Origin of the sequence: Paenibacillus sp. FSL H7-0942, assembly GCF_045040715.1 — a bacterium.
Lineage (GTDB): Bacteria > Bacillota > Bacilli > Paenibacillales > Paenibacillaceae > Paenibacillus > Paenibacillus amylolyticus.
This window is the reverse complement of record NZ_CP150279.1, coordinates 5,651,795-5,709,465: the sequence shown is the minus strand read 5'-3', so window position 1 is coordinate 5,709,465 and position 57,671 is coordinate 5,651,795. Positions and strand designations below refer to the sequence as shown.

At 46.4% G+C, this 57,671-nt stretch carries 40 protein-coding genes; 30 read left to right on the top strand and 10 right to left on the bottom strand.

The genetic code is table 11. The features are described 5' to 3' along the window. Positions 1-104: 104 nt before the first annotated feature. Positions 105-248 carry a sporulation histidine kinase inhibitor Sda gene (locus MHI48_RS25105; RefSeq protein WP_017692430.1) on the top strand — a complete coding sequence of 48 codons (144 nt, stop codon included), beginning with the start codon at positions 105-107 and terminating at the stop codon, positions 246-248. Positions 249-269: 21 nt separating this feature from the next. Here the strand turns inward: MHI48_RS25105 and MHI48_RS25100 are convergent, their stop codons facing one another. Then, on the bottom strand, positions 270-521 hold the full coding sequence (locus MHI48_RS25100) for a hypothetical protein (protein ID WP_076319806.1): 252 nt from the start codon (positions 519-521) through the stop codon (positions 270-272). A 76-nt stretch (positions 522-597) separates the two neighbouring features. Continuing rightward, on the bottom strand, positions 598-1,572 hold the full coding sequence (locus MHI48_RS25095) for an NAD(P)/FAD-dependent oxidoreductase (RefSeq protein WP_207765610.1): 975 nt from the start codon (positions 1,570-1,572) through the stop codon (positions 598-600). A 654-nt stretch (positions 1,573-2,226) separates the two neighbouring features. On the opposite strand from MHI48_RS25095, the gene MHI48_RS25090 reads away from it, so the two are divergent. Together MHI48_RS25090 and MHI48_RS25085 are read left to right on the top strand one after the other, a co-directional pair. Beyond that, positions 2,227-3,420: an NAD(P)/FAD-dependent oxidoreductase gene (locus tag MHI48_RS25090; protein ID WP_036605766.1), complete on the top strand. Its 1,194-nt coding sequence runs from the start codon at positions 2,227-2,229 to the stop codon at positions 3,418-3,420. Beyond that, entirely contained in the window at positions 3,417-3,671 is a 255-nt protein-coding gene (locus MHI48_RS25085; RefSeq protein WP_036605767.1) for a hypothetical protein, read from the top strand. The genes MHI48_RS25090 and MHI48_RS25085 overlap by 4 nt, the downstream gene beginning before the upstream one ends. A gap of 256 nt (positions 3,672-3,927) precedes the next feature. Here the strand turns inward: MHI48_RS25085 and hemQ are convergent, their stop codons facing one another. Beyond that, positions 3,928-4,674, bottom strand: coding sequence for a hydrogen peroxide-dependent heme synthase (gene hemQ, locus MHI48_RS25080; protein WP_036605768.1), 747 nt, complete (start codon positions 4,672-4,674; stop codon positions 3,928-3,930). Between the two features lie 451 nt (positions 4,675-5,125). Here hemQ and MHI48_RS25075 point away from each other — a divergent pair, with 451 nt between their 5' ends. Continuing rightward, positions 5,126-5,419, top strand: a complete 294-nt coding sequence (locus MHI48_RS25075; protein ID WP_341008815.1) for a YuiB family protein — start codon at positions 5,126-5,128, stop codon at positions 5,417-5,419. Positions 5,420-5,804: 385 nt separating this feature from the next. Next, entirely contained in the window at positions 5,805-7,340 is a 1,536-nt protein-coding gene (locus MHI48_RS25070; protein ID WP_036605770.1) for a helicase DnaB, read from the top strand. Positions 7,341-7,449: 109 nt separating this feature from the next. Here the strand turns inward: MHI48_RS25070 and MHI48_RS25065 are convergent, their stop codons facing one another. Beyond that, on the bottom strand, positions 7,450-8,268 hold the full coding sequence (locus tag MHI48_RS25065; RefSeq protein WP_405142119.1) for a hypothetical protein: 819 nt from the start codon (positions 8,266-8,268) through the stop codon (positions 7,450-7,452). A 249-nt stretch (positions 8,269-8,517) separates the two neighbouring features. On the opposite strand from MHI48_RS25065, the gene MHI48_RS25060 reads away from it, so the two are divergent. From MHI48_RS25060 to MHI48_RS25050, 3 genes are all read left to right on the top strand, one after another. Beyond that, positions 8,518-9,741, top strand: a complete 1,224-nt coding sequence (locus MHI48_RS25060) for an RNA polymerase sigma factor (RefSeq protein WP_405142117.1) — start codon at positions 8,518-8,520, stop codon at positions 9,739-9,741. A 125-nt stretch (positions 9,742-9,866) separates the two neighbouring features. Next, positions 9,867-10,427 carry a GNAT family N-acetyltransferase gene (locus MHI48_RS25055; protein ID WP_076329070.1) on the top strand — a complete coding sequence of 187 codons (561 nt, stop codon included), beginning with the start codon at positions 9,867-9,869 and terminating at the stop codon, positions 10,425-10,427. 128 nt (positions 10,428-10,555) lie between these two features. Then, positions 10,556-11,221: a cyanophycinase gene (locus tag MHI48_RS25050; protein ID WP_405142115.1), complete on the top strand. Its 666-nt coding sequence runs from the start codon at positions 10,556-10,558 to the stop codon at positions 11,219-11,221. 440 nt (positions 11,222-11,661) lie between these two features. Here MHI48_RS25050 and MHI48_RS25045 read toward each other — a convergent pair whose 3' ends face one another. After that, entirely contained in the window at positions 11,662-12,864 is a 1,203-nt protein-coding gene (locus tag MHI48_RS25045; protein WP_076328993.1) for an RNA polymerase sigma factor, read from the bottom strand. 619 nt (positions 12,865-13,483) lie between these two features. After that, on the bottom strand, positions 13,484-15,130 hold the full coding sequence (locus tag MHI48_RS25040; RefSeq protein WP_076328994.1) for an RNA polymerase sigma factor: 1,647 nt from the start codon (positions 15,128-15,130) through the stop codon (positions 13,484-13,486). A 665-nt stretch (positions 15,131-15,795) separates the two neighbouring features. On the opposite strand from MHI48_RS25040, the gene MHI48_RS25035 reads away from it, so the two are divergent. Continuing rightward, the gene (locus MHI48_RS25035) at positions 15,796-17,388 is read left to right on the top strand and encodes a class I adenylate-forming enzyme family protein (RefSeq protein ID WP_076328995.1); all 1,593 of its coding nucleotides are present in this window, start codon (positions 15,796-15,798) and stop codon (positions 17,386-17,388) included. A gap of 127 nt (positions 17,389-17,515) precedes the next feature. Here MHI48_RS25035 and MHI48_RS25030 read toward each other — a convergent pair whose 3' ends face one another. Continuing rightward, positions 17,516-20,332, bottom strand: a complete 2,817-nt coding sequence (locus MHI48_RS25030) for an endo-beta-N-acetylglucosaminidase (protein ID WP_405142112.1) — start codon at positions 20,330-20,332, stop codon at positions 17,516-17,518. 212 nt (positions 20,333-20,544) lie between these two features. Here MHI48_RS25030 and MHI48_RS25025 point away from each other — a divergent pair, with 212 nt between their 5' ends. The 11 genes from MHI48_RS25025 to dnaI all read left to right on the top strand — a co-directional run bounded on the left by MHI48_RS25025 (position 20,545) and on the right by dnaI (position 41,949). Next, the gene (locus tag MHI48_RS25025; RefSeq protein ID WP_405142110.1) at positions 20,545-22,374 is read left to right on the top strand and encodes a sensor histidine kinase; all 1,830 of its coding nucleotides are present in this window, start codon (positions 20,545-20,547) and stop codon (positions 22,372-22,374) included. 1 nt (position 22,375) lies between these two features. Then, positions 22,376-23,890, top strand: a complete 1,515-nt coding sequence (locus tag MHI48_RS25020) for a response regulator (protein ID WP_405142108.1) — start codon at positions 22,376-22,378, stop codon at positions 23,888-23,890. 280 nt (positions 23,891-24,170) lie between these two features. Beyond that, on the top strand, positions 24,171-25,643 hold the full coding sequence (locus MHI48_RS25015) for an extracellular solute-binding protein (RefSeq protein ID WP_353883369.1): 1,473 nt from the start codon (positions 24,171-24,173) through the stop codon (positions 25,641-25,643). A 77-nt stretch (positions 25,644-25,720) separates the two neighbouring features. Next, positions 25,721-26,650, top strand: a complete 930-nt coding sequence (locus MHI48_RS25010) for a sugar ABC transporter permease (RefSeq protein ID WP_036605780.1) — start codon at positions 25,721-25,723, stop codon at positions 26,648-26,650. 23 nt (positions 26,651-26,673) lie between these two features. After that, positions 26,674-27,594 (top strand): carbohydrate ABC transporter permease, encoded by a 921-nt coding sequence (locus tag MHI48_RS25005; protein WP_340031188.1) that lies wholly within the window; start codon positions 26,674-26,676, stop codon positions 27,592-27,594. Positions 27,595-27,630: 36 nt separating this feature from the next. After that, entirely contained in the window at positions 27,631-29,985 is a 2,355-nt protein-coding gene (locus tag MHI48_RS25000; RefSeq protein ID WP_405144719.1) for a glycoside hydrolase family 3 N-terminal domain-containing protein, read from the top strand. Positions 29,986-29,989: 4 nt separating this feature from the next. Then, positions 29,990-33,205, top strand: coding sequence for an alpha-mannosidase (locus MHI48_RS24995; protein ID WP_405142105.1), 3,216 nt, complete (start codon positions 29,990-29,992; stop codon positions 33,203-33,205). Positions 33,206-33,459: 254 nt separating this feature from the next. Next, on the top strand, positions 33,460-34,779 hold the full coding sequence (locus MHI48_RS24990; protein ID WP_076329001.1) for a glycoside hydrolase family 125 protein: 1,320 nt from the start codon (positions 33,460-33,462) through the stop codon (positions 34,777-34,779). After that, entirely contained in the window at positions 34,776-37,955 is a 3,180-nt protein-coding gene (locus tag MHI48_RS24985) for a beta-galactosidase (protein ID WP_076329002.1), read from the top strand. Before MHI48_RS24990 ends, MHI48_RS24985 begins: the two co-directional genes overlap by 4 nt. Beyond that, positions 37,952-40,735 carry an alpha-mannosidase gene (locus MHI48_RS24980; RefSeq protein ID WP_076329003.1) on the top strand — a complete coding sequence of 928 codons (2,784 nt, stop codon included), beginning with the start codon at positions 37,952-37,954 and terminating at the stop codon, positions 40,733-40,735. Before MHI48_RS24985 ends, MHI48_RS24980 begins: the two co-directional genes overlap by 4 nt. Positions 40,736-40,998: 263 nt before the next feature. Next, a complete protein-coding gene (dnaI, locus tag MHI48_RS24975; protein WP_036605787.1) occupies positions 40,999-41,949 on the top strand; it encodes a primosomal protein DnaI in 951 nt (316 codons plus the stop codon). Between the two features lie 179 nt (positions 41,950-42,128). Here dnaI and MHI48_RS24970 read toward each other — a convergent pair whose 3' ends face one another. After that, complete coding sequence (locus MHI48_RS24970) at positions 42,129-42,284, bottom strand: YqzM family protein (RefSeq protein WP_143781130.1); 156 nt, start codon at positions 42,282-42,284, stop codon at positions 42,129-42,131. Positions 42,285-42,546: 262 nt separating this feature from the next. Here MHI48_RS24970 and trxA point away from each other — a divergent pair, with 262 nt between their 5' ends. Together trxA and uvrC are read left to right on the top strand one after the other, a co-directional pair. Further along, positions 42,547-42,864 carry a thioredoxin gene (trxA, locus tag MHI48_RS24965; RefSeq protein ID WP_036605788.1) on the top strand — a complete coding sequence of 106 codons (318 nt, stop codon included), beginning with the start codon at positions 42,547-42,549 and terminating at the stop codon, positions 42,862-42,864. A 473-nt stretch (positions 42,865-43,337) separates the two neighbouring features. Continuing rightward, complete coding sequence (uvrC, locus tag MHI48_RS24960; RefSeq protein WP_076329004.1) at positions 43,338-45,425, top strand: excinuclease ABC subunit UvrC; 2,088 nt, start codon at positions 43,338-43,340, stop codon at positions 45,423-45,425. On the opposite strand, the gene MHI48_RS24955 is transcribed toward uvrC, so the two are convergent. After that, positions 45,394-47,091, bottom strand: a complete 1,698-nt coding sequence (locus MHI48_RS24955; protein ID WP_076329005.1) for a CPBP family intramembrane glutamic endopeptidase — start codon at positions 47,089-47,091, stop codon at positions 45,394-45,396. The two genes, uvrC and MHI48_RS24955, sit on opposite strands and share 32 nt — an antisense overlap. Before the next feature lie 628 nt (positions 47,092-47,719). On the opposite strand from MHI48_RS24955, the gene MHI48_RS24950 reads away from it, so the two are divergent. Beyond that, positions 47,720-49,039 (top strand): TrkH family potassium uptake protein, encoded by a 1,320-nt coding sequence (locus MHI48_RS24950; RefSeq protein ID WP_076329071.1) that lies wholly within the window; start codon positions 47,720-47,722, stop codon positions 49,037-49,039. Positions 49,040-49,093: 54 nt separating this feature from the next. Continuing rightward, entirely contained in the window at positions 49,094-49,765 is a 672-nt protein-coding gene (locus tag MHI48_RS24945) for a TrkA family potassium uptake protein (protein ID WP_017692455.1), read from the top strand. Positions 49,766-49,819: 54 nt separating this feature from the next. Here MHI48_RS24945 and MHI48_RS24940 read toward each other — a convergent pair whose 3' ends face one another. Continuing rightward, on the bottom strand, positions 49,820-50,749 hold the full coding sequence (locus MHI48_RS24940) for a LysR family transcriptional regulator (RefSeq protein ID WP_076329006.1): 930 nt from the start codon (positions 50,747-50,749) through the stop codon (positions 49,820-49,822). Positions 50,750-51,044: 295 nt separating this feature from the next. On the opposite strand from MHI48_RS24940, the gene MHI48_RS24935 reads away from it, so the two are divergent. The 6 genes from MHI48_RS24935 (at position 51,045) to MHI48_RS24910 (ending at position 57,579) form a co-directional block, all read left to right on the top strand. Further along, the gene (locus tag MHI48_RS24935; protein ID WP_076329007.1) at positions 51,045-51,713 is read left to right on the top strand and encodes a succinate dehydrogenase cytochrome b558 subunit; all 669 of its coding nucleotides are present in this window, start codon (positions 51,045-51,047) and stop codon (positions 51,711-51,713) included. Positions 51,714-51,756: 43 nt separating this feature from the next. Further along, positions 51,757-53,499, top strand: coding sequence for a succinate dehydrogenase flavoprotein subunit (sdhA, locus tag MHI48_RS24930; RefSeq protein WP_036605793.1), 1,743 nt, complete (start codon positions 51,757-51,759; stop codon positions 53,497-53,499). A 575-nt stretch (positions 53,500-54,074) separates the two neighbouring features. Further along, complete coding sequence (sdhB, locus tag MHI48_RS24925) at positions 54,075-54,839, top strand: succinate dehydrogenase iron-sulfur subunit (protein WP_036605794.1); 765 nt, start codon at positions 54,075-54,077, stop codon at positions 54,837-54,839. Positions 54,840-55,014: 175 nt separating this feature from the next. Then, positions 55,015-55,989 (top strand): metallophosphoesterase, encoded by a 975-nt coding sequence (locus tag MHI48_RS24920; RefSeq protein WP_076329008.1) that lies wholly within the window; start codon positions 55,015-55,017, stop codon positions 55,987-55,989. 57 nt (positions 55,990-56,046) lie between these two features. Next, complete coding sequence (locus tag MHI48_RS24915; protein WP_036605796.1) at positions 56,047-56,778, top strand: metallophosphoesterase; 732 nt, start codon at positions 56,047-56,049, stop codon at positions 56,776-56,778. A gap of 168 nt (positions 56,779-56,946) precedes the next feature. After that, positions 56,947-57,579, top strand: a complete 633-nt coding sequence (locus MHI48_RS24910; RefSeq protein WP_076329009.1) for a GNAT family N-acetyltransferase — start codon at positions 56,947-56,949, stop codon at positions 57,577-57,579. Positions 57,580-57,671: the final 92 nt, after the last annotated feature.

The window sequence follows — 57,671 nt, the reverse complement described above, 5'->3', positions numbered from 1 at the left end:
ACAGGATTTCCACATATCGTTGTGGATAACAAGAACGCTTGTTCTCTATATGAATCTCTGATATGATAGTTTTGAGGAAAAAAAAGGAAAGGTTGTGGCGGGAAATGGCTATGTTATCCGATGAGATGTTGTTGGATTCCTACCATAAAGCGATTGAGTTGAATCTCGAACGAGATTTCATCGCACTGCTGTTGGCAGAAATCCATAAGCGCAAACTGGGTACCGACGTATCTGCCATTCTTCACTAGAGATCCTCATTGCAGGCAATGTTACAGGTTTCCGGACAAGTCCCATAGTGAGACTGGCCATGGCGTGCTCGTCTGACAATGGTGACAGTACATCACATGATTGCAAACGTTTTCGACTTCGTCTGCCGTGTCAGAGGAAGTTTGGAATACGTAGGGGCTGTATGGTCCGGTGTAATCATCCAATTTGCCGCATTCTAACAGTCCCTGAAGGCAGTGGGGGCAAGCCTGCTCCGGTACAACCAGACCGTTACACAGCGGGCATATATAAGACAAGGGTATCCCTCCTGATATGGATTCACTCAGGAGTAAGATACCCTTTTTTGTATCAATATATGTTATTTCAGCAAAACTAGCGTTTCATGTTACTGCTGTGTCCTGGGGACAACTTGGCATCCGGATCGAAGTACACCTTCGCATTGTTGACGGCTGTTGGAGCTTCGCCGAATCCGACAGCGATCAGCTTCAGTTTACCCGGATATGTTGTGATATCTCCGGCAGCGAAGATTCCTGGAATAGATGTTTCCATGCGGGAATCAACAACGATGGAGTTACTGTCAATTTCGATACCCCACTCGGCAATCGGTCCGAGAGAAGAGACAAATCCGAAGTTAACGATCACGTCATCTACTTCGATTTCCTGAGTTTCTTTGGTTTTCACATGAGAAAGGGTTACCTTGGTAATCGTGTCATCCCCATGAAGTTCCGTGATTTCGGTCGGTGTAACGACATTCACCTTGGAATTCATCAGGTTTTCGACACTGTGCTCATGTGCACGGAACTTGTCCCGGCGATGGATCAGTGTCACTTGCTCAGCGATAGGCTCCAGCATGAGTGCCCAGTCTACCGCGGAGTCACCGCCGCCACTGATCAGTACTTTTTTGCCAGCGAAGGCATTCAGATCACTGATGAAGTAGTGCAGGTTGCTCTTCTCGAACTTGGCAGCACCTTCAAGCTCCAGGCGACGTGGTTCGAATGCACCTACACCAGCTGTAATAATGACGGCTTTAGCATGATATTCATTCTCATCCGTCTTCACGACGAAATGTTGCTCATCCTTTTTCTCCACCGATACAACCTTTTCTTCAAGGCGGATGTTCGGGTTAAAATGATTCATTTGCTCAACGAGGTTATTCACCAGTTCCTGAGCTGTTACTTTCGGGAATCCGGCTACATCATAGATGTATTTCTCCGGGTAAAGAGCGGCAAGTTGTCCGCCAAGCTGTGGCATACTTTCAACCAGTGTAACGGATGCCTGACGCATCCCACCATAAAACGCGGCGAACAGACCCGCAGGGCCTCCACCGATAATAAGTAAATCAGTCATATCATGACTGGAATTTTGTGCAGTCAAGAATCAACAACACCTTTCATATTTTAATAGGTAGTTAACAGAAAGAATGTGCAGGCTACGTATCGTAACCGGCATGGGTGCTGAACTGTCTTTCCTATTATAAACGGTGTATTCAGGGTTGCAAAGTTAGCGGCGTCACGAAACTGGGAACAATTGATGAAGATCAGATGAGAATAGGATGAAATTGGAAATGAAAGGTTATGAAAAATAACAAAAAAAACCTTGATCTTTACTAGAAATACAGATATCCTTGACCTGTACTATGTGTTTTTTTGTCTAATTTAGAGTCAATATGTAATATGAAGACAGATCCCGTGTTTTGTAGAATCTTGTGGTTAATTTCACAACTTGAAACGATAACTTGCGTGCAAACGTATCAATTTCATAAACCCTTTAGTTGCTTCAATCAAGTCTAGATATAGATCAAAACGGTTCGATACGTCGATATCTAGTTTCATAAAATCCATTTTTAGTGAGTTATGAAATTGATGCAAACGTTTAAATAAATTCGCGAAGTTAACATTTGTCGTCATAATGGGCAAGACCTCATCAATATTTGTAAGTATGTGCATTTTGCATCTCACCCAAGATCGGGCTGATGCAAGTGAAACCGGAAGGGGTATAGACATGAGCAGTATTCCCAAAATCGTCATCCTCGGCGCGGGCTATGGCGGGATTCTGACAGCCCAGCGGCTGCAGAAGGAATTGAACTATAACGAGGCCGACGTCACACTGGTGAATCGGCATGATTATCATTATATTACTACACATCTACATATGCCGGCAGCCGGCACGGATACCATTGAGCATGCAAGAGTGCCCATTTCCAAGCTGATTGATGAGTTCAAGATTGATCTGGTCAAGTCTTCCGTGAAGGAGATTCGTCTGCAGGATCGGAAGATTATTCTGGAGGACGGCACGTTATCCTATGATTATCTGATTATTGGACTAGGCGGTGAGCCTGAGACCTTCGGTATTCCGGGGATGCTCGATCACGCCATGACAATCCGCAGCATTAACTCGGTCAGACTGATTCGAGAACACATCGAATATCAATTTGCGATGTACAAAAACGATAACAAACGAAATCGTATTCGGTTTGTCGTAGGTGGAGCGGGTTTCAGTGGTGTTGAATTCGTAGCTGAACTTGCAGATCGTATTCCACAGCTGTGCAAGGAGTTCGACGTGAATCCGAAACATGTGCACATCTATAATGTAGAGGCAGCGCCTTCGGCCTTGCCTGGATTTGACCCGGAATTGGTAGAACATGCAATGAATGTGCTCAAGAAAAAGGGTGTTACTTTCAAAATTGGTGTTCCAATCAAGCAATGTCTCCCGGACGGGGTTATTGTGGGTGAAGGTGAAAAGCTCGATGCAGCTACAGTCGTATGGACCGGCGGTATTCGCGGTAACTCACTGCTTGAACAGGCAGGTCTTGAAGTGATGCGAGGACGTGTGAAGGTAGATGATTATCTGCGTGCTCCTGGACATGAGCATGTCTATGTCATTGGTGATAATTCACTTGTGTTCAATGCTGAAGGACGGCCTTATCCGCCAACAGCTCAGATTGCGATGCAGCAGGGTGTGAACTGCGCTAAGAACGTCGTGGCATCCATTCGCAAGAAACAGCCACAACCTTTTGTATTTACGAGCAAAGGCACGGTTGCATCACTTGGTAAAGGTGAAGCTATTGCCGTTGTGGGCGGCAAGAAATACAAGGGCTGGAAAGCGGCTCAGTTGAAGAAGCTGGTAGATCTGCGTTATCTGTTCATCATTGGTGGTATTCCGCTGGTACTGAAGAAAGGGCGGTTTTTTGGATGAGACATTGCAGTGTTCAGGTCCGGGGACTATTAACACGTGAAGAGCTGGATCGTTACAACGCCCTGATGCAGGTCGGTGGTTATCTCGAGGAACAGGATCAGTATGATCTGGCCTACATCGTGCAGAAAGAAGTGGATATTCTCATTATGCCTGCGATTGAGCGGCTTAAAGAGAAGGGACGTGACCGTGATCGGGCCACAGCCGAATTCCTCGAATCGCTGAAAGCGGTAGATGATGAGGACGAGGATTAGAGACATAACCTTCCAATCGCTGTTATCCCCAGATTTTTTTGATTCCCTTTTGTTAAAGGGAAAATCCGGTGATAAAGGCGAACGCTTCGCTTTTTCAGGTTTTTTCTGTCCTTTCCGTTTTTGTGTAAATAAATAGTTCAAACAATATAGATCTAAATCAAGCTTGAGGTAGTAGAATATAGATAGATAATAAAGCACCGCAGACAGTATCCTTTACAGGAGATGTCGCGGTGCTTTATTGTGCTTTGTGCTGTTTCTACAGCTTAAGCATGTCTTCCAGTGTTCCTTCGTTCAACAGACTTCCCACATAGAACGAACCGAATTCGCCATAACGGGCGCTAACTTCATCGAAACGCATCTCATAGACGAGTTTCTTAAACTGAAGTGCGTCATCCGCAAATAGCGTAACGCCCCATTCCCAATCGTCGAAACCGACAGAGCCGGTAATGATCTGTTTTACTTTACCCGCATAGCTGCGGCCAATCATGCCGTGACTGCGCATCATGGTGCGACGCTCGTCCATGGACAGCATGTACCAGTTGTCATTCAGCTCACGTTTTTTGTTCATTGGATAGAAGCAGATGTATTGTCGTTGTGGCAGAACAGGTTTCAGACGGGCGATAATATCCGGATTCTGCATCGGGTCTTCGCCTTCTTTGCCAAGATAGTTGCTCAGTTCCACTACACTAACGTAGGAATACGACTTAGTTGTGTATTGAGCAAACATCGTTTTGTTAAACGCGTTCTCAACAGCCTTCAGATCTTCCAGCGTTTCACGCAGGTGCATCATGACGAGGTCTGCTTTTTGACCTACAACCGTATATACAACGGTACTTCCTTTGGATGAATCCTCGACTTCTTTCCATTCTTTCCAGAATTCCTGAAGCTCGTCCAGTGCTACAGCGCGTTCTTCATCATCTGCTGCTTTCCAGGCGGCCCAGTTAATCGAGCGAAAATCATGCAGGGCATACCAGCCCTCCAGTGTTGATGCGGCTTCGTTCATTGGTTGTGTTCCTCCTGCAAGGTATATTTCCAAATCCCTATAAGAGGTTGTTCAAAAAGTCCGCTTTTGATTACGAATCATGCCTGGTGGCATCTTCAGCGTCGAATATGGCATTCAGCCGAAATAAGTGGGAGGCTTACGAAGTATGTTTCCTTAGGAAACATTGTAGCTGCTCACGTAGCTCTATCTACGCTCCGCTACTCCATTTCTAACTTCATTCCATCTTCTCGGTACTAAAAACCAGTCTTTTTGAACACGCACTATAAGGGACGGGTGATTGCTTTATCGTTTACATTGTATCCCAACATGAAGCAGAAGGGCAAATGAACAGAGTATAAATATAGGGAAATTTGTCCAGAAAGTTCGTTGCTTCGCCACATTTTTTGCGGTACACTAACTACTATCCAGAAGTGAAACCTGAATGTGTGAAAGAAGAGGTGAATGTCGCCCGATGCAATTTATACCTGTGTTAGTATTGATGGTATTATTTTTCGTTATGATGTTTGGTATCGGTTTCATTCTGAACATGCTGATGAAGACAACCTGGTTTCCTTCCTATCTGTTCATTATTGTAATTCTGCCTATTGTTGTGTACTCTCTATGGGATCAGTCGTCATCTCTGATGTCACATCTGGGTTCTTTCCAGCTTGTAGACTATATGACGGGCATCGCTGGACTGGCTGGTGCGGTAATCAGTGGCTGGACGATCCAGAAGTTGCGTTTGGGTGGGTACAGAATGTTTTAGATTGTTGGGAAAGAGGTAACACATGCCACTGTAATCGCGTGAAAGTCTTGTCTTTGTCGTAAACGCTTACGAGTACAAAGGGAAGGCTTTTTTGCTATTCATTTATATTAGAAGGATTATTGTACACTTGTACTTCATATACATCTGGAGAACATTCTCTTTAGATATTCCCTTGTATTCTGCGGCTACAGCTTTTATAGTATTCTAGCGGCTCTCGACATTTTATTTTAAGAATTTGCTGAATTCGGCGAAAACGTGAATGATGTCGACCTAGGACGAAACGGAACGAGAACAGGCCATCTTTTTACCTGTTTTTGAGCATTTGAGGATCAGACATTTATGATAGAATAGATAAACATACTTTTGGGGAGAAGGAGATCAGGCTATGCGCATGAAGAATCTGCACCATTATACTGAACATCATCGCTACTGCGTATACAGGGAGTTTGGACTTAGCGCCCTGGATGACCGTATGCTTACAGGAGCATATCAGCCCATGGTAGGTGCTTTTGCGGTTGGCTTGTATCGGCTGTTGTTTCAGCATCTTCCCGGTGAACAGGTCGGTTATTCGCCGCTTGAACAGCAACGGAGGCTGTTCATGACGCTTGGCTTGGAGCCAAGTGAGAAAGGGCGCAAATATTTGTTAGAGCAGACATCCAAGCTTGAGGCAGTGGGGCTACTTCAGACATCACGCCTATATATACCGGAAAATGATGATTACATCTACGAATATGAGCTGCAACCGCCGCTGTCTCCGGCAGAGTTTTTCCGGACACAGCATTTGACACTGCTGCTTCGTGACAAGATAGGCAAATTCGCCGTTCTTTCCCTGCGTTCCGGTTTCTCGGCAGTGGAAAATGGGGACGCGCCTTATCCGGCAGCCAATAAAGAGAATATTTCCGTTCCCTTTTACGATATATTTGAATTGAATACCCATGTGATTGATTACGAGTTGGAGCAAGCATTGTCGGAAGTATCAACTACGGCCCAACGGACAGGCACGAATGATGCAGCGGAAGAAAATAGTTTGAACTATGCCGACATTATTTTGCGTTTCCCGCGGGAGTCGGTCAATCGTCGTCATGTGGAACAATTGCGATTCGATCATGAACAACTGGGCATTGTAAATTATGTAGTTAACAAGTTTAATCTCAGTGTGCAGGATGTATGCCGACTCCTGGACGAAGATGATATCTTCAGTCCACAGGGCCAGCTGATTCTGGATGATCTTCAGCATAAGGCGAGCATGCAGTTCAGACAGACGAAGAAGCGTCATGAGCAACAGACCGTACAGGCGGCCAAGGTCGTGGCGCTGAGACAGCATATGGAGGAGCCAGAGCGGAAAGAAGACTCCGGTGAACCACCTGTTGAGCATGGAGTGCAGATGGAATATTACGTCGAAGTACCTCCGCAATTTATGACCAAGTGTGATATTCATCAATACAATATGATGTTGCGGAATGAGCCGTATACGCGTCTGTTGCAGACGTTCTTCCCAGGTGCAGTACCAGACAATCTGATCGATATATTTGAGAAAATTGATCTGAGCTATAAGTTGCCTGGTGAAGTCATCAATGTATTGATTCATTATTTGATGGCATTGCTTGTATCCGGCGGCGAGCAGCGGATTAACCGTAACTTCGTTGAGGCGATCGCCTCCAACATGTTGCTCAAGCAGGTTAACTCCTACGAGAAAGCTGTTCAATATATTCGTGATCAGGCCAAGGTCAAAGGCAAACAGGCTGCTGGTGCAGCTGGAACCCGTACCCGTACATACGGCAAAGGAACCAAAGCCAAGCCCGAAATTCCGATTGTACAAGACATAAGCACCGATGGAGATGCCGTATCCGAGGAAGAGTTCGAAGAGATGATGCGGTTTGCCCAGCAGATGCAGGCGAGTAAGCAAAAAGGAACTTCTTAAATATTTATTATATAGCAAAAAGGCGAGTCCCCCGATTAATGGAGACTCGCCTTTTTGCTATATAAGTTGAACTGAAGAAACGTATTTTACGTTTAATCCATTTTTTTTATTATTTTGTAGGATATTTATCTAATTTAAACCACTGCTGAAATTCTTTTTTTGTGATTTTTTTTACAGGCTTAACTTTTTTGCTTTCTGTATCGTATCTGAAAAGAATCCATTGATCTGAAGGATACTCACTAATATAATCAATACTTTTTCCGTTCTTATGCCATAATATTAGACCTGTACTAATATAGTTGGTTGCCCGAGGGAGATAAACAACACTGTCTTTCTTAGTGTCGTATATTGCTAATGTGCTTTTATCCGTACTTCCATAAGAAAATGCAATGCTGTTTTCTTTTGGTGACCAATTATATGATGAAATGGTTTCTACATTTTGTTTACCTGCTTTTTCAAGACGTTCGTTTATAATCGTGTACTTTCCTGTTTTAAGGTTCATGAGAATGAGGTTGCTGCCAGCACTTTTTTCTACTTGGATAGTAATCCATTCATTCGATGGAGATTCAGCAACACTAGTTATATCCAATAATTTAACTTCAAAATCTCCCGTTTGTAGGGTGTGCTTTTCTTTACCATGAGTAACTACAATGGTGTCAATGATGTTTTGCTCAAAATCAGCAGCAACATCTAGCTTTAAGGTGTTCGCGGTTATCGTGATGTCGTCGCCTCTCCAGACAATTTTGTTTGAGCCTTTTGTTTTTTCAAACTTAGATATACTCTGGTATGTCGAAGAGTTCACAGATGTTGAGTTAGCAACAATATGTGCTATTTTATCTGAAGTATGAAGTGAAGATGATGCAGTTGATAACGTGCCTAAGCTACCTAAAACAATGACGCTTGATAATAAAACATTGGTGTATTTCATTATTATCTCTCCTTCATTTTGGGAAGGCGGTTACATGATGTGATTCCCTCCAGAACTATTCCAATCTTTGCTTATCATTATAAATTTGTAAAGATATGAAATCATAGAGATGATATGAAGTGAGATTTCAAAAAGGGTGATTAGTCCTGTAAGTAACAAAGATTTGAATACATATTTATTTTATATTTATGTGGCCTTCTGACTCTCTCTGGTGTCTAATTCATTGTAAATCAAGAGGAGGTTCTTACCATGTCAGGAGCTCATGACACAAAACCTGTTTATCCGGATAAACAGGAAAGTATCACTAACTTTGAAAACACTTATGAGCTGTATCGTCAAAGAATTTGCAACTACTTTTCCCTGAAATTTAACCCGATGGTTGCAGATGATTTGACTCAACAGGTGTTTTTAAAAGCAGTCGAGAATCTTCACCGATTCCAAGGGAAATCAAATTTATTTACATGGATATTCAAGATTGCTCAGAATACAGTGAAAAACGAATATCGAAGATTATCGCGAAAAAAAGAAACGCCGTTTGATTTTACGGGATATGAATCACAGTCGATCTCCCTTGAATTTACGAAGTATGTTGATTTTCGAATTGATATCGGAGTTGCGCTGAAAAAGTTAAATGAAACCGACCAGGAAATCATTGCATTACGCTTTTTTGTGGACTGCACATTACTTGAAATTTCTAAGATTGTAGGGATGCGTGAGAGTGCAGTAAAGAACAGACTCTATAGAGCTTTGGAAAAACTTAAAAAGGAACTGAAAGAATGGGGAGGCGTTACGATCATGTCTATTCAAGATTTGATTTCAATTGTTAATCAGGGTGAAAACGAGGGATTGAACAATACGCCTAATAAAGTACACCATGATTTGTTCAATGAACTGAGTGATCATATTGAACGAATCTCGTTAAAGTACAATTATCATCCATCGCGAAAAGTAACGATTGAAGTATATCCTGATATGCCATCGTTTCACCAAGCGGTCGGAGAAGCAGATGCTCCGAATTGGTTCATGGGTACCTATGAAGGGAGTATTCTTAAAATTGTATCTCCATTAAATCCAGGACCGGAGCATACCTATCAATCGATTCTTAAAGGTACGGTTCACTTGTTCACCATGTGGCTAATAAGTGAAATCAATCCGAAGGCTCCGAAATGGATAAGGCAAGGAATTGGTGGTTATGAAGCCAAGCTGATGACTCAGGACTTTATTGAAGGTACAACAGAAGAGGCTATTCACAATTTAGAGATCCCAACGTTCGAACAATTAGATAATGATACCTGGGATTTCGAAACGATGAAGGGTTTTCAGTTTTCGTTCCTATTTGTGGAGTTTGTTGTTCAACGATATGGAATAGACCATTTAAACAAATTGATCCGTGACCCCCAGGATTTTAATGGTATCTTTCAATGTTCCGAGAAGGAATTACATCAGAAGATGGTAGAGTTTATAAGTAAGTAACCCATACAAAAATGTATGTTGCCCGGGGGAAGAACTGGGCTTTTTTTAACGTGGTTATAGATATGTTAAATGTACTATCAATTAATTGGATTATTTTGTATAATGCATATAAAAAGAGGTTGTCTATGAATCCTATCATGATTGATTTTCCAGATGAGTTTTTTACAGAGCGTCTACTGATTAGAATGCCTAAACCAGGTGATGGAAAGGAAGTATGTGAAGCTGTAAATGCTTCTATAGAAGAGTTGAAGCCTTGGATGAAATGGGCTCAGGAAAAGCATACGGAGTATAATTCAGAACTTGGGATAAGAGAAGCACATATTAAATTCCTAAGTAGAGAAAATCTAAGGCTACTTGTATTTTTGAAGGATACCGGGCAATTAATAGCCTCTTCTAGCTTACACAGCATTGATTGGGAAGTTCGAAAGTTTGAAATTGGGTATTGGATTGATACTAGGTATAGTGGGAAAGGTTATATGACTGAAGCTGTACAAGGTATCACTGATTTTGCTTTTAATCATTTGAATGTAAATCGAATAGAAATACGCTGTGATACTAAAAACACTAAAAGCAAGATGATCCCCGAAAGATTGAAGTTTGACATGGAAGGTGTTATTAGGAATGAAGACCTGTCTGTTGATGGAAGTGAATTAAGAGACACGAACATATATGCATTAGTAAAGTAAGAATCGTTTAGTGATGCGATTGTTTAAGCCGACGAGCAGGTTAACGTGGAACCATATTTCATACACTTTATTTCAAATATGTTTTCGTTATGGATGAATGTAAATAATACATATGGAGGTAATTAAGTTTGAAAACTCACTACTATTTCAGTTGGTTTAATCATTTTTTTCCTGCGAAGCTGGTCCATTGTTTACAGGAGGATATACAAGACAGAAAATCGCTTGTTATGATTAGTGCTAATCCGTCTGGTTATAAAGATGAGCAAGTTAACTTTGATGATGTTTCTGAATGGACATGGTTGAATCAGGCTAATATTATTTTTGATGAATATCATTTCATTGATTACCGTATGCAGAAAGAAGATGCTCAGCGATTCATTCAGAACGCTTCTGTCATTTTTTTATGTGGTGGATATCCTGTCTTGCAGAACGATTTTTTGTTGGATTATGAATTATCGGATGTTATTAAGAATAGCAATGCCATTATAATGGGTGCCAGCGCCGGTGCGTTAAACATGGCTGCAAAATGGTTAAGCTTGAATAACACTGATGAAGTTGAAACAAGTACTATTTATAATGGTATTGGTTTTGATCATTTTGCCTACGAATCTCATTCTCAACGCGACTACGCCACGTTTGTTCAAGGCTACCTGTCCCCCTTGTCTGAAGCGATTGATGTTTATGCGGCAGAACAGGAGAGCGCTATACGTGTAAAGGACGGCAAAATAGAAATAATGGGACCTGTATATTTAATTTCCCACTCAAAGATTCAGAAGTTGGTTGAGACGCTCTAATTAGGGTGAGTGGCTGTGACCTTACATAAGTAATTCCTTTTGATGTATAAAATCATGGCTAATAGGCGAATTATCTCAGGTCTCCTTTTTATAATTGGAATACTGTTTGTAAACAGATGCAATCTTAATATTCCTAGGGCCTATAGTCGGCAGGGTTTCAAAGTGATCATCTGCTGTTTTCAACTAGCGGACGGACAATAGGAGCGTTGCAGAAATGCTGAAGCTCCTTTTTTGTATACCTTTACAGAAAGTAGAGAACAGGAAAATTATATTAGGATGATGAGCACCTCATTAAGCTAACGGGCAGGATAGTTTAATGATTGGGGCTATAGGGCTGTACTAGATAGAACATGTATAGTGTACTGTTGAGCTACGGGAGACCATAACAAAACCACCTTTTCGAAGGTGGTTTTGTTATGGTCAAATACTAGTATCAAAATTTAACATAGCCTAGATTTTAAATATTGCACCCACATCCCGTGCAGCTCAGCTTCCGATACTTGAAATGCGCCTTGAAAATCAGTGGCATCGCGTATGAATTTGTTGAGCGCATCTAAACTGTATGAATGGATGAGATATTCTACGAGCAAGTGCGAGAATGCATATCCCCCTATCTTCTCGAAATCCCAGGTATCATTAGTTAATGCTTGAAAGCTAGGGACAGCGTTATTTTGAATCGATTCGGAAGTTCTATACTGGATATATTCTTGTGACGTTTGTTTGGCTTCATGCCCGCCGAGACCGTGTGTAAGCCATTTCGGTGCCAACGGATTAATATCCTTCACTAACCACATCGTAAACAAGCTTAGAGTGTGCCTTAGTACCGATTGATACGTATGTTCAGGGCCTGGGTTGAGTGGGGATACGATTTTAATTTTATTGTCTTCATAGGTTCCCATAAACCAATTGGGCGCATCCGGATAGATCTCAATAGCGATTTTCTGAGAAGGTCGATGACGATAGGTTATAATAATTCGATCTACATTGCTTTTCAACTCTTCAAATAAGTCATGGTATACCTTGTTCATACCATCATTCTTGGAGGGAGCCTCGTTTTTATCCACAATTGATATCAATTCTTTAATAGACATGATTGTAATGTCACCCCATTCTTTTAATTCTTTTTTTAGTTTGTTTAAGGCACGATAGAGTCTGTTCTTGACTGCGCTTTGAGGCATCCCGATGATTTTGGATATTTCCAATAAAGTGCAATCGACGAAAAAACGCAATGATATGATTTGTTGATCTAATTCATTCAATCGGGCTAATGCAACACTAATATCAAGACGAATATCGACATCTCTAGCAATATCGAGGGATATCGATTGGGACTGAAAATCGATTACTTCGTGCAATATTTCTTTATTTCGTGATTTCGTGCGATACTCGTTTTTCACAATATTTTGAGCGATTTTGAATAGCCAAGTAAATATACTGGAGTTATACTTAAACAAATGAAAGTTTTCCATTGCTTTTAAAAAAGCTTGTTGCGTTAAGTCATCGGCAGTTGCCGAATTTGTCTTTACTGCAATATAATTTCGAATTCTATCTCGATATTGATTATAAATGGCTTCGAAATGCTGGATGTGCTCCTGATCCTCCGGAAGAACAGGGATTTTCTTTTTGTCTTGAGCTCGTGACACCAGTAATACCTCCTCCTGAACTTACAATTCATTAGACACCGAAGGGAGGTAAAAAGCCACATCGTTTTAAAATAATTTTACACGACGCCACTCCACTTTTTTTAAACCCCGAAAAAGCAAAGCGTAAAGGCAATTCGGCTATGTGGTATTAAGTGAGGATTACCAATGGAGAAAGAGATGCAGGAGCTAAAAAACGTATTGGCTTTCTGGGAAAGCAAGTTCAGCTCACCTTGATTGGAATCTTTCAATTTATACCCCCCCCCAACGATTTGAACTAACGGGAAACGTTAGCTCAATAACAACAAGAAAGTAGCTGATCATTGTGATTGGCTGCGATCTGCTGAGTATGTGGAACATCTGGCCTCTCACGGTTGATTGCGGACAAGAAAGATAAAAATCGTAAGGTAAAGGAGAAGTCTGGCAGATATGATTGCTATTAAAAACTACCCATGACGCATATGCGTCATGGGTAGTTTTTAATCATTTCCATACGTTCAGGAGGGGGGCCGTGTTAAATAGCGATGTCCTAATCACTTCGTTGGACAGGACAGACAAAGTTTTGTGTAAAAATGGCCACCGTCCGGGAACGACTATTCTTCGTATACATTTCCGAACCGACTTACTTGACCGGCCCCATCCAGGTTGAAATCGTCTTCTGCTGGTGCGGCAACGGCGGTTTTAACTTCCCGTTATCGATCAAATGCTTCAAAATATAAGCGACAAGCCGGCCTCCGCCGGTGTTGCCTCTCACCATGTAAGCAAGCTGCGGCTCCAAATGCTTCGGCTGATTTTGCAGGAACAGCTTGAGCATTTTATCGTAGAGCTTGCCGACAGCAGGCGCATACAGAGCGGACAAATCCGGCATTGCCTTGTTCAACCGATCCAACGTTTGCGGAGAGTCGATCCAGACCGCATTGAACTTGTACCCCTCCTCCGTCTTGCGGATGTACCCCTTCTCCAGCAGGAACGAATATTGCTCGCTGTTCTCTTCGTTGTCGGGCAGTTCTCCTTGTTGGAACGCATGACAAATCTCGACATTCCGGTATTCCAGGGAACGCCAATCCACCTGGCGGTCGCTCCAGTACGTATTGAATTGCCACAAGTATAAGGGGCTGTCTTCGACGTAGCGGAGCGACGGACCGAAGGTGATGTAACTACTCAAATCAAAACCCGGATCGGCATTGCTGCTCGTGTTCAACGCCGCATAGGCAATATACTGACCTCCGTCCTTTCGCATTGGTGCGACCGCATCGAAGTTGTCGCCCGCCGGCATGCTCCGCCAAGATTGCTCCTCGACGTTCTTGGGCAGCAAGGTCCAGAGCAGGAAGTTATAGTCGCCGTCCGGAACGTACACTCCGCTATCCTCGACTTGCCGGCGAACTTCCATTAACGCGTCGAAATGAACATCGGCCACTTCGGCGGCGCAATCTTGCCAGAATTGATGACCAGCTACGGCTAACTCGAAGAGGTCCCAGACGATGGTATTGCTTTGATATTTGCCGGGAGAGGTTTGGATGAGAAAATTGTAATCGGCCAGGTGCCCGACTTCGCCTTCCAGCAAAGACGGCGGCATTCCGAGCTCCTCCGCGATTTGATGTACGGTACGCGCCTTATGATAAGCCGCGTAAACGATATTTTGCGCCAAGGCGCGTCCAAGAAAATCGTTGGTTTCGCCCAGGCTACCGGCCGAACCGGAATGGCCCATTTCTCCCATGCTGATCGGATTGACACTTAAAGTTCCTGTTGCACGCATACGTTTCATCCCTTTCCGTAACTTCTTTTTGGCCTCGCTCAAATGCCACTTCACCGTGTTGACAGGAATGTTCAGAGCAATCGCGATATCGCCGATTTTAAGCTCGTCGTAGTAATGCATGACCACGATCCTGCGATGGATGTCGGACAGAAACGCGACTTCTCGGCGCAGCTCGCGGTAAGCTTCGGTTACCAGCAACCGGTCAAGCGGCTCTCGGGAAGGGGCGGCCGACAGTTCGGACATGCCGTTGATTTCGATCGCTTGGGGAGCGTGCGCACGCTTTTTCAACCAATTCACCCAAGTGTATCGGGCAACCGTCCAGACGTAAGCGTCAAGGCTTCTAATGTCCCGCACCCCGGAGAAGGATTTTAACAACTGCAACATAATCTCCTGAGCCAGATCCTCCGCCTCGGCCCGCTGCTTGACCCGGTTTAACGCAAAACCGAAAATCGGTTTGACATAGCTCCGAATTGCTTCCGCCGCTTCTTTTCCGTTTTTACCAATTGAATCCATCTTTTGCCTCCATAGTTGCATCTGTAATTCCTGACAATTATATAGTGTGCCAGACGAAATAAAGGTTGGGATTATTTTTTAGAAAATTTGGACGTTCTACCGGGTGACTCATACACGTATAATTACAAACATCAACATCATGAGTAGGTCATTTAAATGGTTAAAGAGACGTTATGAATTTTTTGTTAAACGAGATGAAGATTACTTTAGATGTAAAGGTCTCACTTTTAGTATATAAAGATACTTCTTTTCCGTTCAACTATGGGAGGATACAAACTAGGAGCACGAGCCGAAGTTCTTCTTCGGGTACTTGGGGTACTCCTTCGTTCCGTAGTTAACAGGAGTGGTCTCGATTAATTATTCAAATGCATAATTGAGGTTCATTAAACTAACGAGAAACGTTAGTTTAATGCTCAAAGAATCGACGTAATCAACTGCGGTTTACAACTAACGGATTTAAAAAGGAGCCCAATTTTGGCTACCTAATTAAGCTAGCAAGTAGGTTAACGGCAAGGATCGTCTGTGAGCAGAACTGTAATATCAGGAGAATTTATGGTTTTAATAGAGGATAATGATTACTTATTATTCCATTTATATGCTACTCTCTTTTTATTCCATAGTTTTCTTAACGGATAAATGGAAATTTAAATGTTGGGGGTAATTGCTTGCTTCTATCCGAACGATTGCCAATTGCAGCAAGTCTGTACCCTGAGGAACCTGCGTTAATGCGACATGGGCAAACGATGAGTTATGGGGAGCTTTACGGTCTAGTTGAAAGACTCAGTCATACCCTGTATGTTGAAGGACTCCGAGCCGGTGATCGCTTTGCCCTTTTAGGTGATCCAGATCCCCAGCTCGTTGTTGCGTTTTATGCAGCAGTTGGGATCGGCGCTATACCACTCGTTCCTTCTCCTATGCTAACAGTGCCTGAACTCGCTGCGATATTTCAGGATGCAGAACCACATATGGTTATTCATGATGACCAACATGCTAAAGTAGCTATTGCCACGGTAAAGCTTCTTGGGTATTGTCCAAAACTGTTTACGATAGACGAAGAAGGGACGAATAACAGTTCGCTCGCTGCTCTTTTACAGCAGGAACCCGCGTTCTCTCCAAAAGACCATTTCAAACGAAGTGTAGACGATACGGCAGTCCTGATTTATACGGGTGGGACAACTGGTCGGCCAAAAGGAGTAATGCATTCGCATCGTGGTATGGCTGCTTGGAATCAACTTACGCCTTCTGCAGGCTTCGGTCATGATCTCGGGCGTCGTGTGTTAGTGCTCAACTTATCCCATTTGGTGGGTCAGTTCCAGCTGTGGGCGACCATGGCTGCTGGAGGCTGTCTTGTATTCCTAGACGAATACCCGGCGGATGTACACCGCATTATGGAAGCTATTGAACGTGATCAGATTACACAACTCAGCACAGTAGGCCAACTGCTTCGTGATCTTACCCGCGAGGCATCCGTAGGAGGTAGAAACTTGAAGAGTCTATCGCTTATTGGCTGCGGAGGGTCCATTATTTCCCCGGATACACTACAGGAGGTCGTATCGCAATTTCCTGAAGTTATCATTGTGAACAACTACTCACAAGCGGAATGTGGAATGTCCATAAGCCGCCTTTTTCCTGCTCAGCATATGGGCGATCCTCATCGCCTTCGATCCGTAGGTCGTCCTGCTGACTTGGCTGCCCAAGGTGAGCAGGCCTTCGAAGTTCGGATAATAGATACGGACGGAAGTGAGACAGTTACGGGCGAGGCTGGAGAAATCGTTGTTCGGGGTGCACAGACCATGCTGGGGTATTGGCTCCAGTTGGAGGCTACTGCCGAGACCATGTCCGATGGCTGGATTCGAACTGGGGATGTCGGTTGTCTGGATGTCGAAGGTTATCTTTATGTGTTTGATCGCTTGAAGGATATGGTTATTGTGGGCGGTTCCAATGTGTTTTGCGCCGAAGTGGAGCATGTTATGGTGAGACATGAGTCGGTAAGCGAGGCGGCTATAATCGGACATCCTCTTCCTGACGAAGGCGAGGAACTCGTCGCTTTCATCGTGTTACGGGACGGTGAAAGTATGGATCTGACGCGGGTGCGGGCGTTTTGTGAGCCACACCTTGCTCCGTACAAATGGCCGACTCAACTGTTCATTGTGGATACTTTGCCCAGAACAGCCGTGGATAAAATAGACAAAAAGCAGTTGCGCAAGCATCTATCCTTAATTTCATCCGAAGGACTATGCAACGGGAATGCTGTTTAATAGCTGTTGGGTTGAATATTTATTGTTAGATCAACAAAAACAGCCCTTCAACTTCCTTTTGGAAGTGAAGGGCTGTACGTTTTTATCTCAACTGGTATGCAGGCGGGCACGAAAATACCTCGTAGTGTTACCTCAAAATCGTAGCGGCCTGATTGCCCGCATAATCCTCAATAACCAGCTTCAATGAGCTGTTGCTGGACGCTGGCGTGAAGGTCAGTTCACTCAGCTTTGTTCTTCCCCGAATGATATACGGGAATTTCTGCGAAACGTAAGTGACTCCGAACTCGCGTGGCACCCCATTTTCATAAATATAAACCTTGTACCAATCCTCCAGATCCGGGAGGGCAAGCGTATACTTTCCATCTTTTACCGTGACCTTTTCCTTGGCGTATGGTGTAATCTGAAGATCTGCGAGCTGTCCGGTATGGGTTACCGGGTTCTGCCCGCCAATGGCGATGTTCAGCACGTAATGCTCACCGTTGGTCGGAAGTCCGGTCAGGACGGCAGATTGTTTTCCTTTTTTGACCTGAAGCGACTTGGTGAAGGGCTCTTTTGTGTATTCTGTTTCTAGTGTGAGCTGAATTGACTCGTTACCTTTGTCTTTATTTTTATCCTTGTCTTTACCGGTATTCTTATCTTTATCTTTGCCCGTATCTTTCGTTTTTTTCGGGTTTTTCCAGCTTACAATAGCATCGCCATTCTTTTTGAATTTCACATCAATATTCTGAACGGCTGCATTCAGATCGTAAGGCAGGACGGTTGCTTCACTTTCGGTACCGTCTGCACCAACCGCACGTATAGACAGTTCACCAGATGGCTGTTTTAGCGATTTGATATAAAAAGTGGAATCATACACGCCGCCTACATAGGCGCCATTTTCATATAAATTGTATTGTTTGACCTCAGAATAGTCTTTCATGTCCCATGCGACAACCAGTTCGTCGGTATTGGTCAGTGCTTTGGCAATATGGAATCCGGTCGGTGCATCCGGTACAGCCGCTGAACCGTCGGACATACGGATCTCGCCTATATTCATCTGGTAATTCTCAATCTCCTTGCCATTCGGGTCGAAGGATAATCCCATAGCGGCAATGGTTTTGCCATGATATGCACTCAAATCCAGCGAAGTTGTCTTCCAACCTGTAGTATGCTGGCCTGACTGAGGCACTTCCACATTGACCACGTTGAATGGATCATCTTCGAAGATCAACCCAACATGCAGGGAGGAAGCGTCACTAGTCGACGGTTTGTTATACGTCAGTTCCAGTTTCGATTGTCCGTTGACGGACAGGTCGGTCTTGTACAGGCGCAGGAAGTTCTCCGCGTTCAGTGTGCCGTTCACCACGAGAGAGCTGCCGCCATTAAACGCGCCAATGGAGTCATATGTGTACCTTGCGCCTTTCTCGTAAGATGGACCGTAGTCAAAATCAACACTGAGCTTGTCACCGTTACTATCCATCCACCATTGCCAAGTGACAGGGATATCCTGAATGTTGATATTAGACCATTCTTTATCGTTCGAGACAGCGCCGTCTTCATAATATTTCAGACCGTGACCCGTATTGAAGCTGGTCGCAAAATTGGAGCCGTTGATAACGGAGCGTTCGGTCAGATACGCAGCGATTCCATCCCAATTTACACCGGAAGCATACACATCCGACAGATCGGCGGACGCATTACGACGTGCATCTGTCGGGTCTTGATTTGGGCCAGACCACCACGCACGATCGCGTACAAAGGTCATCCACTGGTACTCATCTTCAGCTCGGTGATTGGTGCTGCCATCGCCCATCTCTTCATCCAGAGCGTTGTGGGTGAAGTCGGCACCCAATGTCGCGATGCTGTTCATGGGTTGACCGTTCTCATCCAGATTATGGCGCAGGTCATAGGATTGCTTCCAGCGGCCGAATTTGTCATGTCCACCTTCGACACCAGCAAATACGGTTTCCAGTGGATCCAGTCCCAGGCTAAGGGCATGATCACGGGAATCGCGGAGCATCTTTTGGTTCCACACATAGTTCAGGAAGATGGAATCCGAGACTCTGCCGAGAACGGAATCTTGTACAAAGGGGCTGTTGAGCCCATTGAATTGGTTCTGGTATTGAATCTTGCCCGTTGTATTAATGGTGGAATCATACCACTGAACGTACAGGCCTTCATCTCTTAGATATTTCATGAATTTCTTGTAGGAAGCGATATCCTCAGGGGCTACACCCCGGGCAACCTCTTCCTGATTGAAGAAATATCCATCGTAGTTGTAGTATTCTGCCATCTCGGCCAATTTCTCGGCCACAGGGAAGTTACCGTTTTCATCCTGGATCAGCATTTGTTTGTACGTCTGTGGTCCACGGTCATTGTCCGAGAAAAAGATGTTGGCAATGGACTTAACGCCATTTTTGTGGGCTGCATTGGTGTAGGCCGGATTCGGAATGTTCAAAATGCCAAACTCGAAGTATTTCTCTGTCCACTCTTTACTCGGATCATACAGTTCCTCAGGTACGCCCGCAGAAGCCATGCCGTGCCAATAGCTGTAGTAGTCTGTATATTGCCAATAATTGAAGAGGTACTGGCTGAATTCATTGGTATAAGGTGTGCTATCGAAGAATGCATTGCCGTAATCACCACTCATTGTGAATAGCTGGGTGTCCGGGCTAAGCTCAGGATAAGCCTGTGTGGCAGCAAACGCTTCATTACGGGGCTGCAAGGGAACATGGGCACGAAGTAAATCGCCATGGATATCACTTTCCGGTGTCCAGTTCAGAATCTGGGCCGAGGTGTACCCGTGTTGATAGGGCTGATTCACCCCTTTGGCACTTTCACCGGTGTAGGGGAGCGTGTCTCCGGCATAAATGGATGATGCAACAACTTGTCCAAGCAGAGCCGTAGTCAGGACCATGGCAGTGACCTTGGAAATGAGGCCTTTTGGTTTGAGTTTGCGTGTCATGCTGTTCCTCCTTCAAGTGGAATGAATGTAAGGTATTCTTTTACACAAAGCTAAACTTATGGTTAACGATAGTGTATGAAAGCGTTTTTAAATAGGGTGAAATTAAAGAAACACAGATATAAACTAAAGAAAAGTTGCAGGTGACAAGTTAATGTCAGAAGCCTGATGGTATAATTCAAGTCAGGAAAACAGCATCGGAGGGAACATGCGAATTGAAAATTGTTAGCGTTTACAATAATTTCTTCAAAAATAATATGTTTATGAAAATGCTCCTGATTTTCTCGATGATATCGATTGTCACGATCATTACATTGTCTTATATCATCTTCCTGTCGGTGTCCGACTCCACGATTCGCCGGGAACTGGCGATCCAGAAAGCGGCGATGGAACATGTGGACCGGTACATTCATCAGCAGTATGAATCGGTACAAAACATGGTGAGGGACATGCATCAGAATGAGGCGCTGTCCGCTAACATTACGTACCTGATGAATCATTCGTACGCTGAATATGTTCAGCACATGACCAATGGATATTACGCCAATCAGGATGACTATTCGGCCGATGTATTGAAACATTTTCAAAATATTATGGATCGCAATTCGCAGATTAATCAACTCATGTTGTATAGTGCCGAACAGCAGGATCTGTCTACCTTTAATCAACACAAGCAGTTCCGCAAGCTGGACGCCAATGTAGCTCATTCCTATATTCCGGACGTGATGGCGATGGAAACGCCCAATATCAGTGCACCCAACTACTGGATTCGCAAAGAGATTAATCAATGGGACGCTGCGCTCTACTCCATCCGCGTACCAATTAACAATACACAGACTCTTCGGAATTTGGGCCAATTTCTTGTCTTCTTTGACTCAGAAGGAATCGGTAATGCGCTGGATAACTACGAGAGTAATCTCAAGGGAGACATCGTGGTGTTATCGGCGAAAGGGACAGTGTTATTTGACTCCAACAATCATTATTACGGGAAGAAGTATCCCTACGTGAATGTGGCCGATTCCCTGTTTGATCAGACGGATATGGATTCAATGAAAAAGGAGCAGAGCATGTACGTGAACAAGTTTGTCTCCGCGGATCAGGGTTATGTGGTCATTGGCACCGTTCCGGTAGAAGAGATGGCTGAAACCTATGCGGGGATTCGCAATACCATCATCTCGATCAGTATCGTATGTATTTTGTTTGCCGTGCTGGTTCCGGCATTTTTCATTATTAACTTTGCCAAACGAACCCGTCGAATTATTCGCTTCACCCAAAAAGTGAAATATGGCAACTTAACGGCTCGCATCGACGATCCGCGAGATGATGAACTGGGGCAGATCTCACATAGCTTCAACGACATGCTGGATGAGCTGAATCTGTATATTGAACGGGTCTACAAGGCCGAGATCAAACAGAAGGAGACCGAGCTGGTCGCATTACAGGCGCGCATCAACCCTCATTTTCTCTACAATACGCTTGAAGTGATTCGGATGAGGGCGATATCCCAGGGGGCGAGAGATGTCGGCGAGATGATCTATAGTCTATCCGTATTGTTCAAGAGCCTGGTACAGCAAAAGAAAAATTATACGCTGAAGGATGAGATGGAAGCTTGCCGTTTGTATCTGGAGTTATTCCGAATCCGCTACAAGGATATTTTCATATATACGATCCAGATCGATGCTGCATATTATCAACACCCTGTGGTCAAACTTTCGCTGCAACCTATCATTGAGAATTATGTTGTACACGGCATTCAGACAGAACGTTCGGATAACCGATTATCCATTGTTGTGGAAGAGACAGATGATGTGGTGCAAGTGGAAGTCAAAGATAATGGCAAAGGCATTGATCCGGCACGCCTGACGGAAATCCTTGAAGAACTGGAACGTCCTGAAGAGTCTGGTCAGATGTTCGGGCTGCGCAGTGTCCATAGTCGATTGCGCTTCCTGTATGGGCCAGAGTTCGGTATCACCATAGAGAGCACCCTCGGAGAAGGAACACGAATCAGGGTGCGTTATCCACATACAGAAGGGACAGGTGTGTAATATGTACAAGGTGTTTATTGTGGACGATGAGCCATTCATCATTGAAGGTTTATACGATATTGTGGATTGGTCTTCATTTGGTATGGAAATTGTGAGCCATGCAGGTAATGGGCAAGCAGCGTTACAGGCGCTCTCTTCTCAGCCTGTGGACATTCTGATTACGGATATATCCATGCCACTCATGAATGGTCTTGACCTGATTCGGGAAGCAAGGCGAGTACAACCTGAGATTAAGGTCATTATCCTCAGTGGTTTCAATGAGTTCGAATATCTGAAGGAAGGCATGCAGCTGGGAATCGAAAATTATTTGCTTAAACCGATTAATGTGGAGGAATTGGAATCCACGCTGAGCAACACCGCGTCCAAGCTGGATCATATGGTATCACCTCAAGCCAATGATGCGTATGGCATCCAGATTCTGAAAGATAACATTCTTCATCGATGGCTTACGGGACAGATTGCAGCTACTGAATTTGAAGAACGTGCCCAGTTCATGAACCTTTCGCTGGATGCACCGGACGTTGCTGTGGCCATTCTGCGTGACAAAGGACAAGTACCCGGCATGTTTGAACGTGTAGAAGAGATGCTTAGAGACAGACGCCATCTGAACGTATTTCATGATATCGATGGAGACATCGTCATTATTGCCAATATTCAGGGTACGAGTGACGAGGAACAGAAGTTGATGGATGGCTTGCAGGCATTATCTGATGAGATAACCGTAACCCATCCGGCGGCACGCATTGGAGCAGGCAGATTGATGAAAGGGTTATACCATGCGCCGACCAGTTATGCCGAGGCCAAAAAAGCACTCCAGTATGTGATGATTTATCCCGACCTTAAAGTCATCGACCATGCCATGCTGGAAAGGTGCGGAAATTCAACGGCGACCTTTTTCATTGAATGGAGGGAGTATGCCAAACTCATTCTATCCCGCAATACAGAACAACTTGCCGACCGGATTCGCATGGATTTTGAACAGCATCGCGATGGGCTTACACCTGGGGAGTTACAGAATACCGCATTGGAAGTTGTGATTCGCTTCAAAATGGAACTGGAGAGCATCAAACACTCGGATGAGTCTGCCATATACCAACAAGGGCTTCAACTTGTACTGGACAGTGGTACTTTTGATGAACTCGTGCGGGCGCTTCAGCAGGTTGGGGCGCAGACGATCCAATCCCTATTGCAGGATCTGAAAAATCCAATTGTAAACCAGGTGCTTCAGCATATCGACAAACACTACGCAGAAGAACTTTCCCTTAAGCTGCTGGGTGCCCACTATCATCTGCATCCGGTGTATTTGGGACAATTGTTCCATAAGGAGACCGGGGAGACGTTTGCCGAATATATCAACAAATACCGGATTGAACGTGCGAAGGAGCAACTACGCAATTCCAATCTGAAGGTACATGAGATCGCCCGAAATGTGGGGTATTGGGAGACAGGGTATTTCTATAAACAGTTCCGCAAATATGTGGGGATTTCACCGACTGATTTCAAGGTGTTTGGTTAATTCGGTGACGAGAGATCCAACCATGGGGACAGAGAGCCAAGAGACATATCGGGAACAGGAATGGCATGGTAGAAAATCATGGCATACGTTACCCGGCATGTCTCTTTCATGTAAGCGATTTATTTAAATAGGTACAAAAAAGTTGCCCAAGGACGATTTCTCTTTAATTTGTACCTCGAAAACTTAAGTTTATCTTCTTTTTGTAAATGCTTTCATTCGATAAGGTTAAAGCAGTTAGTAAGTAGAGCCTAAGGGAACACGAAAAGGGAGGATCAAAGAAATGAGTAAACAAAGAAAACGCTTCTCACTCGTTCTTGCATTGTTAATGGCCGTTACACTTGTTCTTAGTGCCTGTGGAGGAAGCAAAGACGCTTCAGAATCCGGGGGAGCTGGAGATGACGCGGTAGAGTTGATCTGGTATACCATCGGTACCCCTCAGAAAGACGTCAACAAAGTGATGGAAGAAGTCAGCAAGTATACCAAAGAGAAAATTAATGCCACGGTAACGATGAAGATGGTTGACTGGGGTGATTACCCGCAGAAGATGCAGGTTAACGTAGCATCCGGTGAGCCAATGGACATTCTGTTCACTTCTTCTGGTGGATTCGATTATGTACAAAATGCTAGAAAAGGTGCATTCCTTGAACTGGATGACCTGCTTACTGAATACGGTCAGGATCTTACCAAGACCATTGATCCTGCATTCCTCAGCGGTTCCAAGGTAGATGGACACAATTACGGAATTCCAGCCAACAAAGAGTTGCCACAACAAGAGGTATGGCGCTTTAACCAAATGCTGGTTGATAAATACAAGTTGGACATCTCTGGCGTTCGTACGTTAGACAGTCTGGAGCCTCTGCTCAAAACAATTAAGGAAAACGAGGCGAGTGTAACACCATTTGCCATGGATAAAAACTATGTTCCTTACGTGCCTTATGACTATGTCATTCAGAATCTGCCAATGGCAATCAAGCTGGATACAACAGACTATAAGCTTGTAAACATACTGGAAACACCTGAAATGAAAGAAGCACTTACTACGATGCACAAATACTACAAGGCTGGTTATGTATCGGCAGAAGCGGCAACAACAGGTTCCACGAACGACCTGACAACATCGGGCAACTGGTTCCTGGATCGTGCACAGACTCAGCCGCTCGCGGACAATCAATGGTCTGCAAGTTACGGTTATCAAGTCGTTTCAACACCTGCAAGTGAAGCAATTATAACGAATACATCTGTACAAGGTTCCATCATGGCCATCTCGGCCAACTCGGAATATCCGGAGAAAGCGATGGAATTCCTGAACCTGCTCAATACAGATCCTGTGCTGCGTAATATGGTGGACTCCGGTATTGAGGGCACACACTACAAAAAAGTGGATGACACACATATGGAAAATCTGCCTGAATCGAAAAACTACGATATGCCTTCATACTCCCTTGGGAACAACATGCTGCTCTATCTGAACAGCAATGACCCGGATAACAAATGGGATGAGTTCAAGAAGTTTAACGCTGAAGGTGTCAATTCCCCGATCCTCAGCTTTAACTTTGATGCAAGCAATGTATCGTCCGAACTGACGGCGGTACAGAACGTGAAAGAGCAATATTGGGCAGCACTGATGACAGGTACACTGGACCCGGCAGCCAATCTGGATCAAGTGATTGAGAAGTTCAATCAAGCCGGACTGGAGAAAGTAATGGCTGAAGCCCAAAGCCAGCTGGATGCCTGGAGAGCGGAAAACAAGTAACAGTACATCGTAAGGATCGGGCGGCTGCTTATCGCGTCCGGTCCTTTTTCATTCAAGCCTGAAGGAGGATCTCCACAATGACTACATTTTTGAAAAACCTGATTAGAAACCGAGTCATGTTGCTCATGGTGCTACCAGGCGCCATCTGGTTCTTCTTCTTCTCCTACTTGCCACTCGTGGGTACAGTGGCTGCTTTCAAAGAATATCGATTCAGCCGTGAAGGGTTCTGGGCAAGTCTGATGAAGAGTGAATGGGTTGGCTGGGACAATTTCAAATTCCTGTTCAGCACAAGTGACGCATGGCTCATTACACGCAACACCCTCTTTTATAACATCGCCATTATCTTCCTGGGACTGGTGTTTGCTGTGGCATTGGCAATCCTGCTCTCGGAACTAGTCAATAAACGACTCGCCAAACTGTACCAAACCGGCATGTTTCTGCCGTATTTTCTCTCCTGGGTTATTGTTGGTTACTTCGCATTCAGCTTCTTGAGCATGGACCGCGGGATGTTGAATCAGATTATCGGCTGGTTTGGGATGGAACCAATTCAGTGGTACTCTGAGGCGAAATATTGGCCGTATATTCTGGTATTCGTAGCGTTATGGAAAACCATCGGTTATAGCAGCGTTGTCTATCTAGCTTCCATACTGGGGATTGATAAATCACTGTATGAAGCAGCCATGATTGATGGAGCAAGCAAATGGCAGCAGATTCGCAATATTACGATTCCGTTGCTGTCGCCCATCATCACGATTATGACCTTGCTGGCCGTAGGCCGCATTTTCTATGCCGACTTTGGACTCTTCTATCAGGTGCCAAGGGATTCGGGTACGCTTTATTCCGTGACCAATGTTATTGATACGTATGTATATCGAGGTTTGAAAACTAGTGGTGAGATCGGCATGAGTACAGCAGCGGGATTGTATCAATCCGTGGTGGGCTTTGTGCTTGTTATTATCTCCAACTATGTTGTTCGCAAAGTAGATAAAGACAGCAGCCTATTCTAGGACAGGGAAAGGAGTGAACCACTATGGCTCAAGCAAGGCTCGTTAAAAAACGCGACTTCCACCACGTATCCAACGGATGGAACGTGATCATGAACATCATCGCCGGTCTATTTGCTCTGATCTGTGTATTTCCTTTTATATTTGTAGTTATCATCTCGTTTACAGACGAGAAAGCACTGGCCCGTGATGGGTATCGTCTGATTCCGGCAGAATGGAGTCTCGCGGCATATCAGTTTGTCTGGCAGAGTGGGGACACGCTGCTGCGGGCGTATGGAGTTACCATCCTGGTGACGGTACTTGGTACCATCATCAGTCTGATTCTCATGTCGCTGTATGCGTATGCGGTTTCCCGCAAGAGCTTCAGATATCGGAGATTTTTCTCCATCTTTGCAATTCTTACCATGCTGTTCAACGGCGGGATGATTCCAACCTATATGGTCGTATCCCAGCTGCTCGGGTTGAAAGATACGTTATGGGCACTGATTCTGCCGCTGGCGATGAATGCCTTCTATATTATGATCCTGCGTACATTCTACTCCACCAGTGTACCGGATGCAGTCATTGAATCGGCGAAGATTGATGGCGCCGGTGAGTTCTATACCTTTATGAAAATCGTGGTTCCACTCTCCTTGCCGGGACTGGCAACCATCGGGTTGTTCAGTACACTCGGTTACTGGAATGATTGGTTCAATGCGCTGTTATACATCGATAATCCGAATCTGGTACCACTGCAATCTATGTTAATGCGGATTGAGTCGAGTATTCAATTTATCCAGCAGAACTCTGCTAACAGTTCGATGAGTCTGGCAGCCATGCAGTCCATTCCGCAGGATACGTCCCGAATGGCGATGGTTGTGCTTGCTACGTTACCGATTATATTCGCTTATCCGTTCTTCCAGCGTTATTTCGTACAGGGTCTGACGGTAGGCGCGGTCAAAGAATAACCGGATCACGTTATAGGATTGGAGAGATGCAGATTGATGACTTATAAGGACCAAAGCAAATCCGTAGAGGAACGGGTACAACACCTGCTTAGCCTGATGACTACGGAAGAAAAGGTAGGTCAACTTACGCAGCCATTTGGCTGGCAGACCTATACGAATGATCAAGGGAACATCACGTTAAACGAATCCTTTAAACAGCAAGTGGAAAATGGGGGCGTCGGCTCCCTCTATGGTGCACTTCGCGCAGATCCGTGGACGGGCGTTACGCTGGAAAATGGACTATCCGCCAGAGAAGGCGCTGAGGCGGTCAATCTGATTCAACGTTATGCAATAGAACATTCCAGACTGGGGATTCCCATTCTGATCGGGGAAGAGTGCTCGCATGGTCATATGGCTATTGACGGAACGGTCTATCCTGTCCCTCTTTTACTGGGGAGCACCTGGAATGTGGATCTGTATCGGGAGATGTGCCGGGCAGTAGCACGGGAGACACGTGCTCAAGGTGGTGCGGTCACCTATTCTCCGGTACTGGATGTTGTGCGTGATCCGCGCTGGGGACGTACGGAGGAATGTTTCGGTGAAGATCCGTTTCTCATTGGAGAGCTGGCAGTTGCTTCCGTAGAAGGGCTTCAGGGTGAAAGTCTTGACCGTGGAGATACAGTAGCGGCAACGCTGAAACATTTTGTTGGTTATGGCAGCTCAGAAGGCGGACGTAATGCAGGGCCTGTACATATGGGCTGGCGCGAGCTACTGGAAGTGGATCTCTATCCATTCCGCAAAGCGGTGGAAGCGGGCGCTGCGTCGATCATGCCAGCATATAACGAAATTGATGGCGCGCCTTGCACCGTGAATACGGAATTGCTGGAAGATGTTTTGCGTAAGGATTGGGGCTTTGACGGTCTGGTCATTACGGATTGTGGTGCGATCAACATGCTGGCAAGTGGGCATGATGTCGCGGCAGATGGAATGGAAGCTTCCGTACAGGCGATTGAGGCAGGCATCGATATGGAAATGTCCGGTGAGATGTTTGGGCAATATCTGGTGCAGGCGGTGGCAGAAGGCAAGCTTGATATGCAGGTTCTGGATCAGGCTACCTCTCGCGTGCTGGCGTTGAAGTTCAGACTGGGCTTATTCGAACAGCCTTATGTGGATGCCGATCGGGCAGCAGAAGTAATTGGAAGTGAAGCGCATATTCAACTGGCACGCCAGTTGGCTGCGGAAGGGGTTGTACTTCTCAAAAATGAGGCTGACACGTTACCTCTCTCGTTAGCAAATGTGGGCCGGATTGCCGTGATCGGCCCAAATGCGGATCAGGCCTACAATCAACTGGGTGATTACACATCTCCGCAACCGAAGTCGAAAGTGGCGACGGTACTGGATGGGATTCGCAGTAAGCTGGCTAATCATGTGGATGGGCAAACGGAGAAGAGTTCTGTTGGTGCTTTGACTGGTGACAGCAGTACAGATCAGGTTCTTTATGCACCAGGCTGCCGGATCAAAGGTGATTCGAAAGAAGGATTCGAGCGTGCGATCGAAGTTGCCAGTCAAGCGGATACGGTCATTATGGTGGTTGGCGGCTCCAGTGCACGTGACTTTGGAGAAGGAACAATTGATCTGAAGACGGGGGCTTCCAATGTGTCGGATAACTCCTGGAATGATATGGAGTGTGGCGAAGGGATCGACCGGATGACGTTGGGTCTTGCCGGAGTACAGTTGGAACTTATTCAGGAGATTCACAAGCTCGGCAAGAAGCTTGTCGTTGTTTACATTAATGGTCGTCCCATCACTGAACCTTGGGTGGATGAACATGCCGATGCAATTCTGGAGGCGTGGTATCCGGGTCAAGAGGGCGGTCGTGCCATTGCAGATATTTTATTCGGTGATGTGAATCCGTCAGGCAAATTGACGATCTCCATTCCGAAGCATGTCGGCCAATTACCGATCTATTATAACGGCAAACGTTCCCGAGGCAAACGTTACCTCGAAGAGGATCTGGAGCCACGTTATGCATTTGGATACGGACTTAGCTATACCACATATGAGTACAGTGAACCGCAGCTGAGTGCTGCATCTATGACAACTGATGATTCAGTTACGGTATCGGTGAACGTGACCAACACCGGCCGTTATGCAGGTGCAGAAGTTGTACAGATGTACATCTCTGACGTGGTCAGCTCACTAACTCGTCCGGCCAAGGAACTGAAGGGGTTTGCAAAAGTGAACCTGGAGCCGGGAGAGACACAGACCGTGGAATTCCACATCGGGGCCGAGCAGCTGCAGTATATTGGTCGTGATTTGAAGCCTGTCGTTGAACCGGGACAATTCCATATTCATATCGGCAGCAGCGTAAACGATACGCAAATGGCCGAACTGACCGTAAGGGAGGCGTAAGACGTTGGAACGTATCAGACGATTTATTCGCGAGTTGTCCGAACATCAGTGGCTGGAGAAATTACAGCTGCGCAGCTGGGACATTACCCGCGCTTATTATCATGTGCCAGGACAGTATGAGGATCAGGGTGAGTACCCCGAAGGGCAAGATTTTGAGCGTTTTCCGAGCAAACAGGGAACGACTTATTTTTTCAGAACACGTTTGGAGATTCCTGCTACATGGCAGCAAACACCTTATGGGCTTGTATTTGAGACAGGCGGAGAAGGCTTGCTTCGGGTAAATGGGAACTCTTATCAGGGCCTTGACCGCAATCATACCTACGTCACGCTTGATCCATCCAAAGTCGGAAACGCTCCAGAACTGGAGATCGAGATGTTTGATCCGGTACCTGAACCTGTAGACCCGTTGAATCAACAGGCGGTTATTCAGCCGCCAATCACATCAATTACGAGCCTGCTGGTAAGGCCAAATGAAGCGGTTCGCAGTCTCATGTATACGGTCATCATTGTACGTGATTCGGCTGTGTTGCTACCGGAAAGTGACTTTCGGCGGGTTCGCCTGTTAGAACTGGTGTATCGTGCGATGGATCAATTTGTAGGCATGTCAGCAGAAGAGATTGAGCAGGGAGAGGGTATTCGTCAGATTGAGAATAATCTGAAGCATCATGTGCGTGAGATTGGCGGAAACGCGGAAGGTCTGGAGCATATGGTGGGACAGTCCCATATTGATATTGCCTGGCTGTGGCCTGTACGTGAGACGGTACGCAAAACGAGCCGTACTTTCTCCACCGTGGATGCACTCATGAATGAATATCCGGACTATGTTTATTCCCAGAGCCAGCCCTTACTATATGCGTTTCTGAAGGAGCATGATCCCGAGCTTTACGCGCGGGTGAAGCAGCGGATTGTAGAAGGCCGCTGGGAACTGGTTGGCGGCATGTGGGTTGAGCCGGATCTGAACATCCCGAGCGGGGAGTCCCTGATTCGCCAGATGTTATATGGTCAGCGTTTCTATATGGAGGAGTTTGGCAAGACATCACAGATTGAATGGTTGCCGGATACGTTTGGGTATTGTGCCTCCCTGCCACAGATTTTGAAGCATGGCAATGTGGAATATTTCATGACAACAAAGCTCGGATGGAACGACACAAATGTGTTTCCATACGATCTCTTCCACTGGGTGGGCATTGACGGCACACCGATCCTGTCCTACCTCAATCATGGTGTTAACGAGCATACGTTGCCGAAGGACATTCATGATCACTGGCAGTCCTACCGTGAGAAAGCGGCTCATCCGGAGCATATGCTTCTATACGGACACGGAGATGGCGGCGGTGGCGTAACACGCGAGATGCTGGAGTATGTGGATCGCGCAGACCTGATGGTTGGACAGCCTGCGAGCCGATATAGTACAGCTGGAGCTTTCTTTGCCGGAATTGAAAAGGAGCAACCTGTACTTCCGAAGTGGCATGGCGATCTGTATCTGGAGTTACATCGGGGAACCTACACGACCCATGCGCGCAATAAGCGCAACAACCGGAAAGCGGAGGTTCTGTATCGAGAAGCTGAGCTGTGGAATACACTCGCTCTGCCAGATATGGAGGCAGATGCAGAAGCTGAAGTGCGTTCGAATCTGCATGAAGGCTGGAAGCTGATTTTGCTGAATCAATTCCACGATATTATACCGGGATCGGCGATTACGGAGTCCTACGTCACTTCGAATGAGGAATATGTACAGGTATTTGAATTAGGCAGAACCGGACTGGATCAAGGCATTGCTGCATTGACAACGGGTATCAACACAGAGGGACCGGAAGGTTCATTAGCCTATGTTGTATTCAACAGCCTGGGCTGGAAACGGAGTGCAGTCGTTCAACTTCCTGTGCAGGATGGCTTGGATCGCTACGGCATCGATGAAAAAGGCCAGCGCTTGCGGATGGATCGGGAGGATGGCAGCATGTCTATTCTCGTGACAGACATTCCGGCGTTTGGATATAAGACGATTTGGCTGGTACCGGAAAATACAAGGGAAACGAATGTACGGGAAATGAAGAACCTTGCCGCACAAACAACCTTTAATGATACATGGGATACTGCCTTTTATCATGTGCAGTTCAATGAACGTGGGGAGATCACCCGCCTGTGGGATAAAAATGCAGAGCGTGAGATGCTGAAGCCGGGTGAACGAGGCAATCAACTTCACTTCTTCCACGATCGTCCAACGCTTTGGGATGCATGGGATATCGACAGTCGTTATGAAGAACAGATTGCTGGCGAAGTGGAACTTTTGGAGAAAAAGCTGGTGCTTGCGGGTTCAACGAAAGATGTCCTGCGCTTCCGCTGGAAGCTACATCAATCGGAAATCACACAAGATATCGTCTTTTATCATGACTCACGGCGAATTGACTTCCAAACACAGGTGAACTGGAACGAAAATCACAAACTTCTGAAAGTTGGTTTCCCGATTGATGTGGTGACCTCCAAGGCAACATTTGAAATTCCATTTGGCTCACTGGAACGTCCAACACATCGCAACACAAGCTGGGAACAAGCGCAGTATGAAGTCTGTGGACATCGCTTTGCAGATGTATCCGAATATGGATACGGCGTGAGCCTCCTCAATGACTGCAAGTACGGGTACGACGTGCAGGGAAGCACCATTCGTTTGTCCTTGCTGCGAGCACCCAAATGGCCTGATCGCACAGCCGATCTGGGAGAACATGAATTCACCTATTCCCTCTACCCTCACGACGGAGACTGGCGAACTGCACACACCGTACGTCAGGCTGCCGAGCTGAATCATGAGGTGGTTGTGCAACAAGTAGAACAAGTACAACAGTCGCAGCAAGTGCAACAGATGGAGCAGGTACAACAGAGGCATCAAGTACACCAAAGTCTAGGAGCTGGAGTCGATCCAACCGCAGATGCAACTACTCATGCGGCACCTGTACGTCCAGCAACAGGCTCCTGGATTAACTTTAATAGTAATCACGTCATTCTCGATACGGTCAAATTGGCAGAGGATGGACAAGGCACCGTACTTCGTTTCTATGAATCATCAGGCAAACGCGAAAACATCACATTGCAATGGCCACATGCCTTTGAACAGGCGTATCACTCCAACGCACTGGAAGAACCGGTCCAACCACTGGCCCATACCAATGGCCAGATTACATTATCTTTTAAACCTTACCAAATACAAACCGTGCTACTGCGGTAAACCTTTTTGAAATATTTCGAGCTATATATGTCCAGCTCTTTATTCACACGTTAACGGAGAGGACAGAAATAACCAGAAGAAGCGAAGCGTTCGCCTTTATCCCCGGATTTACCCTTTAGAAAAGGGAATCAAAAAAATCTGGGGATAACAGCGATCAGAAGGTTATTCTGTCATCGTAGTGGCTAGTGTGAATGTTCTCAGCTTGATCTTTTATAGCTACACCATTCAATTTGTTTAAGGAGTTGCACTCATCCATGGAACAGTTCAGATTACCCAAAATACCAATGCCACCTGTTGCTTTGCCACAATCCATTCAGGCCGTGCTCGAAGAAGCAGAACAGAAACTGGCTCACCGACCGAAGCTGCTTCAATTATTCAAAAACTGCTTCCCCAATACCATCGAAACAACAACCAAGTTGATGGAGGATGGTACTACGTTTGTGATCACAGGAGATATTCCGGCTTCCTGGCTGCGTGATTCCGTGGAGCAGGTAGTACATTACATTCCGTTTGCAAAAGAAGACGAGGACCTGCAACGCATTATTGGCGGGCTGATCAAACGTCATATCCAATATGTTCACATCGATCCCTATGCCAATGCCTTCAATGAGACGGCGAATGACTGGCACTGGAATACCACGGACGAGACCGAGATGTCGCCTTGGGTGTGGGAACGCAAATTTGAGATTGACTCATTATGTTTTGTTGTACGTTTGGCTTATTTATATTGGAAGGAAACCGAGCTGACTGACATTTTCGATTCAAGCTTCAAGGCAGCGATGCGTAAAATTGTGGACCTGTTCAAAGTCGAACAGCATCACATGGAACAATCTCCATATCGCTTTACTCGTAATAACGGCATCCCAACAGATTCCCTGCGCAATCACGGAAAAGGTATGCCAGTCAACTACACGGGGATGATCTGGTCCGGTTTCCGTTCCAGTGATGATGCGTGTGATTTCCACTACAATATCCCTGGCAACATGTTCGCGGTTGTAGCTCTGCGCCAAATGCAGGAGTTTGCCGAGTGGGTGTTCCGGGATATGGAGCTTTTGCAGGAATTAAAGGATCTGGAGCAGGACGTGGATCACGGTATTCAGTTGTACGGGATTTATCGTCATCCGGAATTTGGACCGATCTATGCGTACGAGACGGACGGTTATGGCAACCACTGTCTAATGGACGATGCGGGTACACCAGGACTCATGTCCATTCCATATCTGGGTTACGTCACAGCGGATGATCCGATCTACCAGAATACGCGCCGCTTCGCTCTGAGCAAAGAGAACCCATTCTATTATGAGGGCAAGGTTGCCAAAGGGATTGGTAGCCCGCACACCCCACCAGATTACATCTGGCATATGGGATTGTCCATGCAAGGACTGACTGCGCAGTCTGCCGAGGAGAAACTGGAGATTATTCGCATGCTCGAAGCGACAGATGCAGATACAGGTTATATGCATGAAGGCTTCCACGCCGATGATCCAACGATTTTTACACGAAAATGGTTTGCATGGTCCAACAGCCTGTTCTCCCAGTTGGTCTACAGATCGATGAAGGATGGCCTGTTATGAGTATCCAACCTAATGATAAAAAGCTGATTATCTTCGCTGATCCTGCGTTTCCGATGGAAGGTGCTTCTCCAACTCATGAGGCTCTGGATACATGGAAAGCAGTCGAAGAGATCACCGTTGTAAACGCCGAAGAACTCGCAGAGGTTTTGAAGACCACAGCAGGTGAAGGATGTCTGGTCAATCTGCATGCACCCTATTTTCCCAAGTCCGCCTGGACGGAGATTGCAGCTTACTTGCATCAGGGCGGAAGCCTGATCAGTGTGGGGGGCGCACCCTTCAAACGTCCGGTTCGATATGAAAATGGGGCATGGGTTGTAGAGTCCGAGCAGACCGCGTATCATCAGGAACTCTATATTCATGAGGCACTGAACGTATCTTCTGCCAATGTGCAATCGTACACTTCATCCGAACAGATCCCGCTTCTCACTGGGAAAGAGGGGCTGTTTGAGAAGGCAGATACATGGAATTTGGTTCCACATACAACCAAAACAAGTGATCTGCCCCACCAGATGGGGTCATCAGGACCGATGAGTACGCAGATTTATCCATTGCTTCGTGGCATGAGTAAAGACGGGCGCAGTGTCGCCGCTCCGGTCGTTCTGTGGGAAAACTCCCGCGGGACTTTCGTAGGTTCACGCTGGATGTTTGTACATCTGCCGCTGACCACCTCATTCTGGACGCAGGATGGCGCTGCCGAGATTGTGAAATGGGCGCAATTCTGTGCGCAAGGTGTAACTGAGTTATCCCTGAAAACGAATTATGCTTCGTATGAGCCAGATGAGCGGGCTGTACTCACACTTCAAGGCCAGATTTTACAGCGAGCAGGCAACAGACTTACCGAGTCCGAGCTGTGGGCATTCGACATAACAGTCGAGCATGAAGATCGCACAAGTGGCACGACGGAGAAGGTATGGAGCCATCGACTGGAGATGGAACTTGCCGGTGAGCAGCGGTTTGAACGTATACTTCTCCCGGTTTCCATTGAAAGTGGGCTGTATCGGATCATATGCCACGCGCAGGCTCCTGACGGTGAAGTTCGGACCTTGCGTCAAGGCTTCTGGGGACAGGATGCTGCACTGCTGGCAGAAGGGGAAGTGATTACCCGCAGCAGGGATTATTTTGTAAAAGACGGACGTCCTCTCCCTGTTGTGGGTATGACCTACATGACCTCTGATGTGGCACGGAAATTTCTGTTTCTGCCGAATGCGGATGTTTGGGATCGAGACATGGCCCAGATGGCAAAAGCCGGCATCAACTGGATTCGGACAGGAATCTGGACCGCCTATCGCAACATGATGCAGGTGGACGGACATATGGCAGAGGATGTGCTTCGTGCCATTGATGCATTTATTTTAACGGCGAAACGCCACGGCTTACAGGTCACGTTCACTTTCTTCTCCTTTACACCAGAGACATGGGAAGGCACGAATCCGTATTTGGACCCGCAGAGTGTCGAAGCACAGAAACGTTTCATCCGCAGCATCGTTAGTCGTCACACGGATACAACACATGTGGACTGGGATCTGATTAATGAGCCATCGATGTTTGATCCGGTGCGTATCTTCTCGGCAGGCCCACGCTCGGCGAGGGATTCGTATGAACAGCAGGCTTTTATCGCTTGGCTTCAGCAGCGTCATGAGACGATTGAAGCGTTGCAGGAGGCATGGAACATGTCGCCGAAGCAGCTCCCCAACTTTGCAGCCGCAGTGATCCCGGAGGCGGAAGAGATTAACTTTGATGTACAGGACATGCACAAGGCCAAAAAGGGAACACGCTGGCTCGATTACTGTCTCTTCTCTATGGAGATGCACAATGTTTGGGCAAGAGAGCTTGTAGGTACGATCAAAGACCTGGTTCCCGATCATCTGGTTACCGTGGGACAGGACGAAGCCCTTGGTGCACAGCGTCCTTCTCCGTTCTTCTATGAACGTGAAGTGGATTATACAACCGTGCATTCCTGGTGGTTGAACGATGATCTGATCTGGGATGGCATTTTCGCCAAAACGCCATACAAACCGAATCTCATTCAGGAGACGGGCATCATGTATGTGGAAACCCCCGATGGGCGAGCTAAGCGTACGGAAGAGGAGCTTCGTGGTATTCTCGAACGAAAGTACGCCTATGCTTTCTCGACAGGCGGCGCTGGCGCCGTGCAATGGATCTGGAACACCAACTTTTATATGGATAATGCCAATGAGTCCCATATTGGGGCCCTTCGTGCAGATGGTACGGAGAAACCCGAGGCGGATGTGTCTTATGATTTTGGCCGATTCATGCATGGCATTCGTGATCTCTTTGAAGACCGCGAGCTGGAGGATATTGCAGTCGTGTTCCCGTATTCCAATGACTTCTCCAACCGTGCCCTGGCCTATGATGCCACAACAAAGCTTACTCGTGTAATGTCCTATGATCTGAAATTGCCATTCCGTGCGTTATCCGAATATCATCTGGAAGCGTTGGAGCAGCAGCCACCGAAACTGATTATCGTGCCGAGTCCACATAATATGGACAGCGATGCACTTCAACAATTGCTCACGTTTGCGGAGAAGGAAGGCACGAGCCTGCTCATTACAGGGCCGCTGGGACTGGACGCATACTGGAAGGCAACTGACCGGGCCGATCATATCGTAGGTAAACGCAGTCTGGGTAACGTACAGCGGGAAGAATTGCTGAATATTAATGGCGTGAATCACCGGGTGACCTATGGACGGCGTCGTATCGCCGAGGTGGCAAAGGAGACGTTGCTTCATGGGGATAAAGGTACAGCAGATGAAGTACACGTTCTGCCTTTGGGCAAAGGGAAATTAATCTGGACTCCACTGCCGCTCGAGTTAAATGGATGGGACGAGCCACTTGCTGAATTGTATCGTTATGCAACCGAGATTTCGGGCATCGAACAGGAGTTGGAATGGATATCTGGCGGAGATATCGCAGGGATCTATGGCCGGAAGCTGAGTTTTCCAAAAGGAAATCTGTATGTATTTGTATCGGAGTTTGCCTTGAACCATGAAGTTCACGTGAGAGATCAACGTACAGGTGTATCGTATGTGTTCCAACTGGAAAAAAATCGTTCGGTGCTGTTTGCCACGGATGCTTCCGGAAAGCTGACTGCGGTGTATCGCCCTGATGAGGTTGAGATTGTACAACAAGATGACAGAGGTGGGATCACACGATGACCAAGAAAAAGAGAGCACATATTATTTCGCATACCCACTGGGATCGGGAATGGTACTTGCCGTATGAGAAGCATCATATGCGTCTTATTCAGCTCGTCGATTCACTGTTGGATCAGCTTGATGAGGGATCAGACTATAAAAGCTTTTATTTGGATGGACAAACGATTATCATCGAAGATTATCTTCAGGTTCGCCCGGAGCAGAAGGAAAGACTGGAGAAGCATATCCGCAATGGGCGGATTGTGATTGGGCCATGGTACATTTTGCAGGATGCGTTTCTGACGAGTGGAGAAGCTAATGTGCGCAACATGCAGGTTGGACATAAGGACGCCAAACGTTACGGCACCCCTTCGAAAATTGGTTACTTTCCCGATACATTCGGATTGGTTGGACAGACCCCGCAGCTGATGCAGCAATCGGGCATTGATAATGTGTTTTTTGGTCGTGGTGTGAAGCCGACGGGATTTAACAATACGGTATCGGATGCCGGATATGAATCAAGCTTCTCGGAGCTGATGTGGGAAGGACCAGACGGATCAAAAGTGCTCGGCGTATTGTTTGCCAACTGGTACTCCAACGGAAATGAAGTTCCAGTAGACGAGGAATCGGCCCGCAAGTTCTGGGAAACCAAGCTTGCAGATGCCGAGAAATATGCATCGACCAATGAGTTGTTGTACATGAACGGATGTGATCACCAGCCGATTCAGCGAGATCTGCCAGAAGCGATTCGCATGGCTGAACAATTACATCCCGATATCGAGTTCATTCACTCCAACTTTCCGGATTATCTGGAAGCTTTGAGAGCATCGTCTGAACATGAACTGTCCACGGTCAAAGGCGAATTGCGCAGCCAGCGTACCGATGGCTGGGGAACTCTGGTGAACACCGCCTCAGCTCGTGTGTATCTGAAACAGATGAACCAGCTGGGCCAGACTATGCTGGAAAAAGTGGCTGAACCCCTGGCATCCTACGCCTATCTGCTTGGACATGCCTATCCACATGATCAACTGACGTATGCCTGGAAAACGCTGATGCAAAATCACCCGCATGACAGCATCTGTGGATGCAGTGTGGATGAGGTGCACCGCGAGATGGTGACACGGTTTGATAAGAGCCGTCATGTAGCAGAGGCTTTAATTGAAGAGAGCACCAGACAGATTGCTACAGCTGTCGATACCTCCATCTTTGAGCGTTACGGCGAAAATGCCCGGCCTGTTGTAGTGTTTAATACAACGGGGTGGGAACGCAGCGGTGTAGTTCAGATGGAACTGGACGCGGCTCGGTTGTATTTCCGGGATGGACATACGTTGGAAGAGATGGCGACGCAGATGAAAGCCGTTGACCTGTCAGACCGCGTACTTGTAGATGAAAATGGTAACCACATTCCATGTACGGTGGAGGATCTGGGTCTACAATTCGGCTATGATCTGCCGGATGATCGCTTCCGCCAACCGTATAGTTGTCGGCGAGTACGTATTCGTTTTGAAACAGAAAATGTAGCTGCATTTGGACTAAAAACCTATGCATTGGTCAACTTTGTGGATCATTCAAAGAGTGGCTCTCCATCGAAAATAAATACCTTGTTGCGTGGTGAACGTGGCATGGAGAATCAATATTTGATCGTCACGATTGCAGACAACGGTTCATTCACACTCACAGACAAACGAACAGGCCGGACTTACAAGGACCTTGGCGTGTACGAAAATGTGGGTGATATCGGTAATGAATACATGTTCAAGCAGCCAGAGAACGAAGTGGCGCGGACAACACAAGCGCTTCAGGCCGAGATTCGGGTATTAGAAGATACATCATACTTGGCCTCGTTTGAAGTGATTCATCATTGGGAAATACCGGAGTCTGCGGATGAGATGCTGGATCAGGAACAACGGGAGCTGATTTATTATCCACATCGCAAAGCCCAGCGTTCAACTAAAATGATTCCGCTCCAGATTCGTACAGTGATATCACTGAGTCGTAATGGAAAAGGAGTACAAATGGAAACAACCTTTAACAATCAGGCGAAGGATCATCGGGTGCGTGCTCTTTTCCCAACGGATCTTGTATCTGCTGTTCATCATGTGGATTCCATGTTCGAAGTTGCAACACGTGATAACAAGCCTGCACCGGAGTGGCAAAATCCAAGCAATACACAGCATCAACAGAATTTTGTGGATGTGAGTGAAAAGGACGCCGGATTGGTCGTTGCCAATCTGGGCCTGAATGAATATGAAGTCCTTCAAGATGGACGTAACACCATCGCCGTAACGCTGCTTCGTGCTGTGGGCGAACTCGGAGACTGGGGTTTGTTCCCGACACCTGAAGCACAATGCCTTGGTGAACATACATTTCAGATCGAGATCATTCCGCATGATGGCAATGGTGCAGCGTCAGGTGCATATATCGAGGCCTATCAGTTCCAGGTTCCTTGGACGCTGGCACAAACCGAAGTACACACGGGTTATCTGACACCTAACAACACACCGTTTGCATGGCAAGGAGACGGCTTGGCTTTTTCTTCACTCAAGGTGAATGAAGATTCCGGCGATGTCATGTTACGCTGGTTCAATATGACCACCGACTCTGCCACGTTGAAGCTTGCAACATCACAAGCGAATCCGCAGCCATTCGAAACGGCATACAAAAGCAACATCCTGGAGGAAGAGGGCGAAATACTTCATCTCAACAGCATAGAAGAGGCATCAACATTATCATTTGCCACCAAGGAATGGAACATACAGACAGATTCATGCGAGATCGTTACTGTCGGCTTGCGCCGCTGATCAAAGTTGTTTAAAGAGTCGAAAAACAGACTTTTGAACACACACTAAAAGGTACAGGACTGCAAGTGTACTATAAACTAGGCATTACGTACGGTGGCAGAAGGGTTACGCTATTTACCAGATCTATGAGTTGAGTTATTGGTTGTTTTTCTATAGAATGAACAGTAGAATTGCAAATGATCGAAAGTCCCTATGCCATCAAGATGGTCACAGGTACACTTCATTGTTCATTCTATATTGAAACATTAAGGGGGCTTGAAGCCATGGAATCCTTGGGAGGACTGCTTCAGCAGCTGAACCCTGCCTTTCGTGAGCAATCGCGGCGGATTGCGGCGGAATTGATGGAAAATCCGTATGTACGTGAATTCCGCGCAGGTCATCCTGAACTGCAAGATGCACAGCTCATGACCGATCTGAGCAAGCTGTTTCAGTACGCCAAAGACTCAAAGAACTGTGCGAATTGCCCAGGACTCGACAACTGCCCTAACGATTTTCAGGGCCACTTTTGCAAACTGGAAGTAGAACATTTTAACGGTAAACCCGAAATCATAGATATAAAAGCGCCTTGTTCCAAACATATCGCCCGGCAAAATGAACATATCATTAAGCAACGCATTCGCAGTTTCTATGTGGACGAGCGTGCGCTCAGTGCCGGATACAACGACGTGGAGATTATGGGCAAGGATCGGATGCGTGCTCCGGCAGTAAATCAGGTGCTTCGTTATATTAGCGAGACCAAGGAGAATGGATTATCTCCGCAAGGACTGTTTCTGGAAGGAACATTCGGGACGGGCAAGACGTTTCTGATGTGTTACCTGCTGCATGAACTGGCGGTTGCAGGCCACACGGGTGTCATTATTTATATGCCTGACTTTGTGGAGGATCTGAAATCCATGATTAGTGAAGGGCAGAAGCTGAAGGAAATGACGGATATTTTGAAAAGTTGTGATCTGCTCATCTTTGATGATATCGGGGCAGAGAATCTGAATCCTTGGGTTCGAGATCATGTGATGGGGTCTATTCTGAACTATCGGATGAATCGTAAACCTACGTTCTATACGTCCAATTACAATTTGGATGGGCTTGAAAAACATCTTAGTTTCACCAATCGGGACGGCGAGGAAATGAATAAAGGGCAACGTCTTATGGACCGGATTCGTCCATTTGTGGATGTAATCTCCGTTCGGGGTGAGAATCAGCGCGGTAAACGTTGAACCGATCTAATTGAACGAAATGGTTCTGGACAAGGTTAATCTTCAAATTATTGGTGGAGCTTACGATTTAGAAGCTGAGCTGATTGCAATCAAAAGCTAAAGTAATCCCAAAAAAAGCCTGGCTTTCGCATTGTCGCGAAAACCGGGCTTTTCTGGTCCTGCGTAAGCCTGGAAGCATCCTATTCGGTGAGGAATTTGAAGATAACCATACCGAAAAAGATCACTGTCATCAGGCCGGCCATGCCGGCAACACCCGCGATCAGATCAAACAGATCGTTGCGGGGTTCCTCGTTCACATGTTCACGCGGGTCGTTGATCCGCACATTTGCATCCATGTTATTGCCTCCTTATGGGGAAACAGCTTGCCCGTATGGGGGCTGAAACCCGGAGTAATTTTAGTATACTTGGAAAAGAAAGCGTTTGTAAAGATTTTGAAGTTAGTATCCCACATCCTGTAATTGTGAAGATTTGATGTTGGGAAGATGAACATTGCAGCGTTCAATTCACAAGTTTGACGTACCTGTGTTATACTGGAAGTGTCGTTCACGACGTTACAGGTTAAAATAAACCGTAAGTATATATAAGGAGGACAATTTCATGGCTATTGTTAACGTATCCGATCAATCCTTCAACGCTGAAGTAGAAGGCGAAGGAACGGTTCTTGTTGATTTCTGGGCGCCTTGGTGTGGTCCTTGTAAAATGCTCGCTCCAATCCTGGAAGAGCTGTCCACAGAAGTTGGCGATGCAGTGAAAATTGCTAAAGTTAACGTGGATGAAAATCCGGAATCAGCTTCCCGCTTTGGCGTAATGAGCATTCCAACTTTGATCTTCTTCAAAGACGGTCAACCGGTAGATAAAGTGGTTGGTCTGAACTCGAAAGATGCACTCAAAGGAATTATCGAAAAACACCAATAATTTACAGGCTTACACATACGCCTCCGGTTTACATGCCGGGGGCGTTTTGCGTCGAATACCTTTATATAGGACAATATAAAGTAAAAATATTTTTTACACTTGAATGTAGAGTACAGAACCGATCTGGAGAAGCGAAGTGCTCGCGTTTATCCCGGATTCATCTCTGATATATAGATGGAACTAATTATTTACACAGTAACGGAGAGGACAGAAAAAACCTGAAGAAGCGAAGCGTTCCCCTTTATCAACAGATTTTTCCCTTGAGAAAAGGGAATGAAAAAAATCTGGGGATAACAGGGATTGGAAGGTTGTTCTGTCATCGTAGTGTCAGTGTGTATTATCTTTAGTTTCTTCTTATAAAAAAGGTGACTCAGAGACAATCCGATAACGGATTGGAAGACGGTACTGTAATCAGAATGGCTTAGTGTAACCTTTTATTTATACTTTTTTCGGGAAGGAGGATTCACCGAATTATGGATCAATTCATCAATGATTTGCAGGATCAGGAGAAGGCATTGGAGCAGATTCGTCACAAGCTCGCTTTGCTGCCAGACATGTCTGGATGTTACCTGATGAAGAACAGTGAAGGCACCATTATCTACGTAGGTAAGGCCAAAGTGTTGAAGAACCGCGTACGCTCTTATTTTATCGGCAGTCATAACGGAAAGACCCAGCGTCTGGTGTCCGAAATCCGTGATTTTGAATATATTGTGACGGGCAGTAACATGGAAGCACTCATTCTGGAGTGTAACCTGATCAAGAAACATATGCCGCGGTACAACGTGTTGCTCAAGGATGACAAGACATTTCCATATCTTAAAATTACAAATGAAAAGCACCCCCGGCTGGAAGTAACTCGGCGCGTGCTGAAAGATAAAGCCAAATATTTCGGACCTTATCCGAACTCATATGCGGCACACCAAACGAAAAAACTGCTCGACCGCATGTATCCACTGCGCAAATGTGGTGTAATGCCCAAAGAAGTCTGTCTGTACTATCACATGGGACAGTGTCTTGCGCCTTGTGTGAAGGAAGTGGAGAAGGAGCAGTACGACCAGATTTCACAAGAGATTGGTTCATTTCTGAGCGGTGGTCATGAAGAGATTAAGAAGGATTTGCAGCGTAAGATGCAAGAGGCTGCGGAGGATCTTTATTTTGAACGTGCCAAGGAACTGCGCGACCAGGTAATCGCCATCGATGCGATGATGGAAAAACAGAAAATTACGATGGCCGATGCCAGAGACCGTGATGTATTTGGTTTTGCCATTGATAAAGGCTGGATGTGTGTCCAGATTCTATATATGCGTCAGGGTAAAATGATTGAACGTCACGTATCAACCTTCCCGTTTTACGGTGAGGCGTACAGTGATTTCATGTCCTACGTGACGCAGTATTACAGTGATAATCCGGCATTGCCACAAGAAATTTTGTTGCCGGAAATGCCCAAGGATCTTGCAACGGATAACGACAGTTTGGATACAGTATCTGATGCTGAGGGATCGGTACCTGCCGCAGTTACGGTAGAATTCGAGCAGATGGGACAAGTGGAGCACAGTAACGCTTCCCAGCCATTGGTTGCTGAGACTCGTGCAACTTACGGAGGTTCCACTGAGGCAGAAGGTGAACAACCTGACAGTATGCAAGAGGATGCTCCAATAATGGATACAACTGCTTCAAATGAAAAGCTTCCATCAGGACTGGAAGACCCAACTCAGGTTGCTGCTGCTTTACAGGAGTGGTTGGAGATCAAAGTGCTCATTCCGCAACGTGGATTGAAACGCCAGATGATTACGATGGCTGTGGATAACGCACGTGTGGCATTGGAAGAGAAGTTCCGTTTGATTGAGCGAAATGAAGAACGTACATCCAAAGCTGCCGAAGGACTGGGACGTTTTATTGGATTGGATCAGCTTCACCGTATTGAAGCGTTTGATAACTCGAACATTCAGGGTACAAACCCGGTATCTGCCATGATCGTATTTACCGATGGTAAACCGGATAAGAAGGAATATCGGAAGTACAAGGTCCGTTCGGTTGAAGGGCCGGATGATTATGAAACGATGAGAGAGGTCATCCGTCGCCGTTACGAACGGGTATTAAAAGAAAACCTGACCCAGCCTGACCTGATTGTGGTCGATGGTGGTAAAGGACAGATCTCGGCTGCGGTCGATATTTTGGAAAATGAGCTGGGGCTGTTTATTCCGGTATGTGGTCTGGTGAAGGATGCGAAGCATAAAACTTCGCAGTTGATGATCGGTAATCCACCAGAAGTCATCTCCCTGCCACGGGATAGTCAGGAATTCTACCTGTTGCAGCGGATACAGGAAGAGGTCCACCGTTTTGCGATCTCGTTCCACCGGGAACAGCGTGGCAAATCGATGGTGACATCACGTTTGGATGCCATTCCGGGTATTGGAGAAAAGCGGCGTAAGTTGCTGTTGAAGCATTTTGGCTCTTTGCGCAAAATAAAAGAGGCCAGCGTTGAAGACTTCCGGCCTCTCTCTATTGGTGACAAACTGGCAAATCAGATTATTGCAGCACTTCGGGATGAGGAGTCGTAACATACGGCTTCTCTTTTTGTTTTGGATTGAATTTGTAGACCACATATCCAACGATGGCCGGCAGTACAATCCAGAAGAGTCCAGCTGTCATATTCAGGGCATCACCCATAAAGACCAAGCTGAGTCCCATCAACAAGCTGTCGAAGATCACATGGGCAAATACAACGGCAATGAAGCCGTGACGCAGCATGATCAGACTGAACAGCAATCCAATCACCAACAGCTCAATGGGACGGGTGATTACTGGATAGATCGGATACAATGTGTGTCCAAGTGCCCAAATGATGGTTGGAATCAGACAGGCAATAAACGTGTTACGCACAATCTTTTGCATCATGCGAATGCCGAACAGTCGATAAACAGTTTCTTCACCAATACCGGCCATCCAGGCCATGATCGGGAAGAGCCAAGCATAGGTCATATTAAATGTAGATTGATCTGCTGACGTCGTTGACCATGTGCCAATGCTTCGCTCCAGAATGAAGAACAGGATGGATTGCACACCCAGTAGAATGAATGCCCACAGGTAACCAGCAACCATGCTGTGAAGTACATATTTTCCATATCCAGGTTCTTTGGCACGAGGCCATGGGTTCAGACCTATTTTACGCCACATGCCGTCACCAGCAACGAGGGATAGATAGATGGTTGCACTCATGACCAGTGTAATACCTATCTGAAATAACATCAGGAACGCTAACATGAAGTTGGAGAATCCCTGTGCCTGAAGCAGAGGAATCATGTTCAGCGTGCCAATCACCGAAGCTGCGAAATACACCAGCGAGAGAATGATCCCGCGTTTGAAAGACGTATGTGTTCGGGTCAGAATGCTATAGATAATGGCCAGCACGCCCAGAACAAGGGTCAGGAATGCATAGCCGCCATAGGTCATCCAGTTGGCTTGACGCGTCTGAGCTTTCACATAATCGGTATGGGATTCAGGGACCGAGAAGCCAGGATCGAACGATCGTACCGCACCCTCTTCAAACGTAAAATTTAATTCAAGCTTGGAGTCTCCAATGGCTTTTGCAGAATCTGTATACTTCAGTCCCGCTTCACCATCGCGAGTCTCCAGTTGAAGTGTCGGCACTTCATAACCGAATTCGGTCAGAACACCAGCAGCAAGCTGTTGTTTCTCGTCCAAAGATATATTGCCTTCAGCAAGTACTTGCGATGTGGTCACTCGTCCACTAACCTGCTCCGCCTCAATGGCAGTATAGAGAGAAGAAGGCAGTTCCCGTTTGAAGCCGACGACTTTTCCTGTTTTCATATGTACGTCAACATTAAGATATCCGCCTTTGTGTTGATCAGGCAAACGAACGCGGAATACATCGTAAGGATAGCTTGTTTCCCATTTCTGGTTATAGGTATCAAGTTGTTTGGTTTTGGCCATATACCCGTAGATATCGGAATGTGTCTGGTAGGTTACCAGGGTTTTTGCATCATCATTTGGCAGTGTATAGTCATTCACAGAAGCTGCGAATGATCGTGCGGATTGCTTCGCCTGCTCCTTGGTTATGAAGGACGTGGATGAAATTTCTGTCGTTTGAGATGAGGTAGCAGGAAAGATCTGAAATACAAAAAATAGAATCAGGCCAATCGCCGCAAGCAACCCTAGCCGCTTGAAGTTAGCCTTGAGTTGCAAAGGCTGCCCTAAGGGATTCATGTAATGGTGTTCCTCCTTTATTGATAGAGGTAGTTCAAAAAGTCCGCTTTTGATTACGAAGGTTGCCTAACGGCATCATCAGCATCGAATATGGAATTCAGCCGAAATGTCCGTTGCTCACGTAGCTCGATCTACGCTCCGCTACTCCATTTCTATCTTCATCCCATCTTCTTGGTACTGAAAACCGCCCTTTTTGAACACGCACTAATATGGATATTAAAGTTAACATAGCACAGGCCAAGCACCGAATGCCAATGATGTAACGAAAACAGGTGTAAATCCTTGAAAATGAATGAAAAGGACCGAAAGAATCTGATCCATCCGTCGCCATATCTGAGTTCTTCCCTTTTTGGCTGAATTCGATCCGATTTCCACAAAAAACGTTTTGTCTACAAACGTCGCAGCGCTTATAATTTTGAAACAAATGTGCAATGATTCGCATGTCTTTCGCCCAACAAGGGAACGAATAGGATATATTCCAACTTCATTATATATGTCGTTTTAAACTGAATCATACTTGTTTAACGTTTGGCAACAGCATTTCAAATGAAGAAGGCTCCACGGGTGTGGAGTTATTTTCATTTTAGAAGAGGTGGAAGATACTCAAGTGAAACTGAATGTGCAATGGATGCGATTATCGCCACCCCGTATTCTTGTGTTAGGGTTTGCTGGCATTATATTGGTAGGCACACTGTTGTTAATGCTTCCGGCATCCAACCGTAACGGTGACAGTCTTGCATTTATTGATGCGCTCTTTACAGCAACTTCGGCTGTTTGTGTCACTGGTCTGGTTGTGGTCGATACAGGGACTCATTTCTCGGTGCTGGGTCAGGTTGTAATCGCGATTCTGATTCAGATTGGCGGACTGGGCTTTATGACAATGTCCACATTGGTTGCCATTGCGTTCAAACGGCGGATCTCGCTCAGGGAAAGGTTGATTCTACAGGAAGCGATGAACCAGAGCACGATGGAGGGCATCGTCCGGCTGATCCGTAAAGTTGTGATCTACTCACTCATTATCGAAGGCATATGTGGCACACTGTTTGCCATCCGCTGGTCGTTCGACATGCCAGTCGGACAGGCGATCTATTACGGCTATTGGCATGCGATCTCGATGTTCAACAATGCGGGCTTTGATATGTTTGGGGATTTCCGCAGTTTGACCGGTTATGTGTATGACCCGTTGGTTAATTTTACAGCAATGTTCCTGATTGTCTCTGGTGGTATCGGTTTTGTGGTGTTGTCAGACCTGGTGGATTACCGCAAAACGCGGAAGTTGTCTCTGCACTCCAAAGTTGTACTGTTAATGACTGGATTGTTGATTGTGTTTGGTGCACTTGTCATTTTCGTATTTGAATTCAGCAATCCACGGACACTGGGTGGCCTGAACTGGGGTGGCAAAATTCTCGGTTCATTCTTCCAGTCCGTTACGCCGCGAACAGCAGGAGCCAATACGGTAGATATTGCCGGACTCAGGCAGGCAACACAGTTCTTTATGATCATTCTGATGTTCATTGGTGCTTCGCCGGGTTCTACCGGAGGCGGGATCAAAACAACGACATTTATGATTATGGCTGGAGCGGTCATCGCCATGATGCGTGGACGTGAAGATATCGTGTTTTTCCGCTATCGGCTTGTACAGGAACGGATCTTCAAGGCGCTTACCATTACATTGCTGGCGCTTTTGTTCATCATAGCTGTAACGATGGCACTGAGTACCACAGAAGACGCCAGTTTTATGATGATCTTATTTGAAACGACATCGGCCTTTGGTACCGTTGGATTATCGCTCGGACTGACGCTGAAACTGACTACATTGGGCAAACTCCTGATCTGTTTTACGATGTTTGCAGGAAGGCTTGGACCGATCACATTAGCGTATGCACTTGGGCAGAAAAAGGGTAAAGAGTTATACAGGTATCCGGAAGGCAAAATGATTATTGGATAAATCTATTTTTAGTGAGTTTTGAAATTGATTTGGATAAGGGGTTCGTGAAGAACAATGAAAACACAGCAGTTTGCGGTGATTGGGCTTGGGCGATTTGGCTCCAGTCTGGCACAGGAATTAATGGAACTCGGCTACGAGGTGCTCGGGATCGATAAAAATGAAGAAGTCGTCGAAGACATTAGTGAATTGGTCACCCATGCCGTTGTAGCCGATGCCACAGATGAGGAAGTGTTACGCTCCCTGGGTATTCGAAATTTTGACTGCTGTATCGTTGCTATCGGGGATGATATTCAGACGAGCATTCTCACCGCGATTCTGTTAAAAGAGCTGGGCGTCAAGACGGTCGTGGCCAAGGCCATATCCGTCCTTCACGGACGCGCATTGGATAAACTGGGGATTGATCGTGTTGTTTATCCTGAGCGGGATATGGGCATTCGGGTTGCCCACCAGCTGGTTACCCCGAACTTGCTGGATTACATTGAATTATCCAATGATTACAGTATTGTCGAGATGAAGGTTCCCGCCTGTCTGCATAACAAAACCCTTTCCACCCTGAATGCACGTGTACGTTTTGGTTGCAGCATTGTGGCGTTACAGAAAGAAGCTGGGGTCATTATCGCTCCGACGGCACTGGATTCGCTTCAAATGGGGGATATCATGGTCATTATTGGTAATAATGCAGATATCGACCGATTTGAAGAAGAGGTTATCAGCCAAGAGAGCTGATAATTATCATGAGTTAAATATGGAAGCCAGACGTTAGAGCCTGGCTGTTTCAGATCAAGACAAAGGCGTCGTAGCCCTCCGTGAGGGCAATGGCGCCTTTGCTGTAAAGAGTGCAGCCGTCTCCTTGACCCATTGTCTGGAAGTCTCGCTGAGGTCCTCTTTTTCCCCATAGATCATACAAGTTGTTCTGCGGGTCTGCTGTAATTGAGGCAAATGAACAGAAACAAGATCATTGTCCGCGAGCAATTGTGGACGAAGATATGACTTGGGCAATAGAGCAGCAGCTTTGGCGGAAGGCAGAAGTCGGATGATCGCTTCGAAGGAATCAATCTCCATGCGAATATCCGGCATCACGGCACAGCGCTGGAAGAGGTCGTCCGTTAATTTGCGATACCAGGTGCCTTTGGAGAACGTGATCATCGGCAGATCCTGCAAATGCTCCATCCCGGCTTCCTTACCGGACAAGGGGTGTGTAAGCGGCACAACCAGTTCCAGGTGATCGTCAAAGAGCGGCACACAGTTAAGCCCCACTTCGCTGATGGAGGAGGCGACAATGCCTACATCGGCTTTTTTGTCACGCACAAACGAGACAATCTCATGTGTTTTACCCGTCAACAGTTTCAATTCGGCATTTGGATGTTTCTCCATAAAGGCATTGACGAGAGGTGGTAACGTAGTTTGAAGCGTCGTCAGACTGGCTCCGAGTGTAATGGTGCTCTGTTCTTCGTCTTTATACTGGGCCAGCATAGTGAGGAACTTCTGTTGTTGCTGCTTCTGTTCTACAGCATAGGTATAGGTGAACTGGCCCACACTGGTTAACTCCAGCCGTTTGCCACGGCGGTGGAACAGGGCAACCCCGAGTTCATCCTCCAATTTGGCAATTTTGCGTGAAAGTGCGGGTTGGGACAAGTTCAGTAACTTGGATGCACGGTTGAGGCTGGACTGCTCCACGACCGCTGCAAATGCATTTAACTCCTCAAACATGAACAATAACCTCTTTTCCATGAATGTGATTCTTGCCCTTGCTCAATCGTTTTCCATGTTGTATAGCCTGTAAACCCAATGTTTCACTGCTTATACCTATAGGTTATAACATTTAATAATTATATTGCAATTCCCTTATAAGAAAAAAAGGAGTAACATGAACCGTGACACAAGTTGTTCACACCTGGGGAAAACGGAACAATTTGTCGAACCTTTTCATGGAAAAGGATTCGTGTCATGATAAGTGAAATCATTTATGAAAACGTTGTATTTAGCGAAAGGGGATCGACATTTTATGAAAGGGTTTTACTCCAGAAAGCTGCACTCCTTGCTTGGCGTCATTCCGCTCAGTTTGTTTTTTGTTGAGCATTTGGTGACGAACTTCACGGCAGTTGAAGGCGGCAAAGAAGCTTTTTACGGTGCCGTTGCATTTCTGAACGGTTTGCCTCTTGTTATTGTAATTGAGGCATTACTTATCTGGTTGCCGTTGTTCTATCACGGTGTTTATGGTCTTTACATTGCCTATCAGGCCAAGCCTAACGTTGGGCGTTACGGTAATGAGCGCAACTGGCGCTACACGTTACAGAGGGTAAGCGGTATTATTACGTTTGTATTCGTCATCTGGCACGTATGGGAGACGCGAGTACAGATTGCGCTGGGTAATGTATCCCATGAAGAGATTGGCGGCGTCATACATGATGCGGTGACGAATCCGATAACCTTTGCGATATATATGATCAGTGTGGTTGCGGCGTCATATCACTTTGCCAATGGTCTGTGGTCGTTCCTCGTTAGCTGGGGAATTACAGTTGGTCCGCGTGCGCAGCGTGTATCCTCTTACGTATGTATGAGCTTGTTCGCTATTGTTTCCATCATGTTTATTGCTTCACTATTTGCTTTCCGGAGCATTGATTTCGAAACAGCTACTTCGATGATTGACGCAGTAAAAACAGTTCTAATTTAAGCATTTAGCGTATAAATGCTGACTTATAAGGGAGTGAACAGCAATGGCATCAACGAATGTAATTATTGTGGGCGGCGGTCTCGCGGGATTGATGGCGGCGATCAAATCGGCTGAAGCCGGAGTCCATGTTCATTTATTTTCACTGGTTCCTGTTAAACGATCCCACTCTGTATGCGCACAAGGCGGCATTAACGGAGCGGTAAATACCAAGGGTGAGGGTGACTCCCCATGGGTACACTTTGATGATACGGTATACGGCGGTGACTTCCTTGCGAACCAACCTCCTGTTAAAGCGATGTGCGAAGCAGCACCTGGCATCATTCACTTGATGGACCGTATGGGCGTAATGTTCAACCGGACACCGGAAGGTTTGCTTGATTTCCGTCGTTTCGGGGGAACGAAGCATCACCGTACGGCGTTTGCCGGAGCGACAACAGGACAACAATTGCTCTATGCATTAGACGAGCAGGTACGTCGCTGGGAAGCAGCGGGTCTGGTTACGAAATACGAGAACTGGGAGTTCCTGCAGGCGGTTTTGGATGATGAAGGCGTATGTCGCGGGATCGTAGCTCAGGATCTGAAAACGATGAAGGTACAGACCTTCCCGGCAGAAGCGGTTATTCTGGCGAGCGGTGGTCCGGGGATCATCTTCGGTAAAACGACCAACTCTGTCATTAACACAGGTACAGCGGCAAGTGCGGTGTATCAACAAGGTGTAAATTACGCAAACGGGGAGTTCATTCAGATTCACCCAACAGCCATTCCAGGGGATGACAAGCTACGTCTCATGTCTGAATCCGCGCGTGGTGAAGGTGGACGGATCTGGACGTACAAAGACGGAAAACCTTGGTACTTCCTTGAAGAAAAATATCCATCCTACGGTAACCTGGTTCCACGTGATATCGCGACTCGTGAAATCTTCAGCGTCTGCGTAGATATGGGTCTGGGTGTGAACGGCGAGAACATGGTTTATCTCGACCTGTCGCACAAAGATCCGAAGGAACTGGATGTTAAACTCGGCGGAATCATTGAGATCTATGAGAAGTTCATGGGTGATGACCCGCGTAAAATCCCAATGAAAATCTTCCCGGCAGTCCATTATTCCATGGGCGGCATGTGGGTAGATTACAACCAAATGACTAACATTCCGGGGCTGTTCGCAGCTGGTGAATGTGAATATCAATACCATGGTGCGAACCGTCTGGGTGCAAACTCACTGGTATCTGCGATCTATGGTGGTATGGTGGCTGGACCAAAAGCGGCTGAATATATCAAAGGACTTAAAAAATCGTCCGCAGATATCCCATCTTCCGTATTTGAGAAACACACCAAACAACAAAGCGACAAGTACGAAGGCATCTTGAAAATGCAGGGCACGGAAAATGCCTATGTCATTCATAAAGAGCTTGGCGAGTGGATGACAGCCAACATGACGGTTGTGCGCTACAACGACAAGCTTGAAGCCACGATTGGCAAGATCAAGGAATTGAAAGAGCGTTATGGCAAAATCAATATGTATGACAGCTCTGGTTGGAATAACCCGAGCGCAGCATTCACTCGCCAACTGTGGAACATGATTGAATTGGCAGAAGCAATGACACTGGGCGCACTGCTGCGTAACGAAAGCCGCGGCGCGCATTACAAACCGGATTTCACGGAACGTAATGATGAAGAGTTCCTGAAAACGACTATCGCAAGCTGGTCGAAAGAAGGCCCGAAAATCTCGTACGAGCCAGTAGACGTATCCCTGATCCCACCACGTATCCGGGATTACTCCAAGGATTAAATATCACGGATTTATCTATAAGGTTAAATATTAAGCACCTGAACGAAGAAGGCAGGAGAACTGTGGAGAAGCAAAGCTTCTTCAAAGTTACTGCCATCAAAGTGAAGGAAAGACCCAGAAGAAGCAAAGCCCTAGCGATGCTTCAGAACTTCAATACTGCCTCCAGCATGAATGGAGTGCAGTTTTCCAGCAAAGTTACCCAGTGCACAACATAGCGGAAGAAGCGGAAATACTCAGAAGAAGCAAAGCGCCTTAGCGATGCTTCAGAACTTCAATACTGCCCATCCAGCATGAATGGAGTGCAGTTTCCAGCAAAGTGACCCTGCGTGCACGACGTAGCGGAGGAAGCGGAAATGCCCAGAAGAAGCGAAGCTGAAAGCTTTCTGAAAGAAAGCTACTTCGAAAGCATACTCTTCGCCTTTATCACCGGATTCTAACCCTGGAAAGGGTTGATCAAAAAAATCCGGGGATAACAGCGATCAGAGGGGCATTCCGCTGACGAAGCGTCACCCGTGCACCAAACCATTTTGCGCATCAGCAATACAATCATCGTCACCAGAGGAGGGGACTACGATATGGCGGAACAAGCTACAGCCAACAAAACCGTCAAGTTTATCATCACCCGTCAGGATAGCCCGGAGTCATCTTCGTACAACGAAGAATTTGAGCTTCCGTACCGTCCCAACATGAACGTGATCAGCGCCCTGATGGAGATTCAGCGGAACCCGGTCAATACAGATGGCAAATCCATTGCACCCGTGTGCTGGGATTCCAACTGTCTCGAAGAAGTCTGCGGTGCCTGTTCCATGGTCATCAACGGCAAGCCACGTCAAGCATGTGCAGCCCTGATCGACAAGCTCGAACAGCCTGTTCGTATCGAACCGATGAAGACATTCCCAGTGGTTCGTGACTTGGTCATCGACCGTAGCCGGATGTTTAGCGCCCTGAAACGCGTAAAAGCATGGATTCCGATCGATGGTACCTATGACCTCGGTCCAGGTCCACGGATGCCTGAGAAGAAGCGTCAGTGGGCATATGAGCTGTCCAAATGTATGACATGTGGTGTATGTCTGGAGGCATGCCCGAACGTCAATGAGAAAACAGACTTTATCGGTCCAGCAGCACTGTCTCAAGTGCGTCTGTTCAACGCTCACCCAACAGGGGAGATGAACGCCGACGATCGTCTGGAAGCGTTGATGGAAGACGGAGGCATCGAGGGCTGTGGTAACTCACAGAACTGTGTGCAATCCTGTCCAAAAGGCATTCCACTGACAACCTCCATTGCCGAAATGAACAAACAAACGACCAAGCATATGTTCAAACGCTGGTTGGGTGTATAATCTCGTCATAACATGTGCAGAAGTGTAATCTGCAACTTAGAAGAAGTCGTGATCCCGTGCAGCAACATGCCGGAGATCCCGGCTTCTTTTTGTAATGAAGCAGAGGAACCGGGCTACCCATGCAGAATATGATATACTAAGGGGATGGATTAAGAGCGTAGAAGGAGGGGGAGATATGGCAGAGACACCGCGTCAGGGCAGCAACAACTCGCCGTCCCAGCGCTCGCACAAAGCATCAGGTGCAGAAGAGTCTGTGTTTCCTGGAGAAGAAAAGGATCATGATCCCTCTCGCCGAAGTTTCTTATTGCGTATGGTTTTGATGACAGCGGGTGCCAGTTTGCTTACAGGAGGTTATGCCTGGTTATGGGAACCGCGTCGTCTGGAGATCAAGCAAGTGGCGCTGAAACTTCCGAAGTTTCCAAAGGCATTTGACGGTTTGCGTGTCGTTCAGTTCAGCGATGCCCATCTTGGTTTTCATACCGGGGTGAAAGAGCTGAAAAAGCTGGCAGCAACGATTGAGGAGCAGCAACCGGACTTGATTTGTTTTACCGGAGACATAGTTGAGAGGGAAGCAGAGCCGATGCGTGAATGTATTCCGGTACTCGCCTCCATGCAAGCGAAGTATGGCAAATTTGCAGTTTTGGGGAATCATGATTATCGGGGCGGACAGCAGAATGAAGTGACAACCATGTTCCGTGAAGCTGGATTCACTTTGTTACGGAACGAACATGTGGTGATTGAACAAGGGGGCGAACGTCTGGCCATAGCTGGACTGGATGACGCACTTACAGGCAGGCCTGATCCTGCCCAAGCCATCAAGGGATTGGATCATGATGTGTGGAAATTGTTACTTATGCATGAACCGGATTATGCCGACATTGCCACTCCCTATGGTTTCGGATTACAACTTTCCGGTCATAGCCATGGTGGACAGGTACGTTTTCCCTGGATCGGGGCACTGACAACTCCGCGAGGTTCACACAAGTATGTTCAAGGATTGTATTACACGGATGTCCAGGGGGTATATTACACCACCCAGACACAGATGCCGGTGTATGTGAATCGTGGTTTTGGCATGACTCAACTGCCCATTCGTTTTCTGTGCAGACCAGAATTAACGGTTTTTGAGCTTAAAGGATCAACCACATAAAAGAATATAAGATGAATATAAAACATAAAGGATTCAACATGAATGGAGGTTATCCAGATGGAAAGAATTGCGATTGTATCCGACATTCATGGCAACATGACTGCCTGGGAAGCAGTGTTAAAAGATATCCGAAGTCGTGGCGTGGAGCGAATCTTTTGTCTTGGTGACCTCGTGGGCAAGGGGCCAGAACCGGTACAGGTTGTGGATCAGGTGAGAGCAACGTGCGAACTTGTTATCCGTGGCAATTGGGATGAACTGGTTGCGGTTAACCAAGACAATGAGAACTTTACGTGGCAAGCAGAACGGCTGGGTGAGGAACGATTGGCGTACTTGGCGGGCCTACCCTTCAGTCATCAATTTCAACTGAGCGGTCGCACCATCCGTCTGGTCCATGCTTCACCTCAAAGTGTATACCATCGTGTCCAGCCGTGGGACGCGATGGAAAAGAGGTTGGCAATGTTTGATCCTCCGGCTGATGAGCCTGAGCAAGGTGTTGCAGATGTTGTAGGTTATGGGGATGTGCATAACGCATACTTGCAGTATATGAACGGCAAGTTACTGTTTAATGCAGGCAGTGTTGGTAATCCACTCGATCTTCCCCAGGCTTCCTACTGTATTCTGGAGGGTGAAGACAGCAACGATAACAATACCCCGTTCAATGTTCAATTTGTGCGGGTGCCTTATGATATTGAGCGAGAAGTACAGGTTGCACAGTCGGCGAATGTTCCTGCATTGGATTTCTATATTCGTGAGATTCGTACGGGTATCTATCGCGGGCTGCAGGAGTAGTCAGCATCTGGACCTTTTAGCGTGAGGAATTGAATGATGCAATATATTAATACTAAAATGCGAATACTAAAGTTCGTGGATCAGTTCAAATGGTATTACGCCGGATCATCATCAGAGCATGCTTGTCTTACCGGACTAGAGCCCGTTTAGGCAAAAGGAGCGATTGTCATGCTTACCCGAAAAATGCTGGTTCAAGGTCTGCCGGCTTTGTGGACAGAGCGTCTTGTCCTGCGATCATTACGTCAAAGTGATTACAGCACATTATCGGAACTCTTTTCCGATCCTCAAGTCATAAGATATGTGAATAGGGGAAGCCAGCCCACGCCAATCCGAGCGAGACGGTTATTGAACCAGATACGGAGCAGCAGCGCCAAGCTGGATTCGTTACATTATGGGATCTGCTGGAGAGGCAAGGAACAAGTGATTGGGATCACCTCATTCCAACACTGGAATGATCTGAATGGTACCGCACAGATTGGTTATATCCTGAACAGGTCCTGTTGGGGCAGGGGTGTGGCTACCGAGGCGGTACAGCGGCTGCTGCAGTTTGGATTTGACGATCTTCATCTGGGGAGGGTGGAAGCACGTTGTTATGAGGCCAATGTATCTTCACAACGGGTGCTAAGCAAAATAGGGATGTCCTATGAGCGGAGTCTTCCCTCGTTCGGACTGAATGATGAGGATGACGAGGGATCCGAATCCCTGATGGATGTTAAAGTGTACAGTATGTACCGGGAACAATACGTCAGACCGCTTCAGGAAAAAGACCTGCAAACCCTGGTATCTGACAAGCCGCAATGACATAGAGTAAGAGTAGTCAAACGTGAATGAATCGAACTTCAATCATTTGTTACACAATTGAAATATAGTTGCAATTGAACTCTAACAGACAG

Coding starts and splice junctions, on each gene's coding strand:
- MHI48_RS25070 (WP_036605770.1), top strand. CDS start 5,805: ATGCGCATGAAGAATCTGCACCATTATACTGAACATCATCGCTACTGC.
- MHI48_RS24955 (WP_076329005.1), bottom strand. CDS start 47,091: ATGAATCCCTTAGGGCAGCCTTTGCAACTCAAGGCTAACTTCAAGCGG.
- MHI48_RS25040 (WP_076328994.1), bottom strand. CDS start 15,130: ATGGATTCAATTGGTAAAAACGGAAAAGAAGCGGCGGAAGCAATTCGG.
- MHI48_RS25005 (WP_340031188.1), top strand. CDS start 26,674: ATGGCTCAAGCAAGGCTCGTTAAAAAACGCGACTTCCACCACGTATCC.
- MHI48_RS24970 (WP_143781130.1), bottom strand. CDS start 42,284: ATGGATGCAAATGTGCGGATCAACGACCCGCGTGAACATGTGAACGAG.
- MHI48_RS24945 (WP_017692455.1), top strand. CDS start 49,094: ATGAAAACACAGCAGTTTGCGGTGATTGGGCTTGGGCGATTTGGCTCC.
- MHI48_RS24935 (WP_076329007.1), top strand. CDS start 51,045: ATGAAAGGGTTTTACTCCAGAAAGCTGCACTCCTTGCTTGGCGTCATT.
- MHI48_RS24950 (WP_076329071.1), top strand. CDS start 47,720: ATGCGATTATCGCCACCCCGTATTCTTGTGTTAGGGTTTGCTGGCATT.
- MHI48_RS24910 (WP_076329009.1), top strand. CDS start 56,947: ATGCTTACCCGAAAAATGCTGGTTCAAGGTCTGCCGGCTTTGTGGACA.
- sdhB (WP_036605794.1), top strand. CDS start 54,075: ATGGCGGAACAAGCTACAGCCAACAAAACCGTCAAGTTTATCATCACC.
- sdhA (WP_036605793.1), top strand. CDS start 51,757: ATGGCATCAACGAATGTAATTATTGTGGGCGGCGGTCTCGCGGGATTG.
- MHI48_RS25030 (WP_405142112.1), bottom strand. CDS start 20,332: ATGACACGCAAACTCAAACCAAAAGGCCTCATTTCCAAGGTCACTGCC.
- dnaI (WP_036605787.1), top strand. CDS start 40,999: ATGGAATCCTTGGGAGGACTGCTTCAGCAGCTGAACCCTGCCTTTCGT.
- hemQ (WP_036605768.1), bottom strand. CDS start 4,674: ATGAACGAAGCCGCATCAACACTGGAGGGCTGGTATGCCCTGCATGAT.
- MHI48_RS25020 (WP_405142108.1), top strand. CDS start 22,376: ATGTACAAGGTGTTTATTGTGGACGATGAGCCATTCATCATTGAAGGT.
- MHI48_RS25085 (WP_036605767.1), top strand. CDS start 3,417: ATGAGACATTGCAGTGTTCAGGTCCGGGGACTATTAACACGTGAAGAG.
- MHI48_RS24940 (WP_076329006.1), bottom strand. CDS start 50,749: ATGTTTGAGGAGTTAAATGCATTTGCAGCGGTCGTGGAGCAGTCCAGC.
- MHI48_RS25090 (WP_036605766.1), top strand. CDS start 2,227: ATGAGCAGTATTCCCAAAATCGTCATCCTCGGCGCGGGCTATGGCGGG.
- MHI48_RS24990 (WP_076329001.1), top strand. CDS start 33,460: ATGGAACAGTTCAGATTACCCAAAATACCAATGCCACCTGTTGCTTTG.
- MHI48_RS25075 (WP_341008815.1), top strand. CDS start 5,126: ATGCAATTTATACCTGTGTTAGTATTGATGGTATTATTTTTCGTTATG.
- MHI48_RS25055 (WP_076329070.1), top strand. CDS start 9,867: ATGAATCCTATCATGATTGATTTTCCAGATGAGTTTTTTACAGAGCGT.
- MHI48_RS25015 (WP_353883369.1), top strand. CDS start 24,171: ATGAGTAAACAAAGAAAACGCTTCTCACTCGTTCTTGCATTGTTAATG.
- MHI48_RS24980 (WP_076329003.1), top strand. CDS start 37,952: ATGACCAAGAAAAAGAGAGCACATATTATTTCGCATACCCACTGGGAT.
- trxA (WP_036605788.1), top strand. CDS start 42,547: ATGGCTATTGTTAACGTATCCGATCAATCCTTCAACGCTGAAGTAGAA.
- uvrC (WP_076329004.1), top strand. CDS start 43,338: ATGGATCAATTCATCAATGATTTGCAGGATCAGGAGAAGGCATTGGAG.
- MHI48_RS25060 (WP_405142117.1), top strand. CDS start 8,518: ATGTCAGGAGCTCATGACACAAAACCTGTTTATCCGGATAAACAGGAA.
- MHI48_RS24920 (WP_076329008.1), top strand. CDS start 55,015: ATGGCAGAGACACCGCGTCAGGGCAGCAACAACTCGCCGTCCCAGCGC.
- MHI48_RS25095 (WP_207765610.1), bottom strand. CDS start 1,572: ATGACTGATTTACTTATTATCGGTGGAGGCCCTGCGGGTCTGTTCGCC.
- MHI48_RS25000 (WP_405144719.1), top strand. CDS start 27,631: ATGACTTATAAGGACCAAAGCAAATCCGTAGAGGAACGGGTACAACAC.
- MHI48_RS24985 (WP_076329002.1), top strand. CDS start 34,776: ATGAGTATCCAACCTAATGATAAAAAGCTGATTATCTTCGCTGATCCT.
- MHI48_RS25065 (WP_405142119.1), bottom strand. CDS start 8,268: ATGAAATACACCAATGTTTTATTATCAAGCGTCATTGTTTTAGGTAGC.
- MHI48_RS25105 (WP_017692430.1), top strand. CDS start 105: ATGGCTATGTTATCCGATGAGATGTTGTTGGATTCCTACCATAAAGCG.
- MHI48_RS25010 (WP_036605780.1), top strand. CDS start 25,721: ATGACTACATTTTTGAAAAACCTGATTAGAAACCGAGTCATGTTGCTC.
- MHI48_RS24915 (WP_036605796.1), top strand. CDS start 56,047: ATGGAAAGAATTGCGATTGTATCCGACATTCATGGCAACATGACTGCC.